Raw genomic sequence first — 51,496 nt, 5'->3', positions numbered from 1 at the left:
CGACTAAGGCCAACTGTGAACGATGGGGTGAAGAGCCGTATGCGTAAATTGCGCACGTACGGATCTGTGAGGGGTAGGGGCGCAATCCACGATGGAGAGGCCCCGCCTACTCGACCAGTTAGGAGCGGCAAACCTTCCTGTTCACTGTTTTTAAATGTACATTATACAATTATCATTCTTGCTTCCATACGGAAAGGTGGCTATTATGAGAAAATCAAGTCGGAAACCGTATTTTGTATGCGCTATCATTATGGCTCTGTTAATGGGTCTGCTCCCGGCAGACCTTGGTTCTGTGGCCCGGGCGGATAGTAATTATAAGCTGGAGGAGACCTTTGAATCTTATAGTCCCGGTGCGAAGCCTGCCGGATGGACGATCAAGACGCCGCCGCAGGGGGTGAGCGTGGCTGTGCAGGCCTGGGAAGGTTATGCCGGCAAGCTGCTGGAGCTTCATCAGGCCGCCAAAACAGCAAGCAGCTACAATATAAGCAGATCCGTTACCGATGTTACGTACAGAAGCATGTTAAGTTATTCGTTCCGGGCAGAGCAGACGGGAGCTGTGATCTACCTGCCCACCCCGCAGAGCGGCGCTGTTCCGCTGGTGAAGTTCGCCATTAACAATGGCGCGATCAGCTATATGAAAAAAGGCGCCGGCTCCTGGACCTCCGTGCTGCCGATCTCGGCAGGCGTATGGTACGAGGTACGCCTGGCCCTTGACAGCAGCAGCCATACCTTCGATCTGTCCATTGACGGCAGCCGTCTGCTGACGAAGGAGCCGATGGCAGAAGGAGGCGCGTTAACCTCTTTCTACACAGGGTTTTACAAGGATAGCATAGGCAAGATAGGCTTTGATAATTTTGTTGTAAGCGGATACAAACAAGCGGTAAGTGCAGCCTTCTCCCAGGCGGCTTATGAGCTGCGCAGAGGCGCCAAGCTGCCCTTGCCGCTCCAGTTCACCCCTGCGGATGCTACGGATCAGAGCGCTGTCTGGTCTACAGGCAATGCAGAGGTGGCAACAGTGGATGGCAACGGTCTTGTGACAGGCATCCGTCAGGGAGCTACTACGGTGACAGCACAGCCGAATGAGGGGCTTCCGGCGGTAACAGCTACGGTAGCCGTGTATGAAGATCCGATCACGGCCATTGTGCTGGCTCCGCTGGAGCGGACGGTGCCCGCAGGCTCCCGTGTGCTGTTACAGGCCTCGGTAACGCCACAGGACAATACGGATACTGGTATCCGGTGGGGAACGGAGGATGAGAGCATTGCCGTGATTGACAGCTACGGAGAGCTGACGGGTGTAAGCGCCGGAACAACTACTGTGTTCGTCACGGATGAGACCGGCAGCGTGCGCGCTGAGACTTCCGTTACGGTGACTGGGCGTACAACCGGCCGAGAGCTGTATGTCTCCCCTGGCGGGGACGACAGCAATAACGGCACGGAGGCTGCACCCTTCCGGACGGTTGCCCGGGCACAGGAGGCGGTTCGTCTGCTGAATGAGGATATGGACTCTGATATCATCGTCAATCTGCGGGAAGGGACCTATACTCTGACAGAGCCGCTGGAATTCACACCGGAGGATTCAGGGACGAACGGGTATTTTGTCACTTACCGCAGCTACCCCGGGGAGCAGGCTTCCATCAGCGGCGGACGGCCTGTCACTGGCTGGACGGTGTTTGACAGCACCAAGGGCATCTACCGGGCGAATGCCGGTACCGGCCTTATGACACGCCAGCTGTTCGTGGATGGCATCCGGGCGGTCCGGGCGCGGAGCGCCGCAGGGCTCGTGAATCCGGTGAAGACGGCAACCGGCTATACCTCCGATAATACGGAGCTGGTCGGATGGGGCAATGCTAGCGATATGGAAATGGTATTCAACGAGCTGTGGACGAATTCCCGGATCAAGGTGGAGTCTATAGCTTCATCCGGCGGCAAAGCGCAGATCGGCCTCCAGGAGCCGGGCCGGAGCGCAGTCTTCAACCGGGGATTAACTTCGGCAACGGTACCCGTGTATTACGAGAATGCTTTTGAGCTGCTGGATGAGCCTGGAGAATGGTACTACAACCGGGTAGAAGGTATGTTGTACTACAAACCCCGCGCCTGGGAGGATCTGTCCACGGCTGAAGTTGTAGTTCCGGTGCTGGAGCAGCTTGCTACCGTGTACGGGATATCGGCTGATGAGCCGGTGCGCAATCTGAATTTTGAAGGCCTGAAGTTTATGTATACCACCTGGAACCGCCCGGGTACGGCAGCAGGACATTCCGATTCGCAGAATAACCATCTGCGTTATCCGTCCATCCCTGATGAGCTGACCGATGCTGCAGTGATGCTGGAGCTGGCCAATACCGTGAATTTCCGCAATAATGAATTCACCAAGCTTGGCATTACAGCGGTGCGGATGCAGAACGGCGTTCAGAACAGCTTAATGGAAGGCAACCGCTTCTACGATATCTCAGGCAGTGCGCTGAACGTGGGGCAGCCGAATTCTGCGGACCGGAATATCTACCATCCGGCAGACCACAGGCTGCTGATGAAGAATAATGATGTGCTGAACAATGTGATTCATGATATCGGCATCGACTACAAATCGGCATCCGCCGTATCTGCGGGGTATCCGGTAGATATGGACATCAGCCATAATGAAATGTACAATCTGCCCTACAGCGGAACGCATATCGGCTATGGCTGGGATAAGCTGTTCGATGCCGCTACCCGGAACGTGAAGATTCAGAATAACCTGATCTATGATCTCATGGGAATGGGCTTGCGTGACGGGGGAGCCATCTACAGTCTTGGACCTACCGGAGCCACAGCGGCTGAGAAAAATCTGGTCACCGGCAATTACATCCGCAACCAGATGGACGGGAACTCCGCCTTATATACGGATGAAGGCTCCGCCTACTGGAAATTTGAGCATAATGTGATCGACCTGAAGGATACGCCGCTGTGGCATTCACCGCTCCGCTGGGCGATGGCGTATGTGCCGACGATCCATGATGTGGATTTCGTGAACAACTATACCACCACGGACGGGTATACCAACAACGGGCGCAAGGTCCTGTTCGAGAACAATACGGTCCAGCCGGATGCAGAGTGGCCTCAGGCGGCTATGACGATCATTGACCAGGCCGGGCTCCAGCCGGAATATGCCGGGGCAGCGGAAGGACAGGTCAGCCGCTGGAGACTGGCACCGGTCAAGCTGGCAGCCGGAGGAAGTGAACAGGTGTCCATTCAGGCCATGGACGGCAAAGACAGACCGCTGGGCCAGGCAACCAGCAGCTTCTATTACAGCATTCTTGATCCCTCCGTGGCCTCGGTCAATGCCACCGGCGAGGTGACCGGACTCAGCCAGGGGCGGACGAAGCTTATCGTAAGCATCCTTAACGGCTCCATTCTGCGGACACTCCAAGCGGATGTATTCGTGGGAGACACCTTGGCTGCTGTCCGTCTGGAAGGACATGACGGCAATGTGGCGTATGTCCATGCAGGCACGGATATGCAGCTGGAGCCGTATGGCGAGACGCTGTTCGGCAACCGCGAGGAGCTGGAGGAGGTCACTTATACCAGCAGTGACCCTTCCATTGTCAGTGTCAGCAGTAACGGCCTGTTAACGGCGCATCAGACCGGAACAGCCACGCTGACGCTCTCGGCTGGTTATCTGGGCACGGTGACGCAGGGGCAATATGAGGTTAAGGTATGGAATGAGACCAGCACCTACGATCATACCCTGATGGCGGAATTGCAGGACCCGGACGGCTGGTATGTATCGGCCACCGCCAACGGGCTGAAGGAGACCGGAGCAGACACACTGACCCTGCGCGCTCCCGGAGGCCATATCATTTACCAGAACCGCAAGTATCAGAATGAGCTGCTGGATTTCAATCTGAAGATCAATGACAGCGCGGCCTCGTCCAACTGGTATGCCCTGATGCTTAACAACCAGAGCAAGGAGCTGAGCTATAGTACAGGTAGTATGTACCTGGTCGTTATAGGGACATCGGGTATTGAGCTGCACCGCTTCAACGAAGGGGTGCGGACCGTGATCTATGGCACAATTGACGGCCTGACCAGCCTGGGCGGGCCGGCCATTCCGAATACCGCCATCACCTTCGGGGAGCGGAGCCGCGTTCAGCTTGGCGCTTTTCAAGAATCCGGGGGGGTGCGCCTGATCCTGAAGGTTGACGGGGTGCAGATCTTTAACTATCTGGACACCGCCGCAGGGGCGATTGGAGAAGCGGGGTACTTCGGGCTGATCTCGCGCAACGCAAGCACAGAGCTGGGGTACTGAACAGACTACACTTATGAATCCGGCCCCGTAGTCAATATCACTCAAGCGATAGCCAACATCTGGACTTACAGGGGATGACACCGATGCATAAGAAATGGCTGTACCGACTGATTCTTTCCTATCTGCCCATCCTGTTTGCGGTAGTATTCTGCCTGATTATCCTGTTCTTCCTGACCTTGAATGAAGCGATGGAGAGACAGACGGCCAAGGCAAACGGCGTATACGCAGAGAATGTGCTGCAGATCGTGGATACCACCCTGCGCAATCTGGAGACGACGACGATCAAAAGCCTGCTGCTGGATGATCAGGTGAGCAGTTATTTCGACCGCCCCGGGCAGCTTGACCCCTATCAGGATTACGGGGTGACGGAGGTGCTGCTGGATTTCATGTCCCCGCTGCCGATGATCGACTCGGTGTATTTATACCGTGCGGCTGACGGCAAAGTGCTAATGCAGCATTTCTCCTCCCGTCTGCCGGATTTCGGGGACCGCAGCTTTATTGAGTCTGCCATGAAGAATTCGGGCGGCCCTGTCTGGAGCGGAATCCGTGATTTGCAGCTTTTCTCCGGTGAGGATCAGCCGAAGTCGGTCATTTCACTGGTGGAGCAGGTCCCTTATTTCTCAGGTGAGCAGGGACTGATTGTCATTAACGTACGGAAGCAGTCCCTGCAGGCGCTGATTCAGGATATGAACATGGCCAATACGGAGATCTGCCTGAAGGATGCCGGGGGGCGGGCTTTTGCAGGGGCGGCAAGCTGCTCTGATCCGCAGACAACTGAGAACCAAGCGGTGAGCCGCGTGTCCGCTTATACCGGCTGGACGATCAAGGTGGGGATGGCTCGCGCTGAAGCCTTCTCGCTGCTGTCGGCCTTCTCCAATGTCTGGGCGATTCTGGGCTTTGCGGCTATCGTTGGCGGCATTGCGGCCATGACGTACATCAGCCACCGGAATTATCGGCCGATTGAGCAGGTCATGAGCCGGATTTACAGGTTCGGAGAGGACCGTTCGCTCGGCTGGAAGCCGCAGAGCAAGGAGGATGAATTCTCTTTCATCGGCCATGCGCTGGAGAGTCTGATTGAGCAGACCAACAGCTATGAGAAGCAGCAGGCTGAAGGCATCCTGCACAGGCGGAATCAGCTATTCAAGGAGCTGCTGGAGAACAGCGGGCAGGTGTCTGCGGAAATATGGAACCGGGAGTCGGAGCGGATTGGTATGGCCGGTGAATTTGCGGGCGCGGTTGTGGGCATTGCCGAGATTGATTTCTATGAGGCTTTTGCTGCAGAGTACTCTGCCCGTGATCAGGCCTTATTCAAATTCACGCTCCGCAGTGTGATTCAGGAGATCGCTGACAAGGAGGGGGAAGCCCTCTGGACGGAGTGGATTGGACCGGGCCGTCTTGGGCTGCTCTTCCGCCGTTCTGCCGCCGGAGCAACGGCTGAAGATGCGGAGAAGCCGCAGCTCATCGCCGAAAGTGCCCGCTCCTGGGTGAAGCAGCATCTCAAATTCACGGCAACGTTCGGCCTCAGCGGACCAGTGCCGGGTCTCGGCGGCTTATCGGATGCGTACCGCAAGGCTGCGGCCGCACTGGAGCGCAAAATCACCGGCGGTCCCGACCGCGTCTACGCTGCAACGGCGGAAGGCAGACCGCAGCCTCCAGCGGAGGGAATGGATGTGCTGGTGCAGGCTATCGGTGCCGTTCCCCAGCTGTACCGGCTCGGGAACGCCGAGTGGCGGCCGCTGATGGAGCGGATCTTCGGGCTGCTGGCCGGCGGCAATTACTCCAAGGAGGATATCGTCCGCCTGCTGCAGCTGCTGGAGACGGGCATCTCCCGGGAGATGCAGGAGCTGCCGCCGGAGATGCAGGCAATCTGGAACAGCGGGCGGCTGCGCGGCATTCCGCAGTCCCCGGAATCCTTTGAATGGATCGAGGAGCTGCACGGGGAGCTGCTGGCTTCCTTGGGTGAGATGGAGGAGGCCCTGCATGGCCTGCGGATGAACCGGGAGCAGTATACGCTGGCCAACAAAGTGCGTGAATATATCGCCCGGCATTACGCCGATCCCGATTTCTCCCTGACCCATGCCGCCGACAGCTTCGCGATGAATACCAAATCACTCAGCCGGATCTTCAAGGAAGAAATCGGCGAGAACTTCGTCGATTATCTGGCCCGGCTGCGGATGGACGAAGCCAAACGCCTGCTGACCGAAACCTCTGAGCCCGTACAGAATATCGCCGAACGGGTGGGCTATCTGTACCCTATGTCCTTCATCCGCGTCTTCAAGAAGCTCGAAGGCATGACGCCCGGGGAATACCGCAAAGCGCGGAGCAGCCCTCCGCCCGGGGGCAATTGAGTAAATGAGTGTGTGAGTGAGTGAGTAAATAAGTAAATAAGGGTGTGGGGAAGGGAGGAAGGTAGGGGAATTAGGAAGGGAAAAATAGGTAGGATTATGGTGGTAAGGATGTATGAGAGGTAATTAGGTAACTTAGGTAATAGGTACTCGAGGTAAGAGGTATTTGAGAGGTAGAAGAAACAGAGGTAACATTCGGAGGAAAGAGATACAGTAGCCACCTAGACAAGACGGCCGGGATTCCCTGGCTGTCTTGTTCTTTTTTCCCTCAGAAGCGTCGTCGTCCTTATTCAAGATTCAAGGAGGCACAATCCCTCACATTTCTAGAATATTCACACTAACGAGTGAATGAGGTGTACTTATCCCCTTCATTCCCGGGAAATCCTCGCCAGGGAGCGAATGAGGTGTATTTATACCCTTCAATTCCGGAAAATCCCTGCCAGGGAGCGAATGAGGTGTACTTATACCCTTCATTCCAGGAAAATCCTCGCCAGCGCCCGAATGAAGTGTATTTATACCTCTCATTCCCTAAGAATCCCCGTCAGCGCTCGAATGAAGTGTACTTATACCCTTCAATTCCCGAGAATCCCCGTCAGCGTCCGAATGAGGTGTATTTATACCTTTCATTCCGGGAGAATCCCCGCCAGGGAGCGAATGAGGTGTACTTATCCCCTTCAATTCCGGAGGATCCCCGCCAGCGCCCGAATGAAGTGCATTTATACTCTTCATTTTCCTAATCCGTGAGCTTAAATCTCTTCCTGGAGTATCGGCGGGCTTGCTTCGTTGCAGTAACTGTAAGGTCGATTACCGCCCCAACTCCCATCCCAGTGCCCGCCCCCGATTCCCGTCCCCCGTCCCAACTCCCGTCCCATTTCCCCCACATAAATAGGCAGCTTTCGTCATGTCGCTATTATGCTAAAGAAGGGCATGATCGTCAAGGAACCGGCCGGCCGGATGCGTTAATCTAAAGAGGTAGATGACATAGGTTGGAGGGGAATTATGCAGCGCTGTTTATATCGGGCCGAGTGCAGGGAGGGCGTTGATCCGTCAGCTTTTTGGAGCGCACAGGACGGGTTGCTGAATGGACGGATGGACGGGCTGGGCGTTTCCGGGCTCAGTGTTTTTCAGGGCGGCAGGCAGTCGTTTCTGTATTATGAATGCAGCGGTCAGCGGATGGAGCCGGAGCAGTTGTTCCCCGAGGCAGGGGAGATTCTCAAGAGCTGGCCGGGAGGAGAACATCCCAGGTTGTGGGTGCCAATGATGGATATTTTTCATTATCAGCAGCCGGTCTCCGCGCAGCATTGGAAGCGCAACCAGGGGGCGGGGATTCCCTATGGGAGGTTGGCGGCGCTGAAGCCGGAGCAGGTCTCAAGCTATATCTATTACCATTATCAATATCAGGAGGAGCGCCCGGGAGACGGTGACAAATACGGAATCATCGGCCTTCACGAGAACCTGCTGTTCTTTTATTCCGAGCTGCCCGCGACTGTTGAAGCTGCACCCTATGCCGGCAAGCTCACCACGAATCTACGGCCGGAGCATTGGGGCGAGGTGATGGAACCGCATTTCAATAAGTGGGGGGATATGCCGCGAGACCAAGCCATTTGGAAAAAACTTACGCTTGTCCTAAGCATCCCGCTTCCCCACAGAGGAAAAGGAGAATGAACATGTTACGTACATCCATATGCCTGAACGGTGAGTGGGATTTCATGCCGCTCTATGACCAGCCGCGCAGCCGCGCTCTCCCGGAGAGACTTCAGTACGAGGCCCGCAAAATACAGGTTCCATCGAGCTGGCGGTACAGCTATCCCACACCATCCGGGAGCAAGTTCGGGGAAGTCGCTGACTATGATTACACGCCGTTTGCTGTATACGGGTACCCGGAGGAATGGAACGCGGCGGAGGCCGGTGTGCTTCACCGCATGTTTCAGGTGCCGGAGGCGATGCTGGAACAGCGGGTTGTGCTGCGGTTGGACGGAATTATGCAAAAAGCGGCGGTGTACCTGGACCGCGAGCGGATTGCCGTCTGGGAGGACGGGTATCTGCCGCTGCGGCTGGATATCACCCCGCTGATCAAACCCGGCCGGGAGCAGCACCTGCATGTGGTCTGCGGGAGCTTCGACCAGACGGTGCTTCCCTCCGGCGAGGAGAAAATCACCGGACTGGCCGGCTCCTGGTTCGGCAGAATCGCCAGAGGAATCTGGCAGGATGTCTTCCTCGAAGGCTACCCGCAGGTGTCTCTGGAGGATCTTACGATCCGTACCTCTGTCCGGCAAGGCATGCTGGAAGTGGATGCCCTTATAGGCAGTGCAGAAGGCGGTCCCCCAGCCGAATCGCTGCAGGTGTTCCTGAGAGTCAGGGAGCGGAACTCCGGGTTCCCGCCTGCGCCGGGGACTCAGCCGCTGCCGGTACTTGAGGCGGAGGCCGAAGCGGAAGCCTTGCCTGCGCAGGCAGGAGAAGGACGGCAATTATGCCTGAACACCAGCAGCCGGGAATGGAAGGGAGCCAGGTTTACCCTGCCGTGGCAGAATGCCCGGCTGTGGAGCCCCGATACCCCCTTCCTATATGAGCTGGAGCTTACGCTACAGTCAGCGGGGGAGGTTCTCGACCGCCGGACCGATATCTTCGGCTTCCGGGAGTTCTGGTGCGAAGGCCCGAAGTTCATGCTGAACGGAATTCCCGTTAATCTGCGGGGGGATTCCTGGCATTTTCAGGGGGCGATGCAGCAGACGGAGGATTACATCCGCAATTGGTACCGCCTGTGCAGACAGGCGGGTATTAACAGCATCCGGCTGCACGCTGAGCCGTACCCGTCCGATTATCTGCGGATTGCCGATGAGGAAGGAATGCTGATTGTCGATGAGACGGCTATCTACGGGTCCGGCAAAACTATGGATGCGGCACATCCCGATTTCATCGGCAATTGCCGGGCGCATGTGCAGCGGCTGGTTCAGCGGGACAAAAACCATCCATCCGTCATACTGTGGAGCGTGCAGAACGAGATGCGCTGGGTGGACGGCCGGGATACCTACAAACAGCATATCCCGGGTCTGATGGAGCTGATGAGGGCTCTTGATTCCACCCGCCCGATTATGGTGGAAGGGGATAACCGGCTGGTCACCAAGCAAGAGACAGAGGTGGAGAGCCGCCATTACAACATTGACGGCACGATTGCGCAGTGGGACCGGGAGGTTCCGCTGACCTTTGGCGAGCATGGCGGCTGGTGGTATATCTGTCCGCAGAACAGCAGCATGTATATCGGACTGGACGCATACCGCGACTCAGATGCCAGTGCTGTCGGCTTGGCTGAAAAAGAGCGGCTGTTCGTAGAATATGCGCGGCGGCAGGGTGTCTCCGGGATCTCTACCTTTAACTTTGCCCATTATTTCATGCGGGCGATGCCGGAGCAGGAGATCAAGCTGCCGCCTGCCGACCTGACTACGCCAGGCCCTAAGCCCACCGTGATTCCGGCTTATTCGCTCTCGCTGAACAACGGGCTGCTGCCGGAGGAATATCCGGCCTTCAGGCCTAATCCTTCTTGGGCCATTATGGCCGCAGCCTTCAAGCCGGTAACGCTGATAGCCGCCGAATATAACCGCTGCTTCTTCGATGACTCCCTGATCCGGCGCAGCTTCGATGTCTATAACGACACGCTGGCGGAACAGGAAGTAACGATCGAATGCACAGTCCGGCAAGCCGGGCGTATGGTTCATAGCCAGACCTTCCGTTTCCTCCACGAGCCTGCTGCCCACCGGACGATCCGGCTGGAATGGATGCCGGACCCGGTTAATGGCGAAAGAATAGGAGTAGGTGTAGGTGTAGGGGAGGAGGCAGGGGCTGGAGTAGGAGAAGGGACGGAAGTAGAAGTAGGAGCTGGAGTAAAAGCACCAGCAGTAGTAAAAGCACTGGCAGGTGAAGGAGAAGCCGTGCTGTCTGCCCGGTTGTTCCATGGCGGCGAGCTGATGCATGAGCTTAATCTAAGCTACCGTCTGCTGTCCGGTAGTTATAAGACCAAGCCGGTAGAGGTAGCACTTCCCGCTGCTTATATAGGCTCTGACCGGGATTACCAGGCGATTCACGCGCTGGTGCCTGAGCTGGTCCGGGCTGAACCGGAAGCGGTAGAACGGCTTGCGGGCGGGACCTTGCTGATTGTCGGCAGCCGCATGGAGGATAAGGACGGGGCGCTGGACCGGAAGCTGAGAGGATTTGTGCAGCGGGGAGGCAGATTGCTGCTGCTGGAACAGCTTCACCTCTCCCCCGGCAGGCTCCCGCTGGTACGCAGGGAATTCATCCGTGCCCATGCAGGCGACTATGGGCATCCGGTGCTTCAAGGTCTGGAAGCGGAGGACCTGATGTATTGGCATGAGGAGCTGCGCGAGGAAGGACCGCTGCCGATCATCCGGGCAGCATTCGAGAAGCCGGTAACCGGCGATTTCACCCTGCTGCTGGAATGCAGCGCGGGTGATTTCGGAGACGGCGGCGATCTGTGGTCGCCGCTGCTGGAGTACCGCAGCTGCGGTACGGGCATGTTCCTGGCGAATCAGCTGGAGATTATGGACCCTCTCCACCGGATTCCCCAGGCCTGCCTGCTGCTGCGCAGCCTGCTGCAGTATGCAGGCCGCGCGGTCCACGCGGCCCCTCTCCCGGCTGCGCCGCGGTCCGCAGGACCCGCCACCGCAGCCACGCCCGCCGCCGCGCTGACGCCCGCTGCGGCAAGGTCCGCTGCGGTATGGGTCCGCAGCGGCAGTGCGGCGGAAGCCTTGCTCGGCAAGCTCCGCCTGAAGGGCCAGAGGCTGGACAGCGCCGCAGGCTTGTCCAGCCTGAACCCCGGCCTCCTCGTCGTGGAGGCCGGACTGCTGCACGGGCCGGGCGCGGCGGAAGCCGTGCGCCAGGCAGCCCTGGCCGGCAGCACAGTGCTGGTGCTGCCTGCTGTGCCCGGCGGGCAGGAGGCACTGGCCCGGCTGCTGGACCGTCCCGTGCATATTGCGCCGCACGGGACCTATCATCTGGCGGCGGACTATACGCACGCCGCCGTCTGCGGGATCAGCCCTGTCGACCTGTTCGGCTTCGACAAGGTGCATCTCTCGCCCCGGGATGTGGTCAACCGGGAGCTGGCCAGCCACAGGCTGGAGGTGCAAGGCGCTGAGGTGCTGTGCACCAGCGTCGAGGGCACAGCCTGGAAGGATTACTTCGCCGGGCAGCATACGGCGGAATACAGCAGGCTGGCGCTGGTTGAGTTGAACCGCCGCAAGGCCACCGCCCCCGGAGCCTTTGTGATCCGGCAGGCGGCTGGAGAGGGAGCCATTATCTGCTCGCAGCTGTTGGCAGACCCGGGCAGCGACAAAAGCCTGCGGCTCTACACCCGCCTCCTCGGCAACCTCGGAGCCGTCTTCACAGATGAGCTGCTCCTCCAGGACAAAGGAGATGCACAATGGGCGGTGGAAGCCGCGATGACGCTGTTCTGTCCGCCGTATACCGACTATCAGGCGATGAAGGACTACTATACCGATCCGGCGTTCTCTCTGAACAATCTGGGCGAAGGCCTGTACGGCTGGATGAAGAAAAAAGAACGGCGCGAAGACGGAACCCTGCTGATCCCTGCGCCGGAAGGCCGCCCCCTGTTCCTGAGCTGCTTCGTGCACTTGCCGGAGACGGCGGAGGCAGACAACGTGAATCCGGGTGGGGGAAGGACCGGTCGGCTGCGGGTGAACTCAGCCTGTGATTATGAGATTTACATGAACGGCCGGTTCGTGGCCGAACCGGAACAGGAGATTACGCTGACAAGCGGGATCAACCGCCTGATTGCCATCGTCCGGGGAGGCCGGGAGGATATCGCTTTTGGCATGGTTTTCCTGAACAAGGACGGTACGTATATGAATGATCTGGAGTTCCGCCTGACGATGGATGAGGTTGAGCCCAAGTGAGCAATGAGCAAGGCTAAATAGAGAGGAGCCAGACCAATGACAGAGCAACCGGGAACCATGAATCCGGCAGGCCATTCCGGCCGCGCACAGAGTAACCAGGCTGCCGGGTTAGCGCCAGTGGGGAGTCCGCTTGCCCGCGCTGCAGAGCTGGACCAGTATTTCACCTTCCGCGACGACGCGAAGGAAGTGGAATTCAAGCGCCATGATATGCCTACCCCGTGGCTGAACTATTTATCCAACGGCACCTTCCATACCATGCTGTCCCATGCGGGCGGAGGGTTGGCTTTTTATAAGTCCCCGCAGATCTGGAGGATTACACGCTACCGGTTCTTCCACCTGCCGACTGACCGCTCAGGCCCTTATATTTACCTCCAGGATGCCGGAACAGGCAGCTACTGGTGTCCGACTTATGAGCCGGCCTTCCAGAAGCCGCAGGAATGGCGGAGCAGCCACGGTATGGGCTATACCCGCTTTGAAGCGGCACAGGATGAAGTATCGGCGAAGACCGTCTATTTTGTCGGACCTTACGAGAACTCGCTGATCTGGAATCTGACACTGACCAACCATAGTACAGAGGCCAAAGAGCTGAACGTGTATGCCTATGCCGAGTTTGGCATGATGGAATTCATGCGCGAGCTGCAATGGCAATGCTACAACAAACATCAGGTGTCCGTGCAGTATCATGACAAAGAAGCCCTTATCTATAAATATGGAGTAGAAAATCAGCCCAAGCCGGATGAGACACCGCTCGTCTACATGATGTCGGATGCGCCGCTGGCCGGCTATGACGGGGACCGTGAAGAGTTCATCGGCAGCTACCGCAGTGAATCCAATCCGGCAGCTATAGAGAAGGGAGGCTGTACTGGCTCAAGTATTCTGGGGGGAGACCCCTGCGGAGCCTTGCAGGTTCAGGTAAGGCTTGCGCCTGGCGAGACCCGTACCGTGAACTTTTTCCTCGGAACGGCAATGACAGAGGCTGAGATTGAGCAGGCCATCGACCATTCGCGGGAGGCGGACTTCGTTACCCGTTCCTTCGCGGCGCTTAAGGAGAACTGGGACAGCTATCTGGGCGCATGGAACTGTGAGCTTCCGGACCGGGATGCGCAGCGGATGCTTAATACCTGGAATCCGTACCAGTCGCAGCGGAACTTTCTTTTCTCGCGCAATATTTCGTTCTATGCCACCGGCACCTTCCGGGGCGTAGGCTACCGGGATACCGCCCAGGATATCCTGGCTGTTGTTCCGTATGATCCGGAAGCGGCCAAGGATAAAGTCCGGCTGCTCCTGGGACAGCAATATCAGGACGGGCATGTGAATCATTACTTTTTCCCGAATGAAGGGTGGGACCCGGTCACCAGTATCCATTCGGATGATCACCTGTGGACGGCGCTGGCTGTATGGGACATTCTCGCAGAGACCGGGGACGCCGGATTTCTGCAGGAGAGCCTACCCTTCTATGACGGGGGTGAAGCCCCGCTGTATGATCATTTGAAGCGGGCTATCGACTTCACCGTCTCCAGGCTGGGGCCGAACGGCTTCCCGCTGATGCTGCGCTCGGACTGGAATGACCAGCTCTTCCGGGTATGCCGGGAAGGCAGAGGAGAGAGCATCTGGACAGCGATGCAGTTCGGAACGGTGCTCCTGCGGATGAAGGATCTGGCCGCGGCAGCCGGGCATCCTGAGCATACAGCAGACTACGCAAGGCTGTATGAGGAACAGAAGCGGCTCGTGAACACGCTGGGCTGGGACGGGCAATGGTTCCGGCGGGCGGTCATGGATGACGGGCGTTATCTGGGCACCGCTGAGCATGATGAAGCCCAGATTTGGCTCAATGCCCAGACCTGGGCGACCCTGTCGGGGATGGCCGAGTCTGACAAAGGGCTGCAGGCCATGGATAGTGTGCGCGATATTCTGGATACGGAGCTGGGCATTAAGAAGCTGCATCCGTCCATTACGAACTTCCCTGATCCCGCAGACCCCCTGACGAACTACAATAAGGGAACCGGAGAGAACGGTGCTGTGTTCTGCCATGCCAATACCTGGGCGATCATTGCTGAATGTATGCTGGGAAGAGGGGACCAGGCCTACAAATATTACCGTCAGCTGATTCCGAACATAGCGATGGAGCAAGCGGGGATAGAGCGCTACAAAGCGGAGCCTTATGTCTATGCCTCGAACCTGTTCGGGCCGGAGTCCGACAGATTTGGCCTGGCGAATGTATCCTGGCTGACCGGGACTGCGGCATGGATGTATGTAGCTGCTACACAGTATATTATGGGCATTAAGCCTGTGCTGGCCGGATTGTCGGTTAACCCGTGCATTCCGTCCTCGTGGGAAGGCTTCTCGGTTGCCCGGAGATTCCGCGGCTGCCTGTATGAGATTACCGTGAAGAACGACAGCCGTGTCTGCTCAGGCGTCAAGGAAATCCGTGTGGATGGTGAGCTGCTGGAAGGAACAGTCATCCCCACTTATCCGGACAGAAGTTCGGTGAAGGTGGAGGTCATACTTTAGTGCCGCGCAATAGATAAGAGCAAGCTTAGACAAATATCCCGCCAGCCGTCTGCATGGAGCAGAACTGTGGCGGGATATTTGTTGTATACTCATGTCCTGTATCAGGTTCGGAGAGAAGGCGTGCGCCTCAGGATAACAAAGTCCGCCGAGGATTGATCAGGATACCGCTGCGGAATGATCTCTTGCACCTTGAACTGGGGATAACCGGACAAATAATGAAACAGATTACGGTCCTGGATCGTACTCAGCAGGGGATTCGCGTCTTCTTTCAACCGGGTATACAGAATCACCCACTCTTTTGAAGAGTGCAGGATGTCGTAGAGTGTTGAGCGAAAATCAGTTTCATCCGTAATATGGTACAGCACATCAAGGCATACGGTGAGATCGGCTTGCAGGAAGCCACGGTTAATCCACAGGCCCGGCGTATACTGCATGAAGCTTTTGGAAGAATCCTCTGCATACTTGGAGGCACAGAGCCGCACCGCGGTCGCTGCCACATCTACTCCCAGATACTTGCTGTAGTTCATATACTGCAACTGATTGCCGTCCCCGCAGCCAAACTCAATGATGCTGGCAATATTCTCGCGTTGAATCAGGCCGTTGACCACCTCGGCTTTGAATTCAGCCAGTACGCCATACGAGCCCCTACCCGATGTCTCGCCTGATTGATACGTTTGCTCCCAATATTCCTTATAGTCAAAAGGCCGCTGCATAGGTTTCCCCCGTTTCTGTGAGATGCAATTTGGAATGATAGCTATACATAGATTATGCGGAGGATCTGGAGGTATGAGTTTTAACAAGCTTTTCACCTCCGCAAAAATCAGGCTTGTTCCCGGGTTTACTTTTGCGCCGGTCGTGGTATAGTATAGCTATAAGTTGCATTGAGGAAATATAGTTGCGCTATTGCAACAATGATTATCATTCTCAGTTAACATGCTGTCCCGGCGGAGCCGGGGCAGCATGTGTCATTTTAGGGGCACTAATAATGGCTCTCATTCTCAAGTGTGACGCTTAACCCAAACCAATCAGGAAGGTGATTTATGATGCAAGCAACCTCGAAACGAATACCCAAATCCATCGCGCGCCAAGGAGGTGCGCAGCAGCCCCGGACGCCGGAGCCGCGCCGCTTCGATCCGCTGGCCATGATTAGCAACTCCGAGATGCAGGCCGCACTCGGAAGCGGGCTGATCATGCTGGCAGCCTGGGCTGCCAGCGGCTGGTCGGAGGTCTTGTCCGTCATTCTCTACGTGATCTCTTATACCCTGGGCGGCTGGATGAAGGCAAAGGAAGGCGTAGAGACCCTGGTCAAGGAGCGTGACCTGGATGTCAATCTGCTGATGATTGCCGCTGCGCTCGGTGCCGCCTCGATCGGGTACTGGAATGAAGGCGCGATGCTGATCTTCATCTTTGCCCTGAGCGGAGCGCTGGAGAGCTACACCATGGAGCGCAGCAAGAAGGATATCTCCGCTCTGCTGGCACTCAAGCCTGCTACTGCCGTGCGCATTGAGCAGGGAGCCATGAGTGAGGTAACCATTGATCAGCTCGCCATCGGAGATCTGCTGCTGGTCCGCCCCGGTGAGCTGGTTCCCGCAGACGGCAAGGTATGCCGCGGGGAATCCTCCGTCAATCAGGCATCCATCACGGGGGAATCGCTGCCCGTAGACAAGACTGCCGGGAGTGAAGTGTTCGCTGGCACCGTCAACGGGGAAGGCCCCCTCTATATAGAAGTGACGAAGACTGCAGAGAATACGCTGTTCGCCAAGATTATCCGCATGGTTGAGGAAGCCGGGAATGAAGTGCCGGATTCACAGCGTTTCATCAAACGGCTCGAATCTGTATATGCCCGCGTTGTGGTGGCTGCAACCGTCCTGCTGATCGCTTTGCCGCCGTTTCTGCTGGACTGGAGCTGGAGTAATACGTTCTACAAAGCAATGGTTTTCCTGGTCGTGGCTTCTCCGTGTGCGCTTGTATCCTCAATTATGCCCGCCATGCTGTCGGCCATCTCCAAGAGTGCCCGCAAAGGTATCCTCTTCAAGGGCGGGGTTCATCTGGAGAATATGGCACGGACTTCTGTAGTCGCTTTTGACAAAACCGGTACCCTGACTGAAGGCGTCCCGCAGGTTACGGATTTCATTGCCGGAGAAGGTTATGTGCGGGAAGAGCTGCTGTCAGTCAGCGCCTCTATCGAGAAGCTGTCGGGGCATCCGCTGGCAGAGGCCATTGTCGCGCTGGCTGAAGCGGAACGGATAGAGCTGCGGGATATTGCAGAGAGCAAGTCGGTCACCGGCTGGGGAATTGAGGGTGTCATAGACGGCCGGCTCTGGCGGATTGGCAAGTCGAATCTGCTGGATCAGGCGGAGGGCACGGCTGCTGTGGCAGGCCCGGACGATTGGAGCACCCTGCGCAGCAGGCTGGAGCAGGAAGGCAAGACCGTATCGCTCATTCTTGATGGTGACACCATCGCCGGAATGATTGCGCTGCAGGACACCGTGCGCCCCCAGGCGGAGAATGCCGTGCGTAAACTGCAGGAGCTTGGGATCAAGGTAGCGATGCTTACCGGTGACCGCGAGGCCACAGCACAGGTGATTGCCGGAAAAAGCGGCGTTGATCTCGTATTCGCCGGACTTTTACCTGAAGATAAGGTGTCGCATATCAAGGCGCTTCGTGAACAATACGGCCATGTCATTATGGTAGGCGACGGGGTGAATGATGCACCTGCGCTGGCTACAGCAACCGTTGGGATGGGCATGGGGATGAAGGGCAGCGGAGCCGCACTGGAGATTGCCGATGTGGTGCTGATGAATGACAATATTGAAGAGATTGCCGGAACCATAGCTTTGGCGCGCCGGACGCAGCGGATTGTGAAGCAGAATATGATTTTTGCCGTGACGGTGATTGCAGCGTTGATGATTGGCAACTTTGTTCAGGGGATTGCATTGCCGTTCGGGGTCGTGGGGCATGAGGGAAGTACGATTCTTGTCATCCTGAACGGCCTGCGTCTTTTGCGCTGAATCCGGTTGAAGCAGCAGATGATCTATCCAAGCCTATATTTAATTGCTTAAAATTGAATTGTTCACAAAATAGGAACGTTTACAGCGTGTCTGGCATATTGACAATTACCCTTGAGGTGATCATAATAAATACTACATTATAATAATTTTAAATAAGGAATGGCCGACTTTGCCGTCCATCTCAAGGGGGATATCATCATGTACAAATCAATTATTGTCGGTACTGGACCGGCCGGATTGACAGCTGCTATATATTTGGCCCGGGCGAACCTGAACCCGCTCGTTATCGAAGGTCCGCAGCCAGGCGGACAGCTTACGACTACAACAGAGATCGAGAACTTCCCGGGATTCCCGGAGGGCATTCTGGGCCCGGATCTCATGGACAATATGCGCAAGCAGGCTGAACGCTTCGGCGCACAGTTCGTTACCGGCTGGGTGAACAGCGTGGAGCTGGGCGATCGTCCGTTCAAGCTGAACGTGGAAGGCATGGGGACGCTGGTTACAGATACACTGATTATTTCCACAGGTGCTACAGCCAAGTATCTCGGGATTCCCGGGGAGCAGGATAATATCGGACGCGGGGTCAGCACTTGTGCTACCTGTGACGGATTTTTCTTCCGCGGCAAAGAGATCGTGGTGGTCGGCGGCGGCGATTCCGCGCTTGAAGAAGCGGGCTTCCTGACACGTTTTGCCTCCAAGGTAACCCTGGTGCACCGCCGTGAAGAGCTGCGGGCCTCCAAGATTATGCAGGACCGTGTCCGCGATAATGCCAAAGTGACCTGGGGACTGAACCGTACCCCTGTGGAAGTGATTGCCGGTGACAAAGGTGTAACAGGCCTGAAGGTGATCAACAATGAGACCGGCGAAGAAGAGTTCATTGAAGCCAGCGGGGTATTCGTGGCTGTCGGCCATCATCCCAATACGGCCTTCCTTGGCGGACAGATTACTACGGATGCGAACGGCTACATCGTATCGAATCCCGGCACCTCGGAGACGAACATTCCCGGCGTATTTGCTTGCGGAGATGTGCAGGATACCCGTTACAGACAAGCAATTACGGCTGCGGGCAGCGGCTGTATGGCGGCTATGGATGCGGAGAAATATATTGAGAGTCTGGAGCACAGCGCGGTTATTATGTAAGCAGGCATTTGGAAAAGCAAGTCTTCCGGTGCTACAATAGTTCTCAGAGTCTAATACTTATATACGAGGAGGAAATCATACTATGGAGAATGTAATTGTGTATACATCGACGAATTGCCCGCATTGCCGTCAGGTGAAGAGCTTCCTGAGCGATAAAGGGGTAGCCTACGAAGAACGCAATATCGAGCAGAATGAGGATTATGCCCAGCAGGTATGGGATATGGGCATGAGAGCCGTTCCTATTACGGTAATCGGCGACGTTAAGATCGTTGGCATGAACAAAACCAAGTTCGACAAGGCTTTGGCTGCTGCTGAATAAATAGCCGGGAATAATATTATAAATGAGGGGCTGTCCCAAAAGCCATGAAATGGCTGCCTGGGACAGCCCTTTGTTTTGAAGTAAGATCAACGTGGGCACTTGGGTGGACGCTACGCGAACGGACCGTTATTCCAATCGCTGTGCTCTCCAGATTTTTTTTCATTCCCCTTAGCGGTGAAAATCCGGAGACCAAGGCGACCGCTGCCGCTTTTCCACAATCGTTCCGTTCTCTCCGCTGTTTAAGTGGAAAATGGACGACAATATTTATAAAAACGCAAAAAAAAGAAACCTCTCTTTTGTTAAAATGGAGTTACCACACAACCATTTCAAAGGAGGGGTTTCTTTGTACATTCAATATACCATGGACCAACTTTGCTTGCCAATGGATCTGGAAGAAGATATTCCTTTGAATCACCTCGCTCGTGTCGTTAACACAGCAGTGAATCGGCTGGACGACTCCATCTTTGACGCTGCTTATCCCGGCGGCGGCCGCGACAGCTACCATCCCAAAATGCTTACTAAAGTCATGATCTACGCCTACACCCAACGCATCTATTCCTCCCGTCAAATCGCCAAAGCGGTGCGTGAGAGCATCCCCTTCATGTGGCTAGCCGGACGGCAGCGACCTGACTTTCGTACGCTGAATCGCTTCCGTTCCCAGCGGATGAAGAATGTCCTTGAAACGGTATTTACCGCCGTGCTTCAGTTTTTGGCTGACGAAAAATACGTGTCTCTGGAGCATTACTTTATGGACGGAACCAAGATTGAGGCCAACGCCAATCGCTATACCTTCGTATGGGGCAAAGCCGTTAGTAAACATAAGTCCAAGCTGCAAGAAAAGGTACAGGCTTTGTTTGAGGGCATTGAGGCTGCAGAGAAACAAGAAGAACAGGAACACCGCGGCCAGGACCTGAGCGAACTTGGCGAGTCCGCTGAGATCAGCAGTGAGAAACTCGAACAAATGACTCAGGCGCTGGAGTCACAACTGCTTGAGAAACCCAAAGACAAGCCCCTGAAAAAAGCCGTTCGGAAGTTGCGTAAGGATTTGCTCCCTCGACTGCAGAAGTACGAACAATATCAAAAGCTGCTTGGGGACCGGAACAGTTTCAGCAAGACCGATCCAGAGGCAACGTTTATGCGGATGAAAGAAGATCACATGCGAAATGGCCAACTCAAACCGGCATACAATGTGCAAATCGGGACCGAAAACCAATTTATTTTAACCTACAGTATACATCAAAGACCGACCGACACCCGCTGTTTAGAGCCTCATCTGGAAAAAGCCCAACAAATCCTCGGGAAATGGCCAAAGACAGTCATTGCAGACGCAGGTTATGGCAGTGAAGAAAACTACGCCTATCTGGAAAAGAAAGAGATACAGGCGGTGGTGAAGTACAGCAGCTACCACAAGGAAAAGACTAAAGCCTGGAAAGCGAATGTTGGTAAAATCGAAAACTGGACATACGATACAGCCGAGGATCACTGGACGTGCCCAGCTGGGAACAGGCTGCATTTCCATAGGGAAAGCAAGGAGACCCTAGAGAGTGGCTATGACATTCGCAGACGGCATTACCGAAGCAGCTCCTGTGAAGGCTGCCCCCTAAAGGAGCGTTGCACGAAAGCGGCAGGAAATCGGGAAATGGTCGTCAGCCTGGAACGGCTGCGATACCAGAAACAGGCGCGTGAAATTCTACGGAGTGAAGAAGGTTACACCTTGGCCGTACGCCGAATGACGGAACCGGAAAGTGTATTTGGACAACTGAAGAATAACCGGGGCTTCCGGCGATTTCTGCTTCGCGGCATGGAGAAAGTGACGCTTGAGGTCGGATGGCTTTCCCTTGCTCATAATCTGCTGAAGCAAGCCGCCAATGACCAAAAACGCAGAGCAGCGATCCTCCAATAACGGGAGAATCGCTGCTCTGCTCACTTTTTGTAGCATTAAGAATATGAAGAGAACGGTCTTCCGCCGTAGAAAATCTACTTTTGGGACAGCCCCTTTTCAATGATGCTGGCGCTAAGACAAGGACATGATAATCTGAAATACAGCATACACGGCAATGCCGCTGGCAATAAGGAGAAGTCCCGATTTCTTCCGCGACTGGAACAGGCGCAGGACACCGAGGCTGATGAGCGGAGCAATGATGAGCAGCAGCAGCAGTACACCGATGAACATCTTTGCCGAAATATCGGACGTATCAACATAGGTCATGGATTCTCTCTCCATTTCAGAAAAAAGGGGATGGTGATAAATGTCACACAAGTATCCTTATTATATAGGAAAGCTATCCCTTTTAGAGCAGAAAATATTGCTGAAAATGCGGCGATTTTACGAAATATAAGAGCTTATTCGAAAGGTAAGAGCTTAGCAGAAAACGGGTGCCATCCTAAAAAAGGACGGCACCCGTTTGCGAATGAGTCTAGAGGGTTACCCGGATATTGCCCAGAAAGTGCATGACGGCAGCAAAGCCTGCTCCAATCATAGTTCCCCGGCTCCCGAGCTTGGAGAAGGTGATCTCAAGCTGCTGCTTGTGATAGGGCAGTGTACGCTCAGCGACTACCCGGCGCAGCGGTTCGCCAAGCCACGGCTCCGCTTCGGACAGGGCGCCCCCGATGACGATCAGCTCCGGGTTGAAGCTGTTAATCAGATTGGTAACTCCGATCCCCAGATACTCGCCGATGGAGTCGAAGTGGCGCAGGGTATCCGGCTGTCCCTCCAGCGCATACCGGACGAGTCCGGTCGTCGTGCGGGCGGGCAGGGAGAGTCCGGGGTTATCATAGGTTTTCTCGGAGGCGTATAGCTCCCAGCAGCCCCGGCTGCCGCAGCTGCAGGGCTTGCCTTCCGCCTCGATCGTCATATGTCCGGTCTCCCCTGCGTATCCCCGAGCCCCCTTATACAGTTCTCCTCCAATAATGATACCGGACCCGATCCCCGAGCCCGCACTGATATACAGCAGATGGCGCACATCGCGCGCCGCGCCGAAGTTCAGCTCTCCCTGGGCCCCGGCGTTGGCTTCATTATCAATGGTGACGGGCACGGAGAAGGCGCTTTCCAAGATCGAACGCAGGTCCACCATTTCCCAGCCCAGGTTGGGTGCGAACAGGACGACGCCCTGCTCATCGACCATTCCCGGTACGCCTACGCCAATGCCGACAAGTCCGTAAGCAGAAGAGGGGGCAATGGCGATCAGCTCCGAGATCATCTGTTGCATCTGCCCCAGTACATAAGGAAAGTCGTGGGTTTCCAGTACACAATCCCGTTCATGAAGAATGCCGCCTCCAAGGTTACAGAGTACAGCCTTCAGCTGCTTCACGCGCAGCTCGATTCCGATGACACTGCCGGCCATCTCGTTGAAATGCAGCATCAGCGGCTTACGTCCGCCGCTGGATTCCCCGGGGCCGGCTTCGGTCACCAGCTCCTGTCCGCATAGCTCGGCCACCAGATTGGAGACGGTAGCTTTATTAAGGCCTGTAATCTCGGACACCTTGGCCCGGGAGAGAGGGGATTGCATACGGATGGTATGTAGAATAATCGACTTGTTTATTTTTTTGACCAGCGCCTGATCACCGGTAACTTTCAAGAAGCACACTTCCTTTTTTGAAATATAAGATTATCCGGTCTGCTGAGCGGCGGCGTATAACAAGGGGAAAGCCGTTGTTTCAGAATAGAACCGAGAGGTTTCGGGGTTACGCGCATACGGGTATCCAAGCAGTCTTGCAGCCGTAATCCGCAGCGCAGGTATGCCACTTAGTCTAGAATGAAGAGCGCAAAAATGCAACTAGATTAACCTGCGGACGGTGTAAGGAAATTACAGTTTTCTGTATAGACGGAACTGTCCGGGGGCATTTTACGCTCAGCGGTACAGGTCAAAATAAAAGTTTAAAAAACTTTGTTTAACCAATATACAAAGTCAAAAAGATGTGTTAAGATGTTGCTGTAAACGCTTGCGGGCGAAGCATAATATCGAGGAGGATTTTACAAATGGCTTATTTTGAAACAGTGAGCAAGATCTCTTACGAGGGAAGCCGTTCCACTAACCCTTACGCATTCAAATTCTACAATCCCAAAGAAATCGTAGCCGGCAAAACTATGGAAGAACACCTGAAATTTGCAATGGCATACTGGCATACATTAACCGCTGGCGGTTCCGATCCGTTCGGCGCTGAGACAGCAGTCCGCGCTTGGGACAGACTGAGCACACTTGACAAAGCCAAGGCCCGTGCAGAAGCAGCATTCGAGTTCATGGAGAAGATGGATCTGCAGTACTACTGCTTCCACGATGTGGACATCGCTCCAGAAGGCGCGTCCCTGCGTGAATTCTACAGCAACATCGACACCATCGTAGATATCCTTGAACAAGGCATGAAGGCTTCCGGCAAAAAACTGCTGTGGAACACAGCCAATATGTTCACCAACCCGCGCTACATGCACGGTGCAGGCTCCACTTGCAACGCTGACGTATACGCACATGCTGCTGCACAGGTGAAGAAGGGTCTGGAAGTGGGTAAACGTCTGGGCGCTGACAACTATGTATTCTGGGGCGGCCGTGAAGGCTACGAAACCCTGCTCAATACTAATATGAGCCTTGAGCAAGACAACATTGCCCGTCTGTTCAGCATGGCTGTTGATTATGCTAAGGAAATCGGCTTCGAAGGCCAGTTCCTGATCGAGCCTAAGCCGAAGGAGCCTACCAAACACCAATATGACTTCGATGCAGCAACCTGTATCGCATTCCTGCAGAAGTACAACCTGGATAAGCACTTCAAGCTGAACCTTGAAGCTAACCATGCTACACTGGCCGGCCATACTTTCGAGCATGAGCTGCATGTAGCCCGTATCAACGGCATGCTGGGATCGCTTGATGCGAACCAGGGCGATCCATTGCTCGGCTGGGATACCGATGAATTCCCTGCAAGCATCTACGATTCTACCCTTACTCTGTATGAAGTACTGAAGAACGATGGTCTGGGCAAAGGCGGAATCAACTTCGACTCCAAAGTACGCCGTCCTTCCTTCGAGCCTGAGGATCTGTTCCTGGCACATATCTCCGGTATGGACATCTACGCTAAGGGCCTGAAGGTAGCTGCGAAGCTGCTGGAAGACGGCGTATTCGAGAACTTCATTGCTGAGCGTTACAGCAGCTTCAATGAAGGCATTGGCGCTGACATCGTATCCGGCAAAGCGACACTTGCTTCGCTTGCTGATTATGCGCTGAACAATGAGAGCCCGCGTCCGAACAAGTCCGGACGCCAGGAATTGCTGAGAGCAACACTTAACCAGTACATCCTGACTGTAGAGTAAGACTGCACCGGATTTGCGGCAGCTGCCGCAGATTCATCACAGGATAAACGCAACGGGGGTTGCTGAAGAGAGCATTCTTCGGCAGCCCCCTTTTATTGCTGGAGAATAGATGTGGATGGCAGAGAATGACGGAGAATGGCTGTGCGAATGTATTTTGTGCAATAGAATGCTCTGCTCTCGCTGGGAAATGCCATTCTGCTGCATTTGGTACAACAGATTCTTGAGGATAACCTTCAATGGAGCCTTTTCAAGGAATTCTAATGTACGAAGTGCAACAGCTCGCGATTTTCGGCCGATTTAGGTGAAATCTATTGCAGGAAATACAATAGCAGCCGCTGCACCTCCGGTGGATGGTACTTCTTTCAGACGGCTTACGTACCAGCTATGCACAGGCTTCGGTAATAGGGTTAATGCTTCATATAATTAATTAGATGCTTACGAAGCGAGTTTTGCTCGAAGTGAATACAGGAAGCAGAAGCTCGCAAAACTTAAGATTATGCTTACGAAGCGAGTTATATTGCGGAGATGTTTCAAGAGAAGTAATGCTTCATATAACTTTTAGGAGGATAACTATGAAATATGTAATCGGTGTCGATCTGGGAACCAGCGCGGTAAAGACTGTACTGGTAGATCCCCAGGGCAAAGTAGCTTTCGAGCATTCGGAGGCCTATCCGCTCAGCAGACCCCAGCCGAACTGGAGTGAGCAGAACCCGGAGGATTGGGTGAAGGGAACCATCGCCAGCCTGAAGCGTCTGATGGAAGTATCGGGTGCCGAGCCTTCACAAATTGATGGCATCAGCTTCTCCGGCCAGATGCACGGGCTTGTACTCGTAGACGGTGAAGGCAAGGCACTGCGTCCGGCGATTCTGTGGAATGATACGCGTACTACGGCCGAGTGCCGGAAGATTGAGAAGAAGCTTGGCAGCAAGCTAATCGAGATCGCCAGAAACCGCGCGTTGGAAGGCTTCACGCTTCCGAAGATTCTCTGGGTACAGGAGAATGAGCCGGAGGTATTGGCGAAGGCTGAGTTGTTCCTGCTGCCGAAGGATTATGTGCGGTATCACCTGACGGGCGACTACGCCATGGACTACTCTGACGCAGCAGGAACCCTGCTGCTCGACGTAGGCGGTAAGCAGTGGAGCGCAGAGATTGCTGAAGCGTTCAATCTGCCGCTCTCCCTCTGCCCGAGACTCGTGGAGTCCTTCGAGCAGACCGGAACCCTGCTGCCGGAGATTGCTGAGGCTTCCGGCCTGCTTGCTTCCACGAAGGTGTTTGCCGGTGGTGCGGACAATGCCTGCGGCGCGCTGGGTGCCGGCATTCTGGGTGAAGGCCGGACGATGTGCAGCATCGGAACCTCCGGTGTGGTGCTGTCCTACGAGAGCAACAAGGATCTTAACCTCGAAGGCAAAGTCCATTTCTTCAATCACAGTGAGAAGGATGCCTTCTATATCATGGGTGTTACCCTGGCGGCAGGACACAGCCTGACCTGGTTCAAGGAGACTTTTGCAGCCGAGAAGAGCTTCGACGAATTGCTGCAAGGCGTTAATGCTATTCCGGCTGGAAGCAGCGGCCTCCTGTTCACACCGTACATCAGCGGAGAACGTACACCGCACCCGGATGCGAATATCCGCGGCAGCTTCATCGGCATGGATTCCGGCCACACCCTGTCACACTTTACCCGGGCTGTGCTGGAAGGCATTACGTTCTCGCTCCGTGAATCCATTGAGATTGTTCGTGAATCCGGCAAAGAGATTACCGAGGTCGTCGCAATTGGCGGCGGTGCCAAGAATGAAGCCTGGCTGCAGATGCAGGCCGATATCTTCGGCGCCTCCATTATCAAGCTGGAGAGTGAGCAGGGTCCGGCGATGGGCGCGGCTATGCTGGCGGCTTACGGTGCAGGCTGGTTTGAGTCACTGGGCGCGTGTGCGGAAGCCTTCATCCGTCCGGCTGAAACCTACACGCCTAATGCAGAGCAGGCTGCAATCTACGACGGTATCTTCGCTGTGTACCAGGATGTATACAGCCAGACCCGTGAACTGAATGAGAAGCTGGCTCAGTATCGTAAATAAAATATTAGCATGGAATATCTGCCATCCTGTATAGGGTGGCAGCTTGTTTTCATAGGGTATAAGATCTATATAAGAAGAACTATATAAGAAGCATTAAAGAACTTAACAAAAAAACAAAAGAAGCGGAGGGGAAATTTGGAACTGTAGGAGCGGTAGCGACCGCCTGAAAGCTTTCCGTAGGAAAGCTAGCTTCGGGAGCATCAGCAGTCACCGGATTTCACCTGCGAACAGCGGTTCCAAATCAAGAAATCTGGGGGCGGGCAGCGGCCGGAAGTCCGAATTTCACCGCAGTGACGACGGAGCTTCAAGTTTAAGACTAAGTACGCTTATATAAAAGCAAATGTTAATAACGCCTTGAAGGGAGGAGTCGCAATTGATCAAAGTACTGATTGTGGATGATGAGCCCAAGCTAAGAGAAGGAATGCGGACACTGATCCCCTGGGAGGAACAGGGGTATACTGTGGTGGCGACAGCCGCTAACGGCTATGAAGCTCTGGACAGATTCCATGAGCTAGCCCCTGGACTTGTGATTGCAGATATCCGTATGCCCGGGATGACCGGGCTGGAACTGATCTCTGAGCTGCGGAAGGAGAGCCCGGGCTGCCATGTGCTGATTCTCAGCGGTTATGCTGATTTCGAATATGCGAAGCAGGCTATCTCCTACCATATTGACGGGTATTTGCTCAAACCGGTGGATGAGGAGGAATTGATCAGCTATCTGCAGGAGCTGCGGGAGAAGATCAGCCTGGAGGAACGGATGAATGACTGGCAGGCGCTGGAGCCGGCAAGGACGACCGAGGTGCGGGTGCGGGAGCTGCTGCAGTCGAAGGAGCCGGCTGAAGCAGTGGCTGAGCTGGGCCTTGCGGACCGCAGCTGCGAAGTGGTTCTGCTGGAATTGAAAGGGCTTAACAAAGGCGAGGATCTCCGGGAAGAGCAGGTGAAAAGACTGCTGGAGCGCCATTGGCAGGACCAGGAGGAGCGCGGCTTATTCTTCACTCTTCCCCCGTATATGGGACTTCTGCTGAAGGAGCCGCTCCGGGATGAACGCGCCCGGGCCGGGCTCTGGCAGGAGCTGCATCACCTTGTATCCAAGGAGGGGCTGGAGTTCATCGCAGCAGCCGGCGGGATTGCGGACAGGCCGGAAGAGGCCTCCCAGTCCTTGGCGGCTGCAAGTGCACGGCTGGAGGATGCCTTCTTCGGGCAGAAGCATACGCTGCTCAGCGGAATGCCGGACCACTGGGAGGAGCCTGTAAGCAGGCCGGGAGCCCTGGAGGAAGAGCAGGACCCTGAGCGTGATATCGAGGTACAGCTTCTGCTGGCTGTGGAAGCGGGAAGCAGTGAGGTAGCCAGAGAGCTTACCCGGCAGATTATCCGCCAGCTGGTGCATACCCGGCGGGACGAGACCTATATCAAGGACCATCTGCTGCGGATTGTCAGCAGTACGATGGCCCGCCTGGAGGCGGCGAATCCCGAGATCCGCCCGCTGATTGCCGGGCAGGCCTCGCCTATGAGCGAGGTCTACAGCAGCGGGTATCTGCATGATGTGGAGCGGCTGGTATCAGGCTATATGGAGCAGATCTCCAGGCTGACGGGCAGTGGGAGCGGGCGCGGAGATGAGATTAAGCGGATTACCGATCTGATCCAGCGCCGGTATAAGGAGAACCTGAAGCTGGGCACACTTTCGGAGATTTTCAATTACAACAGTGCCTATCTGGGCAAAATGTTCAAGAATCAGGTGGGTGAGCATTTCAATACGTATCTGGATAAAGTCCGGATCGAGAAGGCCAAGCAGCTCCTGACCCAAGGCATGAAGGTCTATGAGGTGGCAGAGCAGGTCGGGTATATGAATGCCGATTACTTCAATGCCAAATTCCGCAAATATGTCGGAGTCTCTCCAAGTGCGTTCCGCAAGGAGAATTAGACAAGCGATAAGCTTGCAGAAGGTGAAACGTGAAGCTTATGATATACAGGTTGCTCCCCATCTTGCAGAAGACTAGGGGGCAGCCTGTTTGTGTATCGGAAAGGGGAGATTATTATCAAGCGGCTGGTGCGGATGGTCAACAATATGAAGCTGAAATACAAGCTGATTTTTTTCTATATTATCGTCGTTATGATTCCTGTGCTGATTGTGGGCTTTACTCTGACCAATTATTTTCGTGACGGGGCTTTAACCAGAGCGATTGACCAGGCCACCAACAATGTGGAGAAAATCAAAAGCCAGTTATCCAGCAAGCTGCGGGTCCCTACGGATATCTCCAACCTGCTCTACTTCAACGAAGAGCTGGAGCAGCTGGTGAATACGAATTACCCCAGTATTCTGGAGCTGACCAAGGCTTATCTGAACTACACGGATTTCAAGGAATATGTGCTGCGGTACCGGGAGATCTCCAATATCCGTTTTTTCATTGATAACCCGACGCTGGTTGATGATATGTCCATAGCGCCGTTAACGCCGGAGGTCCAAGCGAGAAGCTGGTATAAAAAGGCGACGCAGAGCAGTCAGATCTACTGGATGTATATCCCCGACAAGGAGCCTTATATCAACAGTCCCAAAGGAACCATCAACAAGCTTAGCCTTGTCCGCCAGGTGCCTTACCCTGAATACAACAAATCCGGAGTATTAATGGTGCAGGTGGTGCAGGATGAACTGAATCAGATGCTCTATCAGGAGCCGTTTGACACGATCATCATTGATGAGCAGGGTTATATCGTGGCGGCTAAGAATCCGCAGCTTGTGGGCAGCACGGTGGATGCTTTTGACTTGGGAATGGATGTGCAGTCGAAGTCTAAGGGTGTGTTCACTGCGGAGGTGAAGGACCAGGATTCCTACGTCATTATTGACGAGATGACCCCTGCGCTGAGTATCAGCAAGCTGAAGATTATTTCGGTATTTGAGACGAAAAGCATTCTGAGTGATGCCAATAAAGTGAGCCAGCTTGGCCTGTTCATTGTCGGCGGAGTGCTGCTTGTGGCTCTTGTGCTGGTATACACCATCTCGCTGCTGACTTCCAACCGTCTGCTGCGGCTGAGCCGGCAGCTCAACCAGGTAGCGCTGGGTAACCTGAATGTCGTCTCACGGATCGACGGGACGGATGAGATCGGCCAGCTGTCTCGCCAGTTCAATTACATGGTAGCCAGCATCAACCAGCTGATTAATCAGGTTATTGAGAGCAATGAGAAGAACAGTACGCTGGAGATCGCCCAGCGGGAGATCAAGCTTAAGATGATGGCCAGCCAGATTCATCCGCATTTTCTGTTCAATGCGCTGGAGTCCATCCGTATGAATGCCCATCTCCGGGGAGAGAAGGAAATCGCCAACATTGTCAGGCTGCTGGGCAAGCTGATGCGCAAGAACCTTGAAGTCGGCAGGGAAAGAGCGCCGATCAAGGAGGAGATAGAGATGATCCGTTCTTATCTGGAGATTCAGAAGTTCCGGTATGAGGACAGGCTGGAGTATGAGATTGAGTTCGATCCCGCCGCCGCTGAAGTTATGATTCCGCCGCTGATCATCCAGCCGCTGGTAGAGAACTCTGTGGTTCATGGTCTGGAGAATAAGGAAGGCACTGTGCATGTCAACATCGCTATTACTCTGGACGAGAACAAGGAGGTTCAGGTAGTAGTGATGGATGACGGCATCGGTATGAAGGAAGGACGGCTGTCTGAGATTATGGAGGTAATCACCAAAGCGGAGGAAGAGGAGCAGGGGCGGATTGGTCTGCGCAATGTGCAGCAGAGACTGACCTTGTATTACGGAGCGGAGCATGGGCTGAGAATCTCCAGCCGGGAAGGCGAGGGGACCCGGATTACCTTTTCGATCCCTACGGACAGCAAATTGAAGTCTTAAGTAGCCTGCTTGCCGTTAGAATGTCTAATTTCTATAGGTTTTTACGTGAAATCTGTTGGGTATTTCTCCCCCCGGAGCTGAGATAAGATATAGCTATCAAAGCGAAGGGGGAATAATGATCGTGAAAGCGCTCACTGAAAACGGTGTTACAGCAAATGAAAGCGTAACCCCCCGCCCACCTGCGAAACGGAATAGTGGCTTTTGGAAAAGCGTAGTGCAGCAAAAGTACTTATACCTGATGTCCCTTCCATTCGTAATCTGGGTATTTATTTTCAGCTATGTGCCTATATGGGGATGGCTTATGGCCTTCCAGAATTATAAGCCGGTCAAGTCGTTCAGTGAACAGAAATGGGTCGGACTGGATAACTTCAAAGAGCTGTTCCAGGATGAACGCTTCTATCTTGTATTAAGAAATACACTGGCCATGAGTATGCTTGGACTGATATTCGGCTTCGTGGTTCCCATCCTGTTCGCGGTGATGCTCAATGAGCTGCGCGGGAACATCTTCAAGAGAACGGTTCAGACGATTTCCTATCTGCCTCACTTTGTCTCCTGGGTTGTTGTAGGCGGGATTGTCTACAAGACACTCGCGATCGACGGCGGGATTGTGAACGATCTGCTGCTCTGGATGAATGTCATTGATGAGCCGATCCAGTTCATGTCCAAAGGTAAATATTTCTGGGGAGTCTTAACTGCAGCCGACATCTGGAAGGAAACGGGCTGGAATGCAATCATCTATTTGGCAGCGATTACAGGGATTGATAAAGAGCTGTATGAAGCGGCAAAAGTGGATGGCGCAGGAAGAGTCAAGCAGATGTTCAATATTACGCTGCCGGGTATCCGTACCACTGTAATGGTCCTGCTCATTATGAACATCGGCCATCTGGTCGGTATCGGCTTCGAGAAGCAGTTCCAGCTTCAGAACAACCTCGTAACCGATTATTCGGAAGTGCTGGATTTGTATGCGCTTAAATACGGAATTCAAATCTCGCGGTTCTCTTACGGTACGGCAATAAGTATGTTCACCTCGGTAGTCAGTGTAATCCTGTTGTTCACTGCTAACGGTCTAATGAAGAAATTCGCCAAAGAAAGCATTATGTAAGGAGGGGATTATCAATGGGTGGCAAAGCGTTTCAAATGTCAAAAGGTGAACGTGTATTCGATGTCTTTCTCTACATCGCGCTGGGATTGATTATGATTGTGACATTATATCCCTTTCTGAACGTGCTGGCGATTTCCTTCAATGAATCTACAGACACCGTCCGGGGCGGCATCTATATCTTCCCGCGGGAATGGACCCTGGAGAATTACCAGCGGATCTTCAGCTATACGGGCCTGATTCAAGGCTTCAAAATCTCTATTCTGCGTACCCTCTCAGGTACACTGCTGGGTCTGATCAGCGCGTCGATGCTGGCCTTTACGCTCAGCCGTCCGGAATTCAGAGCCAGAAAGTTTGTCTCGGTGTTCCTGGCCCTGACGATGTATTTCTCCGGCGGTATGGTGCCGATGTACATTCTGATGAAGGATTTGAACCTGATCGGAACGTTCTGGATCTACATTCTGCCAGGCATGGTTTCCGCCTTCAACGTCTTCATTATCCGCTCCTTTATGGACGGGCTGCCCTTTGCCCTGCAGGAATCCGCCAAGCTGGACGGGGCCAATGACTTTATGATTTTCTACAAAATCATCTTGCCGCTCTGTAAGCCGGTGCTGGCAACGATCGCATTGTTCCTGGCGGTAGGACAATGGAATGAATGGTTCACCACGTATCTGTACAACGGCAACAAGCCGCATTTGACGACCCTGCAGTTCGAGCTTATGAAGGTCTTGTCGTCTACCAACCAGGGTAGCGGCATGGTCAATGCGAACGATATGGCCCGGCAGATGGCGCAGATCTCCCCGGAGTCGATCAAGATGGCCATTACCATTGTCGTAACCGTACCAATTCTGGTGGTATACCCGTTCCTGCAAAAGTACTTTGTCGGAGGTATGACGCTGGGAGCCGTTAAGGCGTAAGCCTAAGCTTAAGCATAGGTGATAAGGAGAAACTGCCGGGCTCAGTGCAGGGCCTGGCAGGCCTCCTGCTTAAGGACAGTGTTAATTAATGGTAATTTATATTTATGGTGGTTTTGCAAGCGTTCACAATGGTATATTCAGGTCTAACCTGATATGCATAAATGCAAGTTAATTAATATACAAGGGGGATACACAATGAATCGCAAGAGCACCAAAACGATTTTTACACTCCTGCTGGCCAGCTCGATGCTAATCGCCGGTTGTGGAGGAAATAGCAATAATGCTGCCAACAACACGACACCTAACAACACAGGAAATACACCGGCAGCCACGAATTCCGCTGATGATACCGCATTAGATACTTCACCGTTCACCATTTCCTTCTTCGGTGCGGATGCCAGCCCGAACTGGAACAAGATGCAGGATGATGTAGGTAAAGCCATTACTGAAAAGACCGGAGTCACCCTGGAAGCTGAATTTGACGTAGGCAGCGGCGGCGGCGACCAAAAAATCGCCATGATGGCTGCCAGCGGCGACGTGCCTGATCTGATTTTCGCCAAGGGAAGTCTGAGTAAACTGGTGGACGCCGGGCTGATTGTCGATATGACCGAACTGATTGATAAACATGCTCCGAACCTTAAGAAAGTCTACGGCGAGAACATGAACCGTCTGAAATACTCCCTCGATGACCAGGCCATCTATCAGATTCCTACGAATATGGGTGTCGGCCAGCAGTCCTTCGACGCTACAGGCGGCTTTGAGATTCAGCACCGTGTGCTGAAGGAGCTTGGCTATCCTGAGGTGAAGACCCTGGCAGATTATGAGAAGGTGCTGAAGGATTATGTGGCGCTGCATCCGGAAACTGACGGTCAGCCTACCATTCCGCTTACCCTGAACGCGGATGACTGGAAGATCATGATCACAGTGACTAACCCGGCCTTCATCGCAACAGGTGCGCCGGATGATGGTGAATACTATGTTGATCCTGAGACCTTCGAGGCCAAACTTCACTACAAACGTCCCGAAGAGAAAGAATACTTCCGCTGGTTGAACGGCATGTATGCCCAAGGCCTGCTGGATAAAGATACTTTTGTCCAAAAGGATGACCAATACAAAGCTAAAGTAGCCAGCGGCCGTGTACTCGGTCTGATCTCCCAGGAATGGGAATACTCCGATGGTGAGAATGCACTGAAAGCAGCCGGTAAAGATGAATACACTTATGCACACTTCCCGGTGACTTTGTCTGATGAGTATAAGGATCACTCCTTCATGCAGACTGGTATCGACGGCTATGGTCTTGCCATTACTACGGCAGCCAAAGATCCGGTCCGTATTATCAAATGGCTGGACTGGATGTCTTCCGATGAAGGCCAGGTTCTGAGAACCTGGGGGATTGAAGGCAAACATTACACTGTAACTGACGGTAAACGTGAAGTGAATCCTGAAGTCCGCGACGGATTAGCCAATGATACCGCGAACACCCAGAAGGAAACAGGGATCGGCCAGTACCTGATCTTTGGTGCACGTTATGGTGATGGTGTGAAGGATCCCACAGGCAACTACTACACTACAAGCTTCCCGGATCAGATTGTCGCTTCTTACTCGGCAGCTGAGAAGGAATCCCTTGCCGGATATAAGGCTACAACCTGGAAAGATCTGTTCCCTAAAGAAGATGAATTCCCGGTCAAAGAAACGGGCGCTCTATACAACATGCCTGTTCCAACTGACGGCAAATATCAGGTAACCTTCAGCAAGACGCAGGATATCATCCGCAAACGTATTCCTGAAGCTATCCTTTCCAAGCCGGCTGACTTCGATAAAGTGTATGACGCCTTCCTGGCCGAGCTGGACAAAGCAGGCGCTCAGGAGATGGAAAAAGAATTCACAGAGCTCGTGAAAAAGAGAGTATCCCTGTGGACAGGCAAAAGTCTGTAAGCAATCACTAACCATACAGCAAAAGGCCCGACTTTGGTCAGGGCTTTTTGCTGTACTCCATTAAGATGATGAGGAGCGAGGAGAACATGGAGAATGAGCAGGCGTACCCGTGCCCGTGGAAGCTTAGATACCGCCAGCCCGCAGCTATCTGGGAAGAGGCGCTGCCGCTCGGGAACGGGCATATGGGAGCTATGGTCTTCGGCGGCACCGCCCGGGAGCGGATTCAACTGAATGAAGATACCTTATGGTCCGGATTTCCCCGGGATACCAATAACTATGAAGCGTTGCGCTATCTGAAGAAGACAAGGGAGCTGCTGTCCGCCGGTCAATACGGCGAAGCGGAGGATATGGTGAATGCCCGTATGCTTGGTGTCAATGCCCAAGCTTATATGCCGCTCGGGGACCTGATTCTTACACAGCCGGGTGCAGAGAACTACACGGCCTATGAAAGAGAGCTTGATCTGGACAGCGGAATCGCCCGGGTCACCTATAGGACGGAACAGGGGTCATTCACCCGTGAAGTATTCATCAGCGCTCCAGATCAGGTGGGGGTCGTTCAGCTTGTAAGCGATCAATCCGGGGGCATTGATCTTGAGCTTACTCTGGATAGCCCGCTTAAGCATCGGGTTAGCCGAGGCCAAGGGAATGGGCTTGTATTGCAGGGGCGTTGTCCGTCACATATTGCCGACAATTATCACCAGGATCATCCGCTGGCGGTCCTCTATGAGGAGGGTCTCGGAGTGGCGTTTGAGCTGCACCTTCAGGCACAGGTGACCGGGGGGAGCGTTCATTATTCGGGGGATAAGCAGGTGATAACCGGCGCAGACCGTGTGCTGCTGCTGCTTGCAGCCGGCACAGACTATGAGGAGGTGCGGTCCAGAGCAAGCCATCAGAGAGCAGGGGCGGCGGCTCAGGATTCAGCAGTTATAGCAAGCCCTGCCGAGCTGTGTGCAGGCAGAATAACTTCCGCTGCGGGTATGACCTATGAGGAGCTGTACGGACGCCATACCGCAGATCACCGGGCTATATTCCGCCGGATGGAGCTGGATCTGGGCGGACATGAAGCCGATAAGCAGCCAACCGATGAACGCCTGTCCGCTTACAGGAACGGAGGGGAGGACCCGGCGCTGGAAGCGCTGCTGTTCCAATACGGCCGCTATCTGCTGATGGGCAGCTCGCGGCCCGGAACACAGGCAGCCAATTTGCAGGGGATCTGGAATCCGCATGTTCAGCCGCCCTGGAACAGCAATTATACAACCAACATTAATACACAGATGAACTATTGGCTGGCGGAGGTCTGCAATCTCAGTGAATGCCATGAGCCGCTGATTGAGCTGATCAGGGAGCTTAGCGTGACCGGAGCCAGAACGGCTGCCATTCACTATGGGGCACGAGGCTGGGTAGCGCATCACAATGTGGATCTGTGGAGATCGTCCACCCCGTCCGGCGGAGATGCCAGCTGGGCATTCTGGCCCATGGGCGGGGTATGGTTATCCCGCCATCTGTGGGAGCATTACGAATTCACCCCGGATATTGCTTATCTGGAAGAGACCGCTTACCCGCTAATGAAGGGAGCAGCGCTCTTCTGCCTGGACTGGCTGGTGGAAGGTCCGGAGGGAATGCTTGTCACCAGTCCGTCCACTTCGCCGGAGAACCGGTTCGTAACCGGGGACGGCAGAGCCTGCAGTGTATCTATGGGGTCGGCTATGGATATGAGCCTGATCGCTGAGTTAATGCAGCATTGCCTCCAGGCTGCGCGTATTCTGGGTGTGGACGCTGCGTTTCAGGAAGAGCTGGAGCAGACGCTAACCCGCCTGTCTCCGCTGAAGATTGGCAGCGATGGACGGCTGCAGGAATGGATCTATGAGTTCACCGAATCGGAGCCGGGACACCGTCATGTCTCCCATCTGTACAGTCTGTATCCGGGTAACCGGATTAACGGACGGGACACCCCGGAGCTGCTGGAGGCCAGCCGGTACTCGCTAGAGAAGCGGATCGCCTCCGGCGGAGGACATACCGGCTGGAGCTGTGCCTGGCTGATTAACCTCTATGCCCGGCTTGCCGACGGAGAGTCGGCCTATGGTTTTGTCCGCACGCTGTTAACCCGCTCGGTGTATTCCAATCTGTTCGACGCGCATCCGCCGTTTCAGATTGACGGTAATTTCGGCGTGACTGCCGGGATCGCAGAGATGCTGCTTCAGAGTCATCTGGGCGGGCTTACGCTGCTTCCGGCGCTGCCCGGAGCCTGGAGGAACGGCCGAATCCGCGGCCTGAAGGCACGCGGCGGTTATGAGGTTGACATGGAATGGCAGGATGGAATCCTGGTATCCGCGCGGATCACGGCGGGGGTGGACGGAAGGCTGCACCTCAGCTATACGCATGGACTGACGCTGCAGCTTGCGGACGGCAGCGCCCAGGCGCTTAAGGGTGCGCTTGATGTTACGGCTGGCGGGGTTTATCTGGTAACGGTCAGAGGTGTAAGGGCGGGCTTGTATTGAAATTATGTAAGGCCGCATATGCCGCCGCTTCCTGGAGATCAGCCGGGAAGCGGCGGTTTTTTACTATTAGAGAATTTATAAGATTTCGGGATCCCCGCAAAGTACCTGAGTAACCTTCGAAGCCAAAGCCCCACTTTGTGGGGGTATTTTACCGTGTGCCCTTTATGGTACATTTATGAGGATGGATAATCATATGATTCATTATATAGATTGCAGGAGGCACTCGGACAATATGGGGAAGAGACATAGATCGCTGATGAAGACTGTGGTTGGAATCATGCTCGTTTTTGCAGCCATACCGCCTGCGACTTACTGGGGATATGAGTATGCCTATGCTGCGCCGGATTCGGCGGTGGTGCATTCCTACGAAGGAATGACGCAGAAGCTGGCCGGAGCGATGAGCAACCGCAGAGAGACCATTACCTTCACGTATCAGGGGAAGACTGCCAAGCTGAAGAGTGAGATAGAGAAGGCGATTAATCAGGCGATGGGGAGCGAGCTGTACCTCTATTATATTATTGACAGCTATGCCTTCTCTTACCGCGGAAGCACGCGGTCTGTCCAAGTGACGGTTCAGGTGGAGTACCGGGAGACGCTGCAGCAGACGGCGTATGTCAACAAGCAGGTGAAGGCTATTCTGCAGCAGATCATTACGCAGGGGATGAACAATCACCAGCGGATACAAGCGATCCACGACTGGGTCGTGCTGAATCTGGAATATGACACCTCGCATCGTAAATATACCGCTTATGAGGGGCTAACGACCGGCAGTGCGGTATGTCAGGGCTATACCCTTTTGACTTACAAGCTGCTGCTGGGGGCGGGAATTCCGAACAGGATTGTGGAGGGGACGGCAAGGGCTGCAGGCGGTGTGACCCAGTCGCACGCATGGAATCTCGTGCAGTTGAACGGGCTATGGTACCACCTGGATACCACCTGGGATGACCCGGACCCAAGTCCGGAGGGCGGAATCAGTACGGTGTATTATATGAGGACAGATGCCCAGATGCGTCTTGACCACAGCTGGACCAAGTCTTACCCGGCGGCAGCCACCAGCTATGCGAAGACGCTGTCCCAGCTGGTCAGCGGCGGAGGTCAGGGCACGGAAGGATACAAGCAGCTTCAGGAGGTTCTGGGTTACCGGCTGTATGAGGAGGATCAGGTGATCTCCTCGGCGGCACAGCTCAAGGAGCTTGCCCGGCAGGCGGCTGAAGCCGGACAGCAATCGGTGCTGTTCCGCTACCGTGGGAGCGACAAACTGCTGAGGCGCGATCTCCAGGTGCTCTATGAGCTGGGGCTGGATAACCTGGCCTTCAACAGTTCGCCGTTTGAGAATACAGGGGATCTCAAGGTATATGTGGCCTGGAAATAAGCGGAGCGGAGTCTTCAGCTCCTGGTCTCCAGGAATTGAATACTCTGAAGCTTGTCGGTGGACGGGTTGAAGCGGATCATGACGATGACTCCGAATTCCCGTCCAGCTTTGCTGCGGACCAGCAGTTTGAATTTCTCTTCGGCCAGCTTAGGTTTGATTTGGGTGCGGCCAATATGCTTATAATCAACAATCTCGGCGTTGTATTTCTGCTGCGCCTCTTTCACGGCAAGGGTTCCCCACCGGGCATAGTCAGGAGCGGCGGAGCCACGGCTTAACGGCCAGCTTATGACGAGTATTAGCATCAGCAGGGGAATCATCCAATGTTTTTTCATAGGTGCCTCCTTAGGTTGTGAATACAGGATAGGATGCCCCACAAATAAAAAATACATTAGGGAAGCAGCAATTAGGGATGTCTCTCGCTGCGTTGGGCTGGGGGACATGCGACTTGCGAAGCCTTTCCGAATCCGTCCTCGCACGTTATCTCCAGCTCAAGAAGGTCATAAAGGTATTGCTTGGAATTCTCCAGATTTTTTTGAGCAGCTTCAATCTCAGATATTTTATCTTTTAAAATACGTGTTTGCTCTTCTTTGGATATCCCGTTTGCGGTGATCATGGATTTGATATCATTAATAGAAAAGCCTACAGCTAAACAGTTCTTGATCACACCCAGATGGTGAATAATCCCTACATCATAATTGCGGTAGTTGTTCTCTTCCCGCAGGATATATTCATCTGTGATAATGCCCATTTTCTCATAGTAACGGATGGTGGATATGGGTAAGTCAACTATTTTGGCCACTTCACTAATCTTCAATGTGAATCCCTCCGTTTGTCCCTATTGCTATAAAGTATACTTCATAGTTTAGAATTCTTGTAGTGATGATACGATTATCAGCACTATTCCAGCAAGTATAAAAGGGAGAGAAATTCACATGAGCACAATCACCCGTAAATTCCATAAATCCAACGATTTCAATGAAATCGTCCTGGAGCGCCGTTCCGTTAAGGTCTATGATCCTGAGGTGAAAATCAGCCGGGAGGAAATGACAGAGATGCTGGAGGAAGCTTCCCGTGCCCCCTCTGCCATTAACATGCAGCCGTGGCGTTTCCTTGTCATTGACAGCGCGGAAGGCAAAGCAAAGCTCGCACCGCTGGCTTCCTTCAACCAGACCCAGGCGCTTACCTCCTCGGCAGTGATTGCCGTGTTTTATGATGCCAGCAACAGTGAGTATATAGAGGAAATTTTCGGCAAAGCCGTGGAGCTTGGGTACATGCCGCGCGACGTCATGACTATGCAGCTCCAGCAGATTAAGCCTTATTATGCGAACCTTGCCGCATCCGAACTCAGGGATGTGAATCTGATTGATTCGGGGCTTGTTTCCATGCAGCTAATGCTTGTAGCCCGTGCCCACGGTTACGATACCAACCCGATGGCCGGATATGATAAGGAACACATTGCCGAAGCTTTTGGCCTGGATAAAGAACGGTTCCAGCCGGTCATGCTGATCTCGATCGGCAAAGCCGCCAAAGAGGGTTATCCGTCCTACCGCCTCCCGGTCGATACGATCACCACCTGGGCGTAATAAGCAACCCAACTGTAATACATCCCATAGCGTGCAAAAAGACCGGTTGAGCCTCCGTGAAGGGGGCACAGCCGGTCTTTTTATTGCAAACCGTTAGACCACTTCAACCGGCAGCATGATGAGTGTGCTCCTTACGGTCTCCCTAACCGATGATTAGGGCGTACTCCCTTGGGAGTAAGGTCCAATTCAACAATAACTGTAGAATGTACACTTAAAAACAGCGAAAAGGCATACGAGCATCGTATACCTGTAGTCTGTACAACTAAATCAGCCCGAAGGGTGAGAACCAGAGGAAAATGGATTTTTAAATGTACCAAATACATCTAAACGAATAATTGGTTTGAAATCAGACGATTTAGTTGTACGAAGTACAATTAAGCCTTACGCAACTCCCCACCCTTGCCCGACAACCCTTCAGCCAGCGCTTTTCCAAAAGCGGTTTTACTAGTTAAAATCTCATGATCTACTAGTCTGCGTGTGTACTCAGGTCGCACTTATCCAGCGGGATAATGCTGCTCTTGCGGAACCAGCCGTAGCCGAGCCAGATCAGCAGGAACAGAGGAACACTGATATAGGAGACCAGAATGCCATACCAGTCGATGCTTGAGCCGGTGAAGGCGCCCATGTTCTGGCCGAATACAGCCACCATACACAGCGCGAAGGCAAACAACGGACCGAAAGGGAACCATCTGGCCCGGTAGGGCAGCTCATCGAGCGAATGTCCCTGCTTCACAAAGGCACGGCGGAAGCGGTAATGGCAGACGGCAATCCCCAGCCAGTTGATGAAGCCGCACATCCCGGAAGCGTTCAGCAGCCAATTGTATACCGCGCCATCCCCGAAGAAGGAGGCGAGGAAGGCCAGCATGCCGACAGCAGTAGTCACGAGCAGCGCGCCTACAGGAACTCCTCTGCGGTTCAGCTTGCCGAGGGCACGCGGAGCCATTCCATCCTTAGCCATGGCATACAGGACGCGGGTGGAGGCATACATTCCGGAGTTGCCGGCAGACAGCACGGAGCTGAGAATGACCGCATTCATGACGGAAGCGGCGATCGCCAGCCCTGCTTTGTTGAAGACGATGGTGAACGGGCTGACGCCGATATCATCAATTCCGCCGCGGAGCAGATCGGGATTCGTATAAGGGATGATCATGCCGATGACGAGAATAGCGAAGATATAGAAGATCAGGATGCGCCAGAACACCTGGCGGATCGCTATCGGCACATTCTTGCGCGGGTTCTCGCTCTCGCCGGCTGCGACACCGACCAGCTCCGTGCCCTGGAAGGAGAAGCCTGCGGCCATGAAGACCCCGACGAACGCGAAGAATCCCCCGTGGAACGAGCTGCCTCCCAGCTGGAAGTTGCTGAATCCCACCGCTTTGCCGCCCATAATTCCGAAGATCATAAGGACTCCGACGATGAGGAAGACCACAACGGTAATAATCTTGATAATGGCAAACCAGTATTCTGACTCGCCGTAACCGCGCGCGGAGAGGAAGTTCAGACCGAACATGAGCAGCAGGAACAGCAGACTCCAGAGCATGGAGGGGCTGTCCGGGAACCAGTACTTAATAATGACGGTGGCTGCCGACAGCTCGGCGGCAATGGTAACCGCCCAGTTGTACCAGAAGTTCCAGCCGATGGCGAAGCCGAAGGCGGGGCTGACGAACCGCGTTCCATACGTGCTGAAGGAACCAGAATCCGGTAAATAGGTCGCCAGCTCCCCGAGGCTGGTCATCAGGAAATAGACCATAATGCCGACCGCGGTATAGGCGAGCAGGGCTCCGCCCGGCCCCGAGGAAGCAATTGCGCCGCCGCTGGCCAGGAACAGTCCGGTTCCGATGGAGCCGCCGAGGGCGATCATGGTCAGATGTCTTGCTTTGAAGGATTTGCGCAGGCCTGGAGAATTGGATTGTTGTTGCATGAATAGGACACTCCCTTTAGATTGATGGTTCTGTTCACAGCGGGGAGCGCCGCTGCCTGCATCGGCCAGTATCTTCCAACCGGCAAGCTGCACGCAAAAAAACCGCAGAATGAGCTGCGGTTTCCTGAATATAGGCTCCGCATCATACTCCCTGTTAAGATAGCGCAACACCGTGCGTTTCCCGCAGTCTCCTGACAGGCAATACGCACAGTGACAGTTCCGCGCCTTTCGGCTAACGGCCCCAATCGTTACTGCTGAACTAAGAGCTGCAGTGACGATTTCGGCGGATATTCCTTTGGGCGCGTATCACCGATGGCTCTTAGGCATCTCCACGCGCTTACTCTTCCTATCCGCGACCTCTACCTCATCCTAGGTATGATGAGGCTATCTTTGAACGATATGAACAACAGGAATCAGTATAATGCAATCCGGCTATCCAGGCAATGACAAAATACACCAGGCTTAGCTCAGGTCCGTCTGCGCTCCGACATCTGCTGCCAGACGGTGCCCGCCGCTTCCTCGCCGGACAGAATCCGCTCCAGTGCCATCTTGGCCTGCAGCCCCACCTCGAATTCAGGGTCTTCCGCCGCAAAGGCAAGGGCCTCCTGAGCTTCGGCTGTCCCGACCTCATACAGGAAGCGTGCCGCCCGCCAGCGCACCAGCTTGCTGGCGTCCGTCAGCGACGCCGTCATCACCGGCGTCGCCGCCGGGTCGCCGATGTCGGAGAGCGTGTCCCCGGCCGTGCGCCGCACAGCAGGGGCGCGATCCTGCATCGCCTCATAGAGCAGCTCCATCGCCCCGGGCGTGCGGATGTCGCCCAGGTACACGACAGCCAATCTGCGGATTTGCAGCTTGGGGTCGTGCAGCGCCGTACGCAGCTCCGGCAGGAGCTCCTCGCCCGGCGCCAGATCCTCCAGCGCGGCGTAGCGCACGCGCCAATCCTCGTCCTGCAGGTCCCGCAGCAGCTCGGCCTGCTCTTTCTTGTGCCGCTGCTCGACGAACTCGCCGGCTGCCCCGTGCGCGATGGCCTGCTGCACGAGGGAGTCGAGGCGTTCCTGCGGATACGCCGCCTCCAGCTCCTGCTCGACCTCGCGGGCAATCTCCGGCGGCTCGCCGTAGCGTACGCCGTAATCGGTGAGCTTGCGCTCCTTGATCATCACGGCGCTGGCCACATCGGTCACCGCCTGGGTGAAGCGGCTGGACAAGGCGATGCGCTCTTCCTTCGCGCCGGTCTTCACGCGGATCTGGATCGGGATGCCGCGGAACATCTGTACGAATACCTGGGCCTCCCCGAAGTGGGCGCCGTCATTCTCATCGCCGAGACTGTATTCCGCGCTTAGGCCATCCGCGCCGAAGCGGCTCTGCACCTCGCGCAGAATCGCCGCCCAGTCTGCACTGCCCTTGCGCTCCAGTGCGGCGAAGTCGGCGGCATGATAAATACTGGTGACACCCGGAATGTTCAGCATATCCTGCGCCCAGGAAGGGGCGGAGCGCAGGGTTTCCGGGGTATAAGTCCGGCGGATGCCGGGCGTAAGGCTCTCGTCCAGATGAAGCTTCATTGTATTTGGACTCGGAGTCGGTTCAATAAATGTAATCTTCATACGTCAGCTCCTTTTTATGAATAGCATAGATACCGTTCGCATTACCCGCATTTTACATCATTTGAGCAGGTGAATACAAAGGGTCAGGGGCTGGAAGCCGCTAAAATTTTAAATATTTAAATATGACGCTCTTAAGCTTTAAACTTGAGCCTTCATCGTCACTGCTGTGAAACATTTGGACTTCCGGCCGCTGCCCAGCCCCAAATTTCTTGATTTTGAAACACATTAAGCGGTGGAAATCCGGTGACTGCTTGAACTGTTGTTGCACCTATGGCAACTTTACCTTTCCGATATCTCGGTATCCGGGAGCTTTCCTGTACGAAATACAACATTTTCCGCTGCTATGCCGATTGAAGGTGTAACAAATGCTGCTTTTCATGCAACAATCTAAGGTTTGCTCCAAGATCAGGAAGAGAATGTTGTATTATGGGCAGGATTCTAAATAATAAATCTGCTTTCGTTTCCCGCATACGTTTCCTCCTGAGCGAAATGGGTAACATTTGTAAGTAGTAGCATTACACATCGGTACACGCCTGCACACCCTCGGGATTTTTGCAAATGACATTGCGGAACTCTATAGTTAAGTTAAGTGAATTAAGGAGTGGTTCCACTATGGCAAGAATACGTTACAACAACATCGACAATGTCAGCACCGATAAAACGCTTAAGGAATTCCGCCAATGGCGTGAGGAACGCCGCCGGAAGAAGAAGGATTATACCTATAAAGTGCCGAATCATCCGCCGCGGCTGGAATATCTGGCCGGGAACCGGCTGGAGACAACGATCACGTGGATCGGGCACTCCACTTTTTTTCTGCAATATGAAGGTCTTAATATCATCACCGATCCGATCTGGGCGCGGAGGCTGGGGTTTGAGAAGCGGATCGGTCTGCCGGGGATACCCATTGGCGAGATTCCGCCCATTGATCTGATTCTGATCTCCCATTCCCATTATGACCACCTGCACATCGCTTCCATCCGCCAGTTGTACCGGGCAGGAACGACGACCCTTGTGGTCCCGGAAGGACTGAAGCGCAAAATGGTCCGCAAAGGGTTCCCGGACTGCCTGGAGATGCAGTGGTGGCAGGAGCTTACGCTCGGTGCCGTCAAGCTGACATTCGTCCCGACCCAGCACTGGACCCGGCGGACGCCCTTTGATACCAATTCCTCGCACTGGGGCGGTTATGTGCTTCAGCCGGCAGATCCGCAGAAGCATCCGGAGGGCGAAGAGGGCAAGGGACAGCGCAAGCTTCCGCCGAACCTGTATTTTGCCGGGGACAGCGGCTTCTTCCCGGGCTTCAAGGAGATCGGCAGCCGCTTCAAGCTGCATGTTGCGCTGATGCCAATCGGGGCCTATGAACCGGAATGGTTCATGAACTCGCAGCATGTGAATCCCGAGGAAGCCGTGCAGGCATTTATAGATGTAGGCGCAGAGCTTATGATTCCCATGCATTTCGGAACGTTCAGGCTGGCTGATGACACCGCCCGGGAAGCACTGGACCGGATGGAGCAGGCAAGGGTGCAGCAGGGGATCAGCGAGGAGCGTATCCGTACATTAGGTTATGGGGAGACACTGGTGGTGCATCCCGAAGAGCGCCCGCCCGGACAATAACTGCCGGCGGCGGACCGGGAGAAGTCCCGCATAACCCTTCTACTTAAAAATATAAGAAATTATATGTTTCACACGATAACTTATCCTTCTATTTCTCGCTGAAACGGTGCCTTCCTTAAAAGGACGGCAAAGTTGTTTCCACTTGATAAGATATTTGCCTGGAAAAGGGCAAAGATGCCCCTTAAAGGGCTACAATTACGGGCCATTTGCCTTGATTTTATGCTATAATGAGCCGGAACCTAAGTGAAAAGGATGGTAATGCTTAATGATTAGCACAAGCGGTATAACACTCCGCTACGGAAAACGCGCACTATTTGAGGATGTAAACATAAAATTCACACCCGGCAACTGCTATGGTCTGATTGGCGCGAACGGCGCCGGCAAATCGACCTTTTTGAAAATTCTGTCCGGAGAGATCGAAGCGAACATTGGCGATGTGCATATCACACCCGGTGAACGTCTAGCCGTACTCAAACAGAACCATTTCGAGTATGATGAATTCCAGGTACTGGAAACGGTAATCATGGGCCATACCCGCCTGTATGAAATTATGAAGGAAAAGGATGCCCTGTACGCAAAAAGCGACTTCACCGAAGCCGACGGACTTCGTGCCGGTGAGCTGGAAGGCGAATTCGCTGAGCTGAACGGCTGGGACGCCGAGCCGGACGCAGCAGCCATGCTGATCGGACTGGGTATTATGCGTGAAATGCATGACAAAAAAATGGCCGAACTCAGCGGCAACGAGAAGGTCCGGGTACTGCTTGCGCAAGCTCTGTTCGGACGTCCGAACAACCTGCTGCTCGATGAGCCTACCAACCATTTGGACCTCGAATCCATCGGCTGGCTGGAGAATTTCCTTATGGACTACGAAGGCACCGTTATCGTGGTATCCCATGACCGTCACTTCCTGAACAAGGTCTGTACGCATATTGCGGATATTGATTTCGGCAAAATCCAGATGTACGTCGGCAACTACGACTTCTGGTATGAGTCCAGCCAGCTGGCCCAGGCTCTGCAGCGCGACTCGAACAAGAAGAAGGAAGAGAAGATGAAGGAGCTGCAAGCCTTCATTCAGCGCTTCTCCGCCAATGCCTCCAAATCGAAGCAGGCCACTTCCCGTAAGAAGCAGCTCGAGAAGATTACTCTGGACGATATCCGTCCATCCAACCGTAAATATCCGTTCCTGAACTTCAAGCCTGAGCGTGAAGCCGGCAAGCAGCTGCTTACGATCAGCGGTCTGACCAAGTCGGTGGACGGCGAGAAGGTACTGGATGAAGTCAGCTTTGTGGTGAACAAAGGCGATAAGATCGCTTTTGTAGGCCCGTATTCCCAGCCCAAATCACTGCTGTTCGATGTGATTATGGGAGAGCAGGAAGCCGATGCCGGTGAGTATACTTGGGGAGTTACAACTACCCAGGCTTATTTCCCTAAGGATAACTCCCGCTACTTCGATGGTGTGAATATGAACCTGGTAGAATGGCTGCGCCAGTATTCCAAGGATCAGGACGAAACCTTCCTGCGCGGATTCCTGGGCCGGATGCTGTTTGCCGGTGAAGAAGCACTGAAGAAGGCGAGTGTATTGTCCGGAGGCGAGAAGGTCCGTTGTATGCTGGCCAAGATGATGCTGAACGGGGCCAACGTGCTTGTCTTCGACGAGCCGACCAACCACTTGGATCTGGAGTCGATCACCGCGCTCAATAACGGTCTGATCGACTTTGACGGCACCATTCTGTTCACCTCCCATGACCATCAGTTCATTCAGACGATTGCCAACCGTATCATCGAGATTACACCGGCTGGAATCATTGACCGTACGATGAGTTATGACGAGTATCTGGAGAACCCGGAGATCAAGGAAATGCGTACCCGGATGTATCCGGTAGAGGTATAAGAACCAGAGATAGGCAGAATGAACAGCAATGAAGGCATAAGCAAACGGCTGCGTCGTCCCCGAAGGGATAACGCAGCCGTTTATGTTCAAATATACAGGTTTTAGGAACCGCCAGTCCTGCGCCGCTGGTTATTAGGCTTCTTGTTGTTCTGGCTTTTCAGCGGTTTCGCGGAGCCGGCCTGGAAGGTTGACCCCGGTTTACCCGAAGCATGCTGTTTCTTCTGCTCCAGCTTCTGGCGGATCGCATCGGCCAAATTAATTTTTGGTTTCTCATTGTTCTCGCTCATTATGTTACCCCCTTAGGCAGCAAGTCCTTATTCCTTATTCTAATTGTTTTTAAATGCTGCTACAAGGGCAAGAATAACTCAAAGAAAGTTTTCCTGTAACTTATGCGGCAAAGGATGGGGAGGGGACGGCAGAAAATGACGGATATTTATGAGGATATACGCAAGGGTGAAAAGGGTGCGATGGTCAGTATTGCTGCTTATCTGGTTCTGTCTGCCTTCAAGCTGGTCTGCGGCTACTTGTTCGCTTCCAGTGCACTCCTGGCAGACGGCTTCAACAATTTAACCGATATCGTGGCCTCGCTTGCCGTGCTGATCGGTCTGCGCATCTCGCGGAAGCCGCCGGATTCCGATCATACCTACGGGCATTTCCGGGCCGAGACGGTTGCCGCGCTGATGGCTTCTTTTATTATGGCGCTGGTCGGCATCCAGGTTATCGTGGAAGCGGTGCGCTCTTTGTTTGAAGGCAGCAAGGCTGTACCCCAGCTCTGGTCGGCTGGAGTTGCGCTGGTGTGTGCCGTAGCGATGATGGGGGTATATATATATAACAAGCGTCTGGCGAAGCGGATCAATAATCATGCGCTGATGGCTGCAGCCAAGGATAATTTCTCGGATGCCATTGTTAGTGTGGGGGCGGCGATAGGGATTGCAGGTGCGCAATTTGGACTGCCGTGGATTGATTCGGTTGCTGCGATCGGGGTCGGATTGCTGATCTCCAAGACGGCCTGGGATATTTTCCGTGATTCCACGTACCGCCTGACCGACGGATTCGATGAAGATAAGCTGCTGGATCTGCGCAGTACGATTGCCCGGACACCGGGAGTGGAGGGCATCAAGGATCTGAAGGCCCGGGTACACGGCAATCATGTGCTGGTGGATGTGGTGGTGGAGGTGGATGCCCGGATGACAGTTATGGAGGGACATGAGATTAGTGACTCCATTGAAGAGCGGATGAGCAAGCTGCATAACATCATGCATGTGCAGGTTCATGTCGAACCCAAGGACTAAGCCATTCCTTAATTTCTCCTAGTTAGCTGTAATTTCCACCAAATCCAAGGAGAAATCGAGACTATAGACCTGCATGTTACCATAAGATGGCAAGGTTTTTTGTGAAATTTGGAGCATGTTCCAAATCCCGGGTAAGCCTATAATGAGGGCAGAAAGCAACAAACGTAGCGCGCGCCGTTGTTGAATTTCTTAATACGCTAAGCGGGGGAACGCTATGATCGTATCACCTAAGAAATTTACAGCATCATTATGGGTTTCTGCATCACTGGCATTATCCTTGGGAGCATTCAGTCCGGAGCAGGCTTTGGCTGCATCGGATTCTTCTATTACGTCTTTGGCGGCGTCTGCCGGACAGACAGGCATCATTCAAACCTCTGTCCGGCTGCGTACAGATCCTTCTACCGATGGCAAGGTCCTGAAATATCTGAGTAAAGGTGACCAGGTTGTTATTCTGGAGGCCGCAGGCAGCTATTGGTACAAAGTAAGAACAGCAGAGGGGATCACCGGTTATACCAGCTCGGGAGATTCCTACATCCGCGTGGTTACGGCTTCCGCCCCTGCATCTCAGACCGCAGTTATCCAGGCCACAGTCCGTCTTCGGGAGACCCCTTCCTCAAACGGCACGATTATGGGATACTTATATAAGAATGACCAGATTACCATCCTTGAAGCTACGAACAGCTATTGGTACAAAATAAGAACCGCCGCGGGTCTGGTCGGTTATACGAGCTCGGACAAGCAGTATATTGCTGCGGCGGGTATCTCAACGCCTGCTCCTGTACCCGTGCCGGTTCCAACACCGGCACCTGTGCCAACACCGACACCGGTACCTACGCTTGCGCCTGTGCCTGTACCAACGGCCGGGGGGGACCAGACTGCTGCAATTGAGCGTGTAATCTCAGCGGGTATGGGTTACTTGGGGACACCGTATGAATTCGGCTCCAGCCGGAATGATACTAGGACCTTCGACTGCTCTGATTTCATCCGCCAGATCTTTATGGATGCAGCGAATTTGAAGCTGCCTGCCGATTCCCGGCAGCAGGGGGATTGGGTGAAGCAGAATAACACAGCCGTAACGGATATTGCAGGCCTGAAGCGCGGCGATTTAATGTTCTTCATGGATTATAAAGGGAGTTCGTCCTCTGCGTATGCGGGGATCGACAAGTCTGCGGCAAGAATTACGCATGTAGCCATGTATTTGGGTGACGGACAGCTGTTACACACCTACTCTGTAAGCTCCGGCGGCGTAAGGGTAGACAAATTAAGCGCTTCATGGATGAATCGTTTCCTTTACGGAGGCTCGGTCATCCGCTAATTATATAGCTAGGGCAGGAAGAAGCGACAGGCAGTACAAGTTTGTGACGGGTGAACGAGTGCGGGTGTTTTGCGGGGTTATCCCTTCAGTAGAAGATTCTACTGAAGGGATAACCCTTTTTTTCTATGAATATGAACACAAAAAAAAGGCCGTTTGGACTAACGTCCACGGGCCTTATGGTATGATATATCCGTTGAGTCATAGCTGCAGCGAATGAGCAGCTATGACTCATATGTGTAAGTAGCTTATGGAGTGATGATATAAGCGGAGGAAGGAACCTTGATCCAAGCTTTGCCCAGCCAAGTATATACTTCTCTCCATTCGTTACCCATAGCGTCTCTCATAATCACACCTGTAGTATCGACTGTCTGTGCACTCAGCCAGCCAGCAGGAGTTGCCATGCTTCCCATAGTAAGGTGGAATGCTGTGATTTTTGTTAGAATGATCTGAGGAGTCGCAGGTTTGACATCTGCTGGTGTAATTACCGGGTCAGCCGGGTTCAGGTAAGTGGCTCCTGTTACAGTAGTTACTGCATCAGAAGAAGTGGTTTTAGTAGTGTCTGTTGTACCTGTTGTCACCTCGGCGGCGGAAGCTGTAGCTGCTATGGAAGCCATAAGACCCATTGCTACTGTTAAACTGGCTAATTTTTTCATTGATGATTCCTCCTGGTATTGTTGTTGGTGTGATTTTCTATGTTTGCACTGTGCTAATAAGGATGTAAACATAAATTGCATCGAATGAACCATTGTTAGAAATAAATTTATTTTTTCTTTGTGTTCTGCCGGGATGAACAGCTTCTAACAGCGCTATAACAACAGATTTGAACAGCAGCAGGCCCGGAGGCTTCCAGGCGGAAGCCTCCGGGCCTGACGATACTACCTGGTTACAGTCAGCAAACGGTAGGGTTCTTTTCATTAAGAAGGTTGTTTACATTGAACGTCCCCTGCGCCCCATGAAGAGCGAAACCACAAAGAGGATCAGGAAGATGTAGAACAATACCTTGGCGATCCCGACAGCCGCCGCCACAATATTGAAGAATCCGAAGATACCGGCAATCAGCGCAACTACCAGCAGAATTATTGACCATCTTAGCATGAGATGTCATCCTTTCTGTGTGTTGATGTAGTCATTGTTTAAACGATGCTTATCCATTTGAAACAGGCGGAGCGAAAGGAGGATTCCAGGGGCTTGACCCTTTGTTTCGGCCGAATTCGGTAAGGGTAACTATGCAGTATCAGGCAGAGCACACCGACAATTTAGACATTTTGGAAGGGGTTATGGAAATGATCATTGAACTTAGCGTAGCACTTGTTGCTGTTGCATTCGCAGTACTCGTATTCTTCTTAATCAAAACCTTGAAGTCAGCGAAGGAATCCCTCGACAAGGTCAGTCAGACTCTGCAGGAAGTTCAGAAGACTATTGATGAGCTGACGTATGAAGTGAAAACAACCGTCAGACACGCCAATGACATCACGGCCGATGTCCAGAGCAAAATTCAGAAGATTGACCCGATCGTCGATTCTGTGAAGAATCTGGGCGATGTGATGAATGAGCTGACATTGACCGTGAAGCAGGTATCAGTAACTGTCATTGAGAAATTCCGTAAATCGCGTGAGCTGAAGGACAAGGCGAAATCGGTATCCATTGCCGAAGCGCCGCTAACGCCAGCCGAAGAGAGAACCGTCCAATCCTATGAGGCAGTCAATGCAAGCAAGTC

34 protein-coding genes and 1 riboswitch (1 of these 35 running past the window's edge) are annotated in these 51,496 nt (G+C 53.9%); of the genes, 24 read left to right on the top strand and 10 right to left on the bottom strand.

The window, feature by feature from the left end; translation table 11 throughout:
• The first annotated feature begins 205 nt into the window (after positions 1–205).
• The 5 genes from HQN87_RS27390 (at position 206) to HQN87_RS27370 (ending at position 15,062) form a co-directional block, all read left to right on the top strand.
• Positions 206–4,282, top strand: coding sequence for an Ig-like domain-containing protein (locus HQN87_RS27390; protein WP_173139779.1), 4,077 nt, complete (start codon positions 206–208; stop codon positions 4,280–4,282).
• A gap of 83 nt (positions 4,283–4,365) precedes the next feature.
• On the top strand, positions 4,366–6,630 hold the full coding sequence (locus HQN87_RS27385; RefSeq protein WP_173139777.1) for a helix-turn-helix domain-containing protein: 2,265 nt from the start codon (positions 4,366–4,368) through the stop codon (positions 6,628–6,630).
• A gap of 996 nt (positions 6,631–7,626) precedes the next feature.
• Positions 7,627–8,292 (top strand): hypothetical protein, encoded by a 666-nt coding sequence (locus HQN87_RS27380; protein WP_254075694.1) that lies wholly within the window; start codon positions 7,627–7,629, stop codon positions 8,290–8,292.
• A 2-nt stretch (positions 8,293–8,294) separates the two neighbouring features.
• Positions 8,295–12,551, top strand: coding sequence for a glycoside hydrolase family 2 protein (locus HQN87_RS27375; RefSeq protein ID WP_173139775.1), 4,257 nt, complete (start codon positions 8,295–8,297; stop codon positions 12,549–12,551).
• A 36-nt stretch (positions 12,552–12,587) separates the two neighbouring features.
• Complete coding sequence (locus tag HQN87_RS27370; RefSeq protein ID WP_173139773.1) at positions 12,588–15,062, top strand: GH36-type glycosyl hydrolase domain-containing protein; 2,475 nt, start codon at positions 12,588–12,590, stop codon at positions 15,060–15,062.
• 101 nt (positions 15,063–15,163) lie between these two features.
• Here the strand turns inward: HQN87_RS27370 and HQN87_RS27365 are convergent, their stop codons facing one another.
• Complete coding sequence (locus HQN87_RS27365) at positions 15,164–15,775, bottom strand: methyltransferase (RefSeq protein WP_173139771.1); 612 nt, start codon at positions 15,773–15,775, stop codon at positions 15,164–15,166.
• Positions 15,776–16,105: 330 nt separating this feature from the next.
• Between HQN87_RS27365 and HQN87_RS27360 the strand changes: the two genes are divergently transcribed.
• The 4 genes from HQN87_RS27360 to HQN87_RS27345 all read left to right on the top strand — a co-directional run bounded on the left by HQN87_RS27360 (position 16,106) and on the right by HQN87_RS27345 (position 21,435).
• A complete protein-coding gene (locus HQN87_RS27360; RefSeq protein WP_173139795.1) occupies positions 16,106–18,073 on the top strand; it encodes a heavy metal translocating P-type ATPase in 1,968 nt (655 codons plus the stop codon).
• Between the two features lie 198 nt (positions 18,074–18,271).
• Entirely contained in the window at positions 18,272–19,213 is a 942-nt protein-coding gene (trxB, locus tag HQN87_RS27355) for a thioredoxin-disulfide reductase (RefSeq protein ID WP_173139769.1), read from the top strand.
• 82 nt (positions 19,214–19,295) lie between these two features.
• Positions 19,296–19,532 carry a glutaredoxin family protein gene (locus HQN87_RS27350; protein ID WP_173139766.1) on the top strand — a complete coding sequence of 79 codons (237 nt, stop codon included), beginning with the start codon at positions 19,296–19,298 and terminating at the stop codon, positions 19,530–19,532.
• Between the two features lie 343 nt (positions 19,533–19,875).
• A complete protein-coding gene (locus HQN87_RS27345; RefSeq protein WP_173139794.1) occupies positions 19,876–21,435 on the top strand; it encodes an IS1182 family transposase in 1,560 nt (519 codons plus the stop codon).
• Between the two features lie 111 nt (positions 21,436–21,546).
• Here the strand turns inward: HQN87_RS27345 and HQN87_RS27340 are convergent, their stop codons facing one another.
• Positions 21,547–21,741, bottom strand: a complete 195-nt coding sequence (locus tag HQN87_RS27340) for a hypothetical protein (protein ID WP_173139764.1) — start codon at positions 21,739–21,741, stop codon at positions 21,547–21,549.
• Between the two features lie 208 nt (positions 21,742–21,949).
• The gene (locus HQN87_RS27335; RefSeq protein WP_173139762.1) at positions 21,950–23,110 is read right to left on the bottom strand and encodes an ROK family transcriptional regulator; all 1,161 of its coding nucleotides are present in this window, start codon (positions 23,108–23,110) and stop codon (positions 21,950–21,952) included.
• A gap of 401 nt (positions 23,111–23,511) precedes the next feature.
• Here HQN87_RS27335 and xylA point away from each other — a divergent pair, with 401 nt between their 5' ends.
• The 9 genes from xylA (at position 23,512) to HQN87_RS27290 (ending at position 38,565) form a co-directional block, all read left to right on the top strand.
• Positions 23,512–24,831 carry a xylose isomerase gene (gene xylA, locus HQN87_RS27330; protein WP_173139760.1) on the top strand — a complete coding sequence of 440 codons (1,320 nt, stop codon included), beginning with the start codon at positions 23,512–23,514 and terminating at the stop codon, positions 24,829–24,831.
• A gap of 572 nt (positions 24,832–25,403) precedes the next feature.
• Positions 25,404–26,900: a xylulokinase gene (gene xylB / locus HQN87_RS27325; protein ID WP_173139758.1), complete on the top strand. Its 1,497-nt coding sequence runs from the start codon at positions 25,404–25,406 to the stop codon at positions 26,898–26,900.
• Between the two features lie 373 nt (positions 26,901–27,273).
• Positions 27,274–28,821, top strand: a complete 1,548-nt coding sequence (locus tag HQN87_RS27320) for a response regulator transcription factor (protein ID WP_173139756.1) — start codon at positions 27,274–27,276, stop codon at positions 28,819–28,821.
• Between the two features lie 132 nt (positions 28,822–28,953).
• Positions 28,954–30,744 (top strand): sensor histidine kinase, encoded by a 1,791-nt coding sequence (locus tag HQN87_RS27315; RefSeq protein WP_173139793.1) that lies wholly within the window; start codon positions 28,954–28,956, stop codon positions 30,742–30,744.
• 115 nt (positions 30,745–30,859) lie between these two features.
• Positions 30,860–31,846: an ABC transporter permease gene (locus HQN87_RS27310; RefSeq protein ID WP_173139754.1), complete on the top strand. Its 987-nt coding sequence runs from the start codon at positions 30,860–30,862 to the stop codon at positions 31,844–31,846.
• Positions 31,847–31,860: 14 nt separating this feature from the next.
• Complete coding sequence (locus HQN87_RS27305; protein WP_173139752.1) at positions 31,861–32,760, top strand: carbohydrate ABC transporter permease; 900 nt, start codon at positions 31,861–31,863, stop codon at positions 32,758–32,760.
• Positions 32,761–32,955: 195 nt separating this feature from the next.
• Complete coding sequence (locus tag HQN87_RS27300; RefSeq protein WP_173139751.1) at positions 32,956–34,695, top strand: ABC transporter substrate-binding protein; 1,740 nt, start codon at positions 32,956–32,958, stop codon at positions 34,693–34,695.
• An 86-nt stretch (positions 34,696–34,781) separates the two neighbouring features.
• A complete protein-coding gene (locus HQN87_RS27295) occupies positions 34,782–37,193 on the top strand; it encodes a glycoside hydrolase family 95 protein (protein WP_173139750.1) in 2,412 nt (803 codons plus the stop codon).
• Positions 37,194–37,425: 232 nt separating this feature from the next.
• Positions 37,426–38,565, top strand: coding sequence for a transglutaminase domain-containing protein (locus HQN87_RS27290; RefSeq protein ID WP_173139749.1), 1,140 nt, complete (start codon positions 37,426–37,428; stop codon positions 38,563–38,565).
• 14 nt (positions 38,566–38,579) lie between these two features.
• On the opposite strand, the gene HQN87_RS27285 is transcribed toward HQN87_RS27290, so the two are convergent.
• Both HQN87_RS27285 and HQN87_RS27280 read right to left on the bottom strand, forming a co-directional pair.
• Positions 38,580–38,897, bottom strand: coding sequence for a DUF3889 domain-containing protein (locus HQN87_RS27285; protein WP_246553079.1), 318 nt, complete (start codon positions 38,895–38,897; stop codon positions 38,580–38,582).
• Positions 38,898–38,968: 71 nt separating this feature from the next.
• Entirely contained in the window at positions 38,969–39,379 is a 411-nt protein-coding gene (locus HQN87_RS27280; RefSeq protein ID WP_173139748.1) for a MerR family transcriptional regulator, read from the bottom strand.
• Positions 39,380–39,497: 118 nt separating this feature from the next.
• On the opposite strand from HQN87_RS27280, the gene HQN87_RS27275 reads away from it, so the two are divergent.
• A complete protein-coding gene (locus tag HQN87_RS27275; protein WP_173139747.1) occupies positions 39,498–40,148 on the top strand; it encodes a nitroreductase family protein in 651 nt (216 codons plus the stop codon).
• Between the two features lie 466 nt (positions 40,149–40,614).
• Here HQN87_RS27275 and HQN87_RS27270 read toward each other — a convergent pair whose 3' ends face one another.
• Both HQN87_RS27270 and HQN87_RS27265 read right to left on the bottom strand, forming a co-directional pair.
• On the bottom strand, positions 40,615–42,069 hold the full coding sequence (locus tag HQN87_RS27270; RefSeq protein WP_173139746.1) for an amino acid permease: 1,455 nt from the start codon (positions 42,067–42,069) through the stop codon (positions 40,615–40,617).
• 152 nt (positions 42,070–42,221) lie between these two features.
• Positions 42,222–42,439: riboswitch (Lysine riboswitch) on the bottom strand.
• A gap of 97 nt (positions 42,440–42,536) precedes the next feature.
• Positions 42,537–43,670, bottom strand: a complete 1,134-nt coding sequence (locus HQN87_RS27265) for a conserved virulence factor C family protein (protein WP_173139744.1) — start codon at positions 43,668–43,670, stop codon at positions 42,537–42,539.
• A 612-nt stretch (positions 43,671–44,282) separates the two neighbouring features.
• Here HQN87_RS27265 and HQN87_RS27260 point away from each other — a divergent pair.
• Together HQN87_RS27260 and HQN87_RS27255 are read left to right on the top strand one after the other, a co-directional pair.
• On the top strand, positions 44,283–45,281 hold the full coding sequence (locus HQN87_RS27260; RefSeq protein ID WP_173139741.1) for an MBL fold metallo-hydrolase: 999 nt from the start codon (positions 44,283–44,285) through the stop codon (positions 45,279–45,281).
• Between the two features lie 265 nt (positions 45,282–45,546).
• Positions 45,547–47,172: an ABC-F family ATP-binding cassette domain-containing protein gene (locus HQN87_RS27255; RefSeq protein ID WP_173139739.1), complete on the top strand. Its 1,626-nt coding sequence runs from the start codon at positions 45,547–45,549 to the stop codon at positions 47,170–47,172.
• A 101-nt stretch (positions 47,173–47,273) separates the two neighbouring features.
• Here the strand turns inward: HQN87_RS27255 and HQN87_RS27250 are convergent, their stop codons facing one another.
• Complete coding sequence (locus HQN87_RS27250) at positions 47,274–47,459, bottom strand: hypothetical protein (RefSeq protein WP_036694961.1); 186 nt, start codon at positions 47,457–47,459, stop codon at positions 47,274–47,276.
• A 135-nt stretch (positions 47,460–47,594) separates the two neighbouring features.
• Between HQN87_RS27250 and HQN87_RS27245 the strand changes: the two genes are divergently transcribed.
• Positions 47,595–48,464, top strand: a complete 870-nt coding sequence (locus HQN87_RS27245) for a cation diffusion facilitator family transporter (RefSeq protein WP_173139737.1) — start codon at positions 47,595–47,597, stop codon at positions 48,462–48,464.
• Between the two features lie 214 nt (positions 48,465–48,678).
• Positions 48,679–49,779, top strand: a complete 1,101-nt coding sequence (locus HQN87_RS27240) for a C40 family peptidase (protein ID WP_173139735.1) — start codon at positions 48,679–48,681, stop codon at positions 49,777–49,779.
• Between the two features lie 245 nt (positions 49,780–50,024).
• Here HQN87_RS27240 and HQN87_RS27235 read toward each other — a convergent pair whose 3' ends face one another.
• Both HQN87_RS27235 and HQN87_RS27230 read right to left on the bottom strand, forming a co-directional pair.
• The gene (locus HQN87_RS27235) at positions 50,025–50,432 is read right to left on the bottom strand and encodes a hypothetical protein (RefSeq protein WP_173139733.1); all 408 of its coding nucleotides are present in this window, start codon (positions 50,430–50,432) and stop codon (positions 50,025–50,027) included.
• Positions 50,433–50,706: 274 nt separating this feature from the next.
• Positions 50,707–50,874, bottom strand: coding sequence for a DUF1328 domain-containing protein (locus HQN87_RS27230; protein ID WP_036694965.1), 168 nt, complete (start codon positions 50,872–50,874; stop codon positions 50,707–50,709).
• 188 nt (positions 50,875–51,062) lie between these two features.
• Here HQN87_RS27230 and HQN87_RS27225 point away from each other — a divergent pair, with 188 nt between their 5' ends.
• Positions 51,063–51,496, top strand: partial view of a DUF948 domain-containing protein gene (locus HQN87_RS27225; protein ID WP_173139731.1) — the 5' portion only. Its footprint extends 73 nt past the window's final position; only the first 434 of its 507 coding nucleotides appear in the window; its start codon is at positions 51,063–51,065; its stop codon lies off the right edge, out of view.

Origin of the sequence: Paenibacillus tritici, assembly GCF_013204885.1 — a bacterium.
Taxonomy (GTDB): Bacteria; Bacillota; Bacilli; order Paenibacillales; family Paenibacillaceae; genus Paenibacillus_AQ; species Paenibacillus_AQ tritici.
This window is presented reverse-complemented; position numbering and strand designations above follow the sequence as displayed.

Bases quoted from the DNA above. Each gene is read 5' to 3' on its own strand.
- HQN87_RS27390 (WP_173139779.1), top strand. From the start codon at position 206: ATGAGAAAATCAAGTCGGAAACCGTATTTTGTATGCGCTATCATTATG.
- HQN87_RS27305 (WP_173139752.1), top strand. From the start codon at position 31,861: ATGGGTGGCAAAGCGTTTCAAATGTCAAAAGGTGAACGTGTATTCGAT.
- HQN87_RS27250 (WP_036694961.1), bottom strand. From the start codon at position 47,459: ATGAGCGAGAACAATGAGAAACCAAAAATTAATTTGGCCGATGCGATC.
- xylA (WP_173139760.1), top strand. From the start codon at position 23,512: ATGGCTTATTTTGAAACAGTGAGCAAGATCTCTTACGAGGGAAGCCGT.
- HQN87_RS27285 (WP_246553079.1), bottom strand. From the start codon at position 38,897: ATGAAAAAACATTGGATGATTCCCCTGCTGATGCTAATACTCGTCATA.
- HQN87_RS27245 (WP_173139737.1), top strand. From the start codon at position 47,595: ATGACGGATATTTATGAGGATATACGCAAGGGTGAAAAGGGTGCGATG.
- trxB (WP_173139769.1), top strand. From the start codon at position 18,272: ATGTACAAATCAATTATTGTCGGTACTGGACCGGCCGGATTGACAGCT.
- HQN87_RS27290 (WP_173139749.1), top strand. From the start codon at position 37,426: ATGGGGAAGAGACATAGATCGCTGATGAAGACTGTGGTTGGAATCATG.
- HQN87_RS27380 (WP_254075694.1), top strand. From the start codon at position 7,627: ATGCAGCGCTGTTTATATCGGGCCGAGTGCAGGGAGGGCGTTGATCCG.
- HQN87_RS27240 (WP_173139735.1), top strand. From the start codon at position 48,679: ATGATCGTATCACCTAAGAAATTTACAGCATCATTATGGGTTTCTGCA.
- HQN87_RS27300 (WP_173139751.1), top strand. From the start codon at position 32,956: ATGAATCGCAAGAGCACCAAAACGATTTTTACACTCCTGCTGGCCAGC.
- HQN87_RS27310 (WP_173139754.1), top strand. From the start codon at position 30,860: ATGATCGTGAAAGCGCTCACTGAAAACGGTGTTACAGCAAATGAAAGC.
- HQN87_RS27385 (WP_173139777.1), top strand. From the start codon at position 4,366: ATGCATAAGAAATGGCTGTACCGACTGATTCTTTCCTATCTGCCCATC.
- HQN87_RS27315 (WP_173139793.1), top strand. From the start codon at position 28,954: ATGGTCAACAATATGAAGCTGAAATACAAGCTGATTTTTTTCTATATT.
- HQN87_RS27375 (WP_173139775.1), top strand. From the start codon at position 8,295: ATGTTACGTACATCCATATGCCTGAACGGTGAGTGGGATTTCATGCCG.
- HQN87_RS27255 (WP_173139739.1), top strand. From the start codon at position 45,547: ATGATTAGCACAAGCGGTATAACACTCCGCTACGGAAAACGCGCACTA.
- HQN87_RS27275 (WP_173139747.1), top strand. From the start codon at position 39,498: ATGAGCACAATCACCCGTAAATTCCATAAATCCAACGATTTCAATGAA.
- xylB (WP_173139758.1), top strand. From the start codon at position 25,404: ATGAAATATGTAATCGGTGTCGATCTGGGAACCAGCGCGGTAAAGACT.
- HQN87_RS27365 (WP_173139771.1), bottom strand. From the start codon at position 15,775: ATGCAGCGGCCTTTTGACTATAAGGAATATTGGGAGCAAACGTATCAA.
- HQN87_RS27260 (WP_173139741.1), top strand. From the start codon at position 44,283: ATGGCAAGAATACGTTACAACAACATCGACAATGTCAGCACCGATAAA.
- HQN87_RS27265 (WP_173139744.1), bottom strand. From the start codon at position 43,670: ATGAAGATTACATTTATTGAACCGACTCCGAGTCCAAATACAATGAAG.
- HQN87_RS27360 (WP_173139795.1), top strand. From the start codon at position 16,106: ATGCAAGCAACCTCGAAACGAATACCCAAATCCATCGCGCGCCAAGGA.
- HQN87_RS27235 (WP_173139733.1), bottom strand. From the start codon at position 50,432: ATGAAAAAATTAGCCAGTTTAACAGTAGCAATGGGTCTTATGGCTTCC.
- HQN87_RS27350 (WP_173139766.1), top strand. From the start codon at position 19,296: ATGGAGAATGTAATTGTGTATACATCGACGAATTGCCCGCATTGCCGT.
- HQN87_RS27230 (WP_036694965.1), bottom strand. From the start codon at position 50,874: ATGCTAAGATGGTCAATAATTCTGCTGGTAGTTGCGCTGATTGCCGGT.
- HQN87_RS27270 (WP_173139746.1), bottom strand. From the start codon at position 42,069: ATGCAACAACAATCCAATTCTCCAGGCCTGCGCAAATCCTTCAAAGCA.
- HQN87_RS27370 (WP_173139773.1), top strand. From the start codon at position 12,588: ATGACAGAGCAACCGGGAACCATGAATCCGGCAGGCCATTCCGGCCGC.
- HQN87_RS27340 (WP_173139764.1), bottom strand. From the start codon at position 21,741: ATGACCTATGTTGATACGTCCGATATTTCGGCAAAGATGTTCATCGGT.
- HQN87_RS27295 (WP_173139750.1), top strand. From the start codon at position 34,782: ATGGAGAATGAGCAGGCGTACCCGTGCCCGTGGAAGCTTAGATACCGC.